The sequence below is a fragment of the Pseudomonas sp. ASL4 genome (assembly GCF_056680395.1).
The window spans coordinates 3200515-3257217 of the sequence record NZ_CM155280.1 but is presented as its reverse complement, the minus strand read 5'-3'; the positions used below and the strand labels follow the sequence as shown (position 1 = coordinate 3257217).

Annotated in this window: 47 protein-coding genes and 2 pseudogenes (1 of these 49 only partly in view); 24 read left to right on the top strand and 25 right to left on the bottom strand. The window is 60.3% G+C overall.

What is annotated here, in order from left to right; translation table 11 throughout:
- The first annotated feature begins 104 nt into the window (after positions 1 to 104).
- Complete coding sequence (gene nhaR / locus AC1MEW_RS14600) at positions 105 to 1004, top strand: transcriptional activator NhaR (protein WP_201255454.1); 900 nt, start codon at positions 105 to 107, stop codon at positions 1002 to 1004.
- Here the strand turns inward: nhaR and AC1MEW_RS14595 are convergent.
- Complete coding sequence (locus tag AC1MEW_RS14595) at positions 991 to 2151, bottom strand: MFS transporter (RefSeq protein ID WP_201255453.1); 1161 nt, start codon at positions 2149 to 2151, stop codon at positions 991 to 993. The genes nhaR and AC1MEW_RS14595 overlap by 14 nt on opposite strands.
- A gap of 336 nt (positions 2152 to 2487) precedes the next feature.
- On the opposite strand from AC1MEW_RS14595, the gene sstT reads away from it, so the two are divergent.
- On the top strand, positions 2488 to 3720 hold the full coding sequence (gene sstT / locus AC1MEW_RS14590) for a serine/threonine transporter SstT (protein ID WP_201255452.1): 1233 nt from the start codon (positions 2488 to 2490) through the stop codon (positions 3718 to 3720).
- A gap of 143 nt (positions 3721 to 3863) precedes the next feature.
- Here sstT and AC1MEW_RS14585 read toward each other — a convergent pair whose 3' ends face one another.
- Positions 3864 to 4373 carry a DUF1993 domain-containing protein gene (locus tag AC1MEW_RS14585; RefSeq protein ID WP_201197038.1) on the bottom strand — a complete coding sequence of 170 codons (510 nt, stop codon included), beginning with the start codon at positions 4371 to 4373 and terminating at the stop codon, positions 3864 to 3866.
- 139 nt (positions 4374 to 4512) lie between these two features.
- On the opposite strand from AC1MEW_RS14585, the gene AC1MEW_RS14580 reads away from it, so the two are divergent.
- Positions 4513 to 5160, top strand: coding sequence for a YceH family protein (locus AC1MEW_RS14580; protein WP_201204742.1), 648 nt, complete (start codon positions 4513 to 4515; stop codon positions 5158 to 5160).
- A 131-nt stretch (positions 5161 to 5291) separates the two neighbouring features.
- Here the strand turns inward: AC1MEW_RS14580 and AC1MEW_RS14575 are convergent, their stop codons facing one another.
- Both AC1MEW_RS14575 and AC1MEW_RS14570 read right to left on the bottom strand, forming a co-directional pair.
- A complete protein-coding gene (locus tag AC1MEW_RS14575) occupies positions 5292 to 5810 on the bottom strand; it encodes a cupin domain-containing protein (protein WP_201255451.1) in 519 nt (172 codons plus the stop codon).
- A gap of 166 nt (positions 5811 to 5976) precedes the next feature.
- The gene (locus AC1MEW_RS14570; protein ID WP_201255450.1) at positions 5977 to 6795 is read right to left on the bottom strand and encodes a shikimate 5-dehydrogenase; all 819 of its coding nucleotides are present in this window, start codon (positions 6793 to 6795) and stop codon (positions 5977 to 5979) included.
- Positions 6796 to 7042: 247 nt separating this feature from the next.
- Here AC1MEW_RS14570 and AC1MEW_RS14565 point away from each other — a divergent pair, with 247 nt between their 5' ends.
- The 3 genes from AC1MEW_RS14565 to AC1MEW_RS14555 all read left to right on the top strand — a co-directional run bounded on the left by AC1MEW_RS14565 (position 7043) and on the right by AC1MEW_RS14555 (position 8104).
- A complete protein-coding gene (locus AC1MEW_RS14565) occupies positions 7043 to 7378 on the top strand; it encodes a hypothetical protein (protein ID WP_201255449.1) in 336 nt (111 codons plus the stop codon).
- A 248-nt stretch (positions 7379 to 7626) separates the two neighbouring features.
- Positions 7627 to 7821 carry a hypothetical protein gene (locus tag AC1MEW_RS14560; protein WP_123409983.1) on the top strand — a complete coding sequence of 65 codons (195 nt, stop codon included), beginning with the start codon at positions 7627 to 7629 and terminating at the stop codon, positions 7819 to 7821.
- A gap of 100 nt (positions 7822 to 7921) precedes the next feature.
- Positions 7922 to 8104, top strand: a complete 183-nt coding sequence (locus AC1MEW_RS14555) for a hypothetical protein (RefSeq protein ID WP_201204751.1) — start codon at positions 7922 to 7924, stop codon at positions 8102 to 8104.
- Here the strand turns inward: AC1MEW_RS14555 and AC1MEW_RS14550 are convergent.
- Complete coding sequence (locus tag AC1MEW_RS14550; RefSeq protein WP_201204753.1) at positions 8101 to 9162, bottom strand: AI-2E family transporter; 1062 nt, start codon at positions 9160 to 9162, stop codon at positions 8101 to 8103. The genes AC1MEW_RS14555 and AC1MEW_RS14550 overlap by 4 nt on opposite strands.
- Before the next feature lie 160 nt (positions 9163 to 9322).
- On the opposite strand from AC1MEW_RS14550, the gene trhP reads away from it, so the two are divergent.
- On the top strand, positions 9323 to 10660 hold the full coding sequence (gene trhP, locus AC1MEW_RS14545) for a prephenate-dependent tRNA uridine(34) hydroxylase TrhP (protein ID WP_322269117.1): 1338 nt from the start codon (positions 9323 to 9325) through the stop codon (positions 10658 to 10660).
- 176 nt (positions 10661 to 10836) lie between these two features.
- Here the strand turns inward: trhP and AC1MEW_RS14540 are convergent.
- Positions 10837 to 11472, bottom strand: a pseudogene (locus AC1MEW_RS14540) (LysR substrate-binding domain-containing protein); the annotation flags it as partial.
- Between AC1MEW_RS14540 and AC1MEW_RS14535 the strand changes: the two are divergent.
- Positions 11451 to 12014: pseudogene (locus AC1MEW_RS14535) on the top strand (DMT family transporter); the annotation flags it as partial. The pseudogenes AC1MEW_RS14540 and AC1MEW_RS14535 overlap by 22 nt on opposite strands.
- A 136-nt stretch (positions 12015 to 12150) precedes the next feature.
- Here the strand turns inward: AC1MEW_RS14535 and AC1MEW_RS14530 are convergent.
- A complete protein-coding gene (locus AC1MEW_RS14530) occupies positions 12151 to 12867 on the bottom strand; it encodes a FadR/GntR family transcriptional regulator (RefSeq protein ID WP_201255447.1) in 717 nt (238 codons plus the stop codon).
- Between the two features lie 301 nt (positions 12868 to 13168).
- On the opposite strand from AC1MEW_RS14530, the gene AC1MEW_RS14525 reads away from it, so the two are divergent.
- Both AC1MEW_RS14525 and gudD read left to right on the top strand, forming a co-directional pair.
- Positions 13169 to 14494, top strand: a complete 1326-nt coding sequence (locus AC1MEW_RS14525) for an MFS transporter (protein ID WP_416195351.1) — start codon at positions 13169 to 13171, stop codon at positions 14492 to 14494.
- Positions 14495 to 14518: 24 nt separating this feature from the next.
- The gene (gene gudD / locus AC1MEW_RS14520; RefSeq protein WP_201255445.1) at positions 14519 to 15862 is read left to right on the top strand and encodes a glucarate dehydratase; all 1344 of its coding nucleotides are present in this window, start codon (positions 14519 to 14521) and stop codon (positions 15860 to 15862) included.
- Positions 15863 to 15983: 121 nt separating this feature from the next.
- Here gudD and AC1MEW_RS14515 read toward each other — a convergent pair whose 3' ends face one another.
- On the bottom strand, positions 15984 to 16868 hold the full coding sequence (locus AC1MEW_RS14515; RefSeq protein WP_480426719.1) for a LysR family transcriptional regulator: 885 nt from the start codon (positions 16866 to 16868) through the stop codon (positions 15984 to 15986).
- A gap of 146 nt (positions 16869 to 17014) precedes the next feature.
- On the opposite strand from AC1MEW_RS14515, the gene ampC reads away from it, so the two are divergent.
- Complete coding sequence (gene ampC, locus AC1MEW_RS14510) at positions 17015 to 18184, top strand: class C beta-lactamase (RefSeq protein WP_201256206.1); 1170 nt, start codon at positions 17015 to 17017, stop codon at positions 18182 to 18184.
- A gap of 262 nt (positions 18185 to 18446) precedes the next feature.
- Here the strand turns inward: ampC and AC1MEW_RS14505 are convergent, their stop codons facing one another.
- A complete protein-coding gene (locus AC1MEW_RS14505; RefSeq protein WP_201256205.1) occupies positions 18447 to 18722 on the bottom strand; it encodes a hypothetical protein in 276 nt (91 codons plus the stop codon).
- A 16-nt stretch (positions 18723 to 18738) separates the two neighbouring features.
- The gene (locus AC1MEW_RS14500) at positions 18739 to 19110 is read right to left on the bottom strand and encodes a DUF6124 family protein (RefSeq protein ID WP_480426718.1); all 372 of its coding nucleotides are present in this window, start codon (positions 19108 to 19110) and stop codon (positions 18739 to 18741) included.
- Between the two features lie 496 nt (positions 19111 to 19606).
- On the opposite strand from AC1MEW_RS14500, the gene AC1MEW_RS14495 reads away from it, so the two are divergent.
- From AC1MEW_RS14495 to AC1MEW_RS14485, 3 genes are read left to right on the top strand one after another with little or no spacing between them, the layout of a single operon-like run.
- Positions 19607 to 20974 (top strand): AAA family ATPase, encoded by a 1368-nt coding sequence (locus tag AC1MEW_RS14495; protein WP_480426717.1) that lies wholly within the window; start codon positions 19607 to 19609, stop codon positions 20972 to 20974.
- Positions 20967 to 21602 (top strand): retron system putative HNH endonuclease, encoded by a 636-nt coding sequence (locus AC1MEW_RS14490; RefSeq protein ID WP_201256202.1) that lies wholly within the window; start codon positions 20967 to 20969, stop codon positions 21600 to 21602. The genes AC1MEW_RS14495 and AC1MEW_RS14490 overlap by 8 nt, the downstream gene beginning before the upstream one ends.
- Positions 21603 to 21659: 57 nt before the next feature.
- The gene (locus AC1MEW_RS14485) at positions 21660 to 22454 is read left to right on the top strand and encodes an SDR family NAD(P)-dependent oxidoreductase (RefSeq protein ID WP_480426715.1); all 795 of its coding nucleotides are present in this window, start codon (positions 21660 to 21662) and stop codon (positions 22452 to 22454) included.
- A 118-nt stretch (positions 22455 to 22572) separates the two neighbouring features.
- Here AC1MEW_RS14485 and AC1MEW_RS14480 read toward each other — a convergent pair whose 3' ends face one another.
- Positions 22573 to 23136, bottom strand: coding sequence for a DUF4174 domain-containing protein (locus AC1MEW_RS14480; RefSeq protein WP_201256200.1), 564 nt, complete (start codon positions 23134 to 23136; stop codon positions 22573 to 22575).
- Positions 23137 to 23363: 227 nt separating this feature from the next.
- Here AC1MEW_RS14480 and AC1MEW_RS14475 point away from each other — a divergent pair, with 227 nt between their 5' ends.
- Positions 23364 to 23831, top strand: a complete 468-nt coding sequence (locus tag AC1MEW_RS14475) for a GNAT family N-acetyltransferase (protein WP_207200183.1) — start codon at positions 23364 to 23366, stop codon at positions 23829 to 23831.
- Between the two features lie 163 nt (positions 23832 to 23994).
- Here AC1MEW_RS14475 and AC1MEW_RS14470 read toward each other — a convergent pair whose 3' ends face one another.
- From AC1MEW_RS14470 to AC1MEW_RS14455, 4 genes are all read right to left on the bottom strand, one after another.
- Positions 23995 to 24594, bottom strand: a complete 600-nt coding sequence (locus AC1MEW_RS14470) for a biliverdin-producing heme oxygenase (RefSeq protein WP_201256199.1) — start codon at positions 24592 to 24594, stop codon at positions 23995 to 23997.
- 392 nt (positions 24595 to 24986) lie between these two features.
- The gene (locus AC1MEW_RS14465) at positions 24987 to 25772 is read right to left on the bottom strand and encodes a sulfite exporter TauE/SafE family protein (protein ID WP_201204772.1); all 786 of its coding nucleotides are present in this window, start codon (positions 25770 to 25772) and stop codon (positions 24987 to 24989) included.
- Between the two features lie 220 nt (positions 25773 to 25992).
- Positions 25993 to 27207, bottom strand: coding sequence for an MFS transporter (locus tag AC1MEW_RS14460; protein ID WP_323570496.1), 1215 nt, complete (start codon positions 27205 to 27207; stop codon positions 25993 to 25995).
- A gap of 70 nt (positions 27208 to 27277) precedes the next feature.
- A complete protein-coding gene (locus AC1MEW_RS14455; RefSeq protein WP_201204774.1) occupies positions 27278 to 28015 on the bottom strand; it encodes a hypothetical protein in 738 nt (245 codons plus the stop codon).
- 274 nt (positions 28016 to 28289) lie between these two features.
- Here AC1MEW_RS14455 and AC1MEW_RS14450 point away from each other — a divergent pair, with 274 nt between their 5' ends.
- The 3 genes from AC1MEW_RS14450 (at position 28290) to AC1MEW_RS14440 (ending at position 31051) form a co-directional block, all read left to right on the top strand.
- Complete coding sequence (locus AC1MEW_RS14450) at positions 28290 to 29438, top strand: aldose epimerase family protein (RefSeq protein WP_480426714.1); 1149 nt, start codon at positions 28290 to 28292, stop codon at positions 29436 to 29438.
- Between the two features lie 292 nt (positions 29439 to 29730).
- Positions 29731 to 30552 (top strand): aldo/keto reductase, encoded by an 822-nt coding sequence (locus AC1MEW_RS14445; protein ID WP_201204776.1) that lies wholly within the window; start codon positions 29731 to 29733, stop codon positions 30550 to 30552.
- 28 nt (positions 30553 to 30580) lie between these two features.
- On the top strand, positions 30581 to 31051 hold the full coding sequence (locus tag AC1MEW_RS14440) for a DUF1810 domain-containing protein (protein ID WP_201204777.1): 471 nt from the start codon (positions 30581 to 30583) through the stop codon (positions 31049 to 31051).
- On the opposite strand, the gene AC1MEW_RS14435 is transcribed toward AC1MEW_RS14440, so the two are convergent.
- Complete coding sequence (locus AC1MEW_RS14435) at positions 31016 to 33376, bottom strand: DNA polymerase II (protein ID WP_480426712.1); 2361 nt, start codon at positions 33374 to 33376, stop codon at positions 31016 to 31018. The two genes, AC1MEW_RS14440 and AC1MEW_RS14435, sit on opposite strands and share 36 nt — an antisense overlap.
- A 188-nt stretch (positions 33377 to 33564) precedes the next feature.
- Positions 33565 to 34392, bottom strand: a complete 828-nt coding sequence (locus AC1MEW_RS14430) for an SDR family oxidoreductase (RefSeq protein WP_480426711.1) — start codon at positions 34390 to 34392, stop codon at positions 33565 to 33567.
- A gap of 215 nt (positions 34393 to 34607) precedes the next feature.
- On the opposite strand from AC1MEW_RS14430, the gene AC1MEW_RS14425 reads away from it, so the two are divergent.
- Both AC1MEW_RS14425 and AC1MEW_RS14420 read left to right on the top strand, forming a co-directional pair.
- Positions 34608 to 35516, top strand: coding sequence for a LysR family transcriptional regulator (locus AC1MEW_RS14425; RefSeq protein ID WP_201256197.1), 909 nt, complete (start codon positions 34608 to 34610; stop codon positions 35514 to 35516).
- A 93-nt stretch (positions 35517 to 35609) separates the two neighbouring features.
- Positions 35610 to 36050 (top strand): CBS domain-containing protein, encoded by a 441-nt coding sequence (locus AC1MEW_RS14420; RefSeq protein ID WP_201204781.1) that lies wholly within the window; start codon positions 35610 to 35612, stop codon positions 36048 to 36050.
- 175 nt (positions 36051 to 36225) lie between these two features.
- Here the strand turns inward: AC1MEW_RS14420 and AC1MEW_RS14415 are convergent, their stop codons facing one another.
- Complete coding sequence (locus AC1MEW_RS14415) at positions 36226 to 36849, bottom strand: glutathione S-transferase N-terminal domain-containing protein (RefSeq protein WP_480426709.1); 624 nt, start codon at positions 36847 to 36849, stop codon at positions 36226 to 36228.
- A gap of 146 nt (positions 36850 to 36995) precedes the next feature.
- On the opposite strand from AC1MEW_RS14415, the gene AC1MEW_RS14410 reads away from it, so the two are divergent.
- Complete coding sequence (locus tag AC1MEW_RS14410; protein WP_201256195.1) at positions 36996 to 37790, top strand: DUF4349 domain-containing protein; 795 nt, start codon at positions 36996 to 36998, stop codon at positions 37788 to 37790.
- A 184-nt stretch (positions 37791 to 37974) separates the two neighbouring features.
- Here the strand turns inward: AC1MEW_RS14410 and AC1MEW_RS14405 are convergent, their stop codons facing one another.
- The gene (locus tag AC1MEW_RS14405; RefSeq protein ID WP_322269126.1) at positions 37975 to 39066 is read right to left on the bottom strand and encodes a DUF1615 domain-containing protein; all 1092 of its coding nucleotides are present in this window, start codon (positions 39064 to 39066) and stop codon (positions 37975 to 37977) included.
- Between the two features lie 280 nt (positions 39067 to 39346).
- Between AC1MEW_RS14405 and AC1MEW_RS14400 the strand changes: the two genes are divergently transcribed.
- Entirely contained in the window at positions 39347 to 40882 is a 1536-nt protein-coding gene (locus AC1MEW_RS14400; RefSeq protein WP_201256193.1) for an FAD-dependent oxidoreductase, read from the top strand.
- A gap of 170 nt (positions 40883 to 41052) precedes the next feature.
- Here AC1MEW_RS14400 and hemB read toward each other — a convergent pair whose 3' ends face one another.
- From hemB to AC1MEW_RS14385, 3 genes are all read right to left on the bottom strand, one after another.
- On the bottom strand, positions 41053 to 42027 hold the full coding sequence (gene hemB / locus AC1MEW_RS14395; RefSeq protein ID WP_201204806.1) for a porphobilinogen synthase: 975 nt from the start codon (positions 42025 to 42027) through the stop codon (positions 41053 to 41055).
- Between the two features lie 239 nt (positions 42028 to 42266).
- On the bottom strand, positions 42267 to 43109 hold the full coding sequence (locus AC1MEW_RS14390; RefSeq protein WP_201256192.1) for a PhzF family phenazine biosynthesis protein: 843 nt from the start codon (positions 43107 to 43109) through the stop codon (positions 42267 to 42269).
- A gap of 24 nt (positions 43110 to 43133) precedes the next feature.
- Positions 43134 to 43832, bottom strand: a complete 699-nt coding sequence (locus tag AC1MEW_RS14385; RefSeq protein ID WP_201256191.1) for a glutathione S-transferase family protein — start codon at positions 43830 to 43832, stop codon at positions 43134 to 43136.
- 393 nt (positions 43833 to 44225) lie between these two features.
- On the opposite strand from AC1MEW_RS14385, the gene AC1MEW_RS14380 reads away from it, so the two are divergent.
- Together AC1MEW_RS14380 and AC1MEW_RS14375 are read left to right on the top strand one after the other, a co-directional pair.
- On the top strand, positions 44226 to 44900 hold the full coding sequence (locus tag AC1MEW_RS14380; protein ID WP_322269129.1) for a histidine phosphatase family protein: 675 nt from the start codon (positions 44226 to 44228) through the stop codon (positions 44898 to 44900).
- 92 nt (positions 44901 to 44992) lie between these two features.
- Positions 44993 to 46048 (top strand): permease, encoded by a 1056-nt coding sequence (locus AC1MEW_RS14375; protein WP_201256189.1) that lies wholly within the window; start codon positions 44993 to 44995, stop codon positions 46046 to 46048.
- A 137-nt stretch (positions 46049 to 46185) separates the two neighbouring features.
- On the opposite strand, the gene mnmH is transcribed toward AC1MEW_RS14375, so the two are convergent.
- The 3 genes from mnmH to AC1MEW_RS14360 all read right to left on the bottom strand — a co-directional run.
- A complete protein-coding gene (mnmH, locus tag AC1MEW_RS14370) occupies positions 46186 to 47289 on the bottom strand; it encodes a tRNA 2-selenouridine(34) synthase MnmH (protein WP_201256188.1) in 1104 nt (367 codons plus the stop codon).
- Positions 47289 to 48323, bottom strand: coding sequence for a selenide, water dikinase SelD (gene selD, locus AC1MEW_RS14365; RefSeq protein ID WP_201256187.1), 1035 nt, complete (start codon positions 48321 to 48323; stop codon positions 47289 to 47291). Before selD ends, mnmH begins: the two co-directional genes overlap by 1 nt.
- Positions 48324 to 48581: 258 nt before the next feature.
- Positions 48582 to 56703, bottom strand: partial view of an autotransporter-associated beta strand repeat-containing protein gene (locus tag AC1MEW_RS14360; RefSeq protein ID WP_480426706.1) — the 3' portion only. It continues 2429 nt past the right edge of the window; the window shows 8122 of its 10551 coding nt (coding positions 2430-10551); the start codon falls outside the window, past its right edge; it ends in the stop codon at positions 48582 to 48584.

Genomic DNA, 56703 nt, shown 5'->3' with positions numbered 1-56703 from the left:
AACTGAACACTTGATGTGTAGGAGCTGCCGAAGGCTGCGATCTTTTGATCTTTTAAAAGCAAAGATCGCAGCCTTCGGCAGCTCCTACGGGGGGATGTTGGCACATGCTGAATTATCGACAGCTGCATTACTTCTGGGTGGTGGCCAAGACTGGCAGCATCGTGCGCGCCTGTGAGCAGCTAAACCTGACGCCGCAGACCATCAGCGGGCAGATTTCCTTGCTCGAACAAACCTACGGCATCGAATTGTTTCGGCGGGTCGGGCGCAATCTGGAACTCACCGAGGCCGGGCGCCAGACCTTGCCGTATGCCGAGCAGATGTTCCAGCTCGGTGGAGAGTTGGAGTTGATGCTCCGCGCCCAGCCCAATGAACAACAGATTCTGTTTCGGGTCGGCGTGGCGGACGTGGTGCCCAAATCCATCGTCTATCGGCTGATCGCGCCAACCATGGAGTTGAGCGAGCCGCTGCGCATCACTTGCCGCGAGGACAAACTGGAACGTTTGCTCGCCGACCTGGCGATCCAGCGCCTGGACCTGGTGATCTCCGACAGCCCGATGCCTTCGCACCTGGACATCAAGGGCTACAGCCAGAAGCTCGGGGAATGCGGGATCAGCTTCTTCGGGACTCCAGAACTGGCGGCGCAGTACGGTCAGGACTTCCCCCGTAGCCTGCACGGCGCACCCTTGCTGATCCCGGGGCCGGAAACAGTGGTGCGCAGTCGTTTGCAACGTTGGTTTGCCGAGCAGCAGATTCAACCGCGTATCGTTGGGGAGTTCGACGACAGCGCGCTGATGCAGGCCTTCGGCCAATCCGGCAGCGGGATTTTTATCGGCCCGAGCGTGATTGCCGACGAGGTGAAACGCCAATACGGCGTGGAGTTGATCGGCCAGACCGACGCGGTCACCGAGTCGTTCTACGCCATTTCGGTGGAGCGCAAGGTCAAGCACCCCGGCATTGTGGCGATTACCGAAGGTGCCCGACGCGAGCTGTTTACTGAACTGTGAGAGTCTCACGAGGCTTCATGGTCATCAGCGCCATGGCCAGCAGGATCGAAGCGAGGATAAACGCGGCCGCCGCGAAACCCAGACCGCCCAGACCAACAGCGTTGATCACCCGGCCGCCAACCATGGCGCCCAAACCGATCCCCAGGTTGGCCCCGGCAATGTTCAGCGACGCAGCAAAGGCCGGCGCCTCAGGCGCAGCCTTCATCAAACGCACATGGCTGACCAGGAACAGCGCAGCCTGAGTGATCCCCCAAATGCCCATCGCCGCCGCCAGACCGAGCGGCGACTGAATGTTCGGCACCAAGGCAATCAGGCCGGCAATCAAGAACGCGCAGAACATCATCGACGCGATCAGCGGATGACGATCCACCGCGCGGCCGCCCCACCAGTTGCCGATCAACCCCACCGCACCGAAGCCCATCAGGCACCAACCCACCAGCGTGCCGTTGAAACCGGCCAGGCGTTCAAGAATGTCCGCCAGGTAGGTATAAGCAGTGAACATGCCGGTAAACACCAGGATCGACAGCAGCACATGACCGATCATCAACGGGCTGCGCAGGATTTTGAACTGTGAACGAAAGCTCACCTGATTCTGATGCAGGATGGTTCTCGGCAAGTAGATATACAGCAGCAAGGCTTTGGCAAACGCGATCACTGCCAAAATGCCGAAGGCGCTGCGCCAGCCGAATGCATCGGAAATCAGCGTGCCCACCGGAATACCGAACACCATCGCGCAGACAATCCCGAAACCGATCTTGGAAATGGCCCGCCCGGCATGATCCGGTCCGGAGATGTCCACCGCTGTCTCACTGGCCAAAGCCCAGAACACCGGCAACCCCAACGCCGGGATTAACCGGGCGAAAGCCATCACCCAGATATTCGGCGCTAATGCCGCAACGGTGTTGGCCACGCCGAACATGATCAGAATCGAGATAAACAGCTTGCGCCGCTCGAACCTTGCGAAGTACGCAGTCAGGAACGGGCCAAACGCGGCCACGGTGAAGGCGAACAAGGTCACCAGCAATCCCGCCTGGGGAATCGTGACGTCCAGGTCCCGAGCGAGCGCCGGCAACAGGCCGACGATGATGAACTCTGTGGTCAGCACCGTGAAACCGGCGGCAGACAACAGAAGAATGGGCAGAAGCATGTGGAACTCCAGAAAAACGACGACGCCAGCGACAGCCTGAAGGCCCACTGGCGGATTTGAAAATGAGGATGGTGAATCTTATCAGAGTGTTTCCGACAGCGGTGGCTCAGCTCGGACATATCCGCTTAAACAACCGGGCGGCAGATCGTCACAGGTCTGAAGGATCAAGACTACCCTGTGATAAAGTCCGCGCCCTGCGATTCGTACACCCTGTTCATCGGCCAGTTTTTTGGCATTGATGTCGCGTTACCCCCTCGGTTCTTTTCATGTGGCCTGCCCGGCTTGTTGCTGCATGACCCACGGAACCCTGCACCCAAAAAAATCAGAGATACCGTTATGAGCGCTTCATCCCCTTCCCTATTGCACCGTTTGAAACGCACCAGCCTGGTCACGCAGATCATCATCGGTTTGATCGCAGGCATTGCCCTGGCCCTGTTCGCCCCTGAAGTGGCGAAGTCCACCGCGTTCATTGGCAAAGTCTTTGTGTCGGCCCTGAAAGCCGTTGCGCCGATTCTGGTGTTCGTGCTGGTCATGGCCTCGATCGCCAACCATAAGCACGGTCAGGAAACCCACATCCGGCCGATTCTGTTTCTGTACTTGCTGGGCACCTTCGCCGCTGCCGTGGTCGCGGTCGTCGCCAGCACGTTGTTCCCGTCGACGTTGGTCCTGGCGACGCACGATGTTGCGGTGACCGCACCAGGCGGCATCAGTGAAGTCCTGCAAAGTCTGCTGCTGAGCGTGGTCGACAACCCGGTCAGCGCGCTGATGAATGCCAACTTCATCGGCATTCTGGCGTGGGCGATCGGCATGGGTGTTGCCATTCGCCATGCCGGTGACACGACCCGCGAGGTACTCGGCGACTTATCCAACGGCGTGACCTTGATCGTGCGCCTGGTAATCCGTTTCGCGCCGCTGGGGATATTCGGGCTGGTGGCTTCGACCCTGGCCACCTCGGGCTTCGGCGCCTTGATCGGCTACGTGCACCTGCTGGCGGTATTGCTGGGCTGCATGGTGTTTGTGGCGTTGGTGATGAACCCGATCATCGTGTTCTGGAAACTGCGCCGCAACCCGTATCCGCTGGTGCTGATGTGCCTGCGGGAAAGCGGCATCACCGCGTTTTTCACCCGCAGTTCGGCGGCGAACATTCCGGTCAATCTGGAATTGAGCAAACGCCTGGGCCTGCACGAAGACACCTACTCGGTGTCGATCCCGCTCGGCGCGACCATCAACATGGCGGGCGCGGCGATCACCATTACTGTGCTGACCCTGGCCGCCGTGCATACGCTGGGGATTGCCGTGGACATTCCGACCGCTATTTTGCTCAGCGTCGTCGCGGCAATCTGCGCATGTGGCGCCTCGGGTGTGGCGGGCGGTTCGTTGTTGCTGATTCCGCTGGCGTGCAGCCTGTTTGGGATTCCGAGTGAAATCGCCATGCAGGTGGTGGCCGTGGGTTTCATCATCGGCGTGCTGCAGGACTCGGCGGAGACGGCGTTGAATTCGTCCACCGATGTGTTGTTCACCGCCGCGGCGTGTTTGGGTGAAGACGAAAAAGCGCAGCGTTTGGCCTGACACCACGCCCCCGTAGGAGCCAGGCTTGCCGGCGAAGGCGTACTCAAGATCGCCTTCGCCGGCAAGCCTGGCGCCTACAGAAGATCAAATGAAAAAGCCCGCCAAGGCGTAAACCTTGGCGGGCTTTTTTGTAGCCGGGTGGTTTAGAACGCGCCCATGTAATCACGCTTGCCCACTTCAACACCGTTGTGACGCAGCAGTGCGTAGGTGGTGGTGACGTGGAAGAAAAACTGCGGCAGGCCGTAGGTCAGCAGGTAAGCCTGGCCAGTGAAGCGCTTCTCTTTCGGGGTGCCTTGACGGGTGATGATCTCGATCCCTTCCTTGCCATCGATCTGCTCAGGCTTGAACTCGCCGATGAAGGCCAGAACCTTGGCGATCAGCGCTTGCAGTTCGGCGAAGGTTGTTTCGGTGTCGTCGTACTTCGGCAGCTCGACTTCAGCCAGACGCGCGGAAACGCCCTTGGCGAAATCTACGGCGATCTGCACCTGACGCACCAGCGGGAACATGTCCGGATACAGACGGGCTTGCAGGAAAGCGTTCGGGTCGATGTTCTTGGCGGTAGCGTGGGCTTCGGCCTTGTTCAGAACGTCGCTCAGGGCGTTGAGCATTTGTTTGAAAACCGGGACGGAAGCGGCGTACAGGGAAATGGTCATGGCAGTCTCGTGTTGTGGCGGGGTTGAAACATGCGCCGATTATAGCCATGCCCGAGCGCCCTGCGGCTTGTCTTTTATCCAGCAAGGATTACGCTAGGCGGCTTCGACTGCACGCTTTGACAGCAAAGGGAAAAGCGCGATGAGCACTGAGCAAGAAACGACCTTCGACGAACCGCGCCTCAACAGCACGGAAATCCGCATCCTGGGCTCGTTGATCGAGAAGCAGGCCACCAGCCCGGAAACCTATCCGCTGACCCTCAATGCCCTGGTCATCGCCTGCAACCAGAAAACCAGCCGCGAACCGGTGATGAACCTCACCCAAGGCCAGGTCGGCCAGAGCCTGCGCGCCCTGGAAGGCCGCGGCTTCACCAAATTGGTAATGGGCAGCCGTGCCGACCGTTGGGAACACAAGGTGGACAAGGCGCTGGAACTGGTGCCAGCCCAGGTGATTCTGACCGGGCTGTTGTTTCTGCGCGGCCCGCAAACGGTCAATGAACTGCTGACCCGCAGCGGTCGCATGCATGAATTCGAAGATGCGGAACAGGTGGTGCATCAGCTCGAGCGTCTGATTGCCCGGGGGCTGGCGTTGCTGATTCCGCGTCAGGCCGGTCAGCGTGAAGACCGTTATATGCATGCACTGGGCGACCCGGCGGATATTGAGGTGATTCTCGCGGCAAGGCAGAACCCAGTGGAACGTGGTGCGGGTGGCGGCGTGTCGGTTGAGCGGATCGAAGAGCTTGAAGCGCGGATAGCGGCGCTGGAAGAGCGCTTGGCGCGCCTCGAATAACCGGCACGCATCGTCAAAAAATGTGGGAGCGAGCTTGCTCGCGATAGCGGTCTTTCAGGTGAATCAATGCTGGATGTGCCGCCGTCATCGCGAGCAAGCTCGCTCCCACAGGAGATCGGGGGTGCTGGTAGTTACTCGCCGTCCCAGTAATCCACGCCATCACCCGGCCGGGCGACCGCGACAAACCCCGAGGCATTGCCTTGGGCATCAACCTTGAAGTCATCCATCACCGCATACTTGCCGGAATCCGGGTATTCGCAGATTTCCGGTGATTGCTGGGTACTGACCGCCAAATAACGCAGCTCCGCGTTACTGCTATTGATGATCTGATGCGCCGCCTCAGGACCGCCCGGCGGGCAGGCGATCACGTCGCCGGCGCGAATCGGGAAGCGCTCGGCACCGAGGCGAACCTCCCCTTCCCCGGCCACGACGAAAAACATCTCCTCGTTGACCCGATGACTATGAAACGGACTGCCGCGCATCCCCGGTTCCAGCGCATACAAGCGATAACCGAGCTTCTGCGCACCCAGTTGCTGGCCGATGCGGGCCGTGCGTTGTTGATAGCGGCCGGCGGTGTCGCCGGTCGGGGCCAGCGACTCAGGCAACGGTAAAAGCTCGGCCTGATCCAGATTGAGAATACGCGGATGCATGGAGACCTCGGTCACTGTATTTGTTGTAGGAGGCAAATCTTCGTTTGCTGGGGGCCAGTATAGAACTGGCCAGAAGCAAAAAGATCGCAGCCTTCGGCAGCTACAGGGTGTACGCAATCCATGTAGGAGCTGCCGAAGGCTGCGATCTTTTGATCTTTAGCCGTTATCAGCTCCGGGCAAACGCCACCGCTGCCTTGAACTGCTCATCCGTCGGCCGCACGCCGGTATAAAGCACAAACTGCTCCAACGCCTGGATCGCAATCACTTCCAGCCCGGTAATCACCCGCTTGCCTTCAGCCCGACCGCGCACGATCAGCGGTGTTTCCGAGGGGATCGCCACCACATCGAAGACAGTCTCGGCAGAAGCGATGGTTTCAGCGTCAAACGCCAGTTGATCGGCATCCAAGCCGCCGGTCATGCCGATCGGCGTAACGTTGATCAGCATCTGCGGGCTCCGCGCCCCCAGTTCGGCTTGCCACTCATAGCCCAGGGATTCGGCCATTGCCCGCCCGGCGCGCTCGTTTCGGGCGACAATCAGGCCGTTTTCGTAACCGCCATCACGCAAGGCACTGGCTACAGCCTTCGCCATGCCGCCACTGCCGCGCAGAGCAAAGGTCGACTCTTTGGGCACTTGATGGGTTTCCAGCAACTGGGCGATGGCGATGTAATCGGTGTTGTAGGCCTTGAGGTGGCCGTCGGTATTGACGATGGTGTTGATCGATTGAATGGCCGCGGCCGAGGCGTCCAGCTCATCGACCAGCGCGATGCAGGCTTCCTTGAACGGCATCGACACGCCGCAACCGCGAATGCCCAAGGCACGAATGCCACCCACAGCGCCGCTAAGGTCCTGGCTGCTGAAGGCCTTGTAGTAAAAATTCAGCCCCAGTTGTTCGTACAGATGATTGTGGAATCGCAGGCCAAAGTTCCCGGGGCGTGCTGACAGAGACATGCACAGCTGGGTGTCTTTGTTGGGGTTCATCTGCATGAAACTTCTCCTTTTAATGCACTTTCAGATAGACGGGATTAGCCATTGCACCCGTTCTGTTCGATCATAGCGAGGTGTCTACACCCCGGTATTGCGGGGCTGTAAAGACGTCGGTACAGAGCCTTACACAAACTTTACCTAGTGGCTGTGCTGATTTTCAAAAAGTCGCTGTCTTAGAAGTATCCCCGCGATAATCCTTGGGTCTATTTGCAGATTCAAGCGCCGGGTCGAACAACGAGGAATTATCATGATCCGTAAACTTCCTGTCTTAGCTTTGCTGATCGGTGCATTAGCTGTCGCCGGACAGGCGCAAGCCGGTGGTTACTATTATCACGGTGGTCACGGTGGCTGCTGCTGGGGTGGCGGTCACGGTGGCTGGGTCGGACCGGCCGCTGTCGGTGCAGTCCTGGGCGCTGTGGTAGCGGGTTCTGTGTACGCCAACTCGGGTCCGCGTACGGTTTACGTACAGCAACCGGTCTACGTCCAACCGCAGCCGGTCTATGTGCAGCCACAGCCGGTCTATGCACCGCCGCCACCGGTTTACTACCAGCCACAGGGCTACTACGTTCAGCCTCGCTATTAAGGCCCACACGAGTAGCGTTCAGCTGTAATTGGAACAGGCACCGCCGCAAGGCGGGGCCTGTTTTTGTTTCTGAAGTCTGAATAAATGTCACCAAGGTCGCTGTCAGGACAGTGCTTGCGACTAGAATCGGCATGATTGACGTAAGCCCTTCCTTCACATTGAAGAAAACGGTCATATTTATGTCATGTCAGGTCCGCAAGCTTGGGCCTGTCCGTAAACAACAGGTTGATAAAAACAAGGACGACCTCATGCCAACGCAAAACCCGCACCGCAATGTCGGCTTGTGTACCTCCAGCAAGGTGTACAACGCACTGACCGAACTCAAGCACCTGGAAGGCCATCGCAGCGCCAAGTTTCTCTCGCTGCTGGCCGAAAACCTGGTGCGCAAAGGCCTGCTCAACGAGCAGGAAGTGGTTCATATGCTCGATCTGGTAGTCGATTGACCGCCACACTCGCTGGCATCAATGACCACTATCAAGAACGTTGATTGTCCGTTGAACCGCGCGGTCCGTAAGGTGGCTCCATAGATCGATGGAGGTACTTATGTCCCAGGTTCAGATCATGTCCGTTATCGGCAGCGCCGTTCCCGCATCGCTCAGAGAGCTAGGACTGCTCGCCTGTTGGTATGTGATGCGCGACGGCGAACCGATCAGCGGTCCGCTCACCTCGCTTCCCGCCGCCCAGGCCCTGTCGCAACGCATCGGCATCGTCCGGCTCATCGCCTAAGGCAGCTGAACCTGCGGCTTGCTTTCGACATAGATCGCCCAGCTCGACATAAACAGCGCGGCGATCAACGGCCCGATTACAAAACCGTTCAGACCGAACACGGCCATACCGCCCAAGGTCGAGATCAGGATCATGTAGTCGGGCATCCGGGTGTCTTTGCCCACCAGGATCGGCCGCAGCAGATTGTCCACCAGGCCAATCACAAATACCCCGAACAACCCCAGCACCACGCCCTGCCAGATCGCCCCGCTGAGCAGGAAGTACACCGCCACCGGCGCCCAGACAATCCCCGCCCCCACCGCTGGCAACAGCGACAGAAACGCCATCAACACCGCCCAGAGCAGCACACTGGGGATATCCAAAAACCAGAAAATCAAGCCGCCCAACGCACCCTGCGTGATCGCCACCAACAAATTGCCTTTGACGGTGGCCCGCACCACGCGATTGAATTTAAGCTGCAAACGGCGTTTCTGGTGTTCCTGTAACGGCACGGCGGTGCGGACTTTGCGCGCCAGCTCGGCGCCGTCCCGCAGAAAGAAGAACAACAGGTACAGCATGATGAAAAAGCTGACGATGAACTCGAACGTCCCCTGACCAACACTGAAAACCTGCGTGGCAAAGAATTGACTGCCTTGCATCGCGCCCTTGACGATTTTGTCCTGCACCCCCTTCAACTCACCTACGCCGGACCGATCAAGCAAATGCTGGAAATACGGCGGCAAGCCATGCTTGAACTGCGACACATACCCGGCGATGTCCAGCTCGCCGCTTTCGATGCGGTTGTACAGCGACGCGCCTTCCTGAACCAGCAGGACACTGAGGATGATCACCGGCAAAATCGCGATCACCAGACAAATACTCAGGGTGCACAGCGACGTCAGGTTGCGCTGCCAGCCGAACTTCAATTGCAGCCGCCGCTGCATCGGCGCGAAGACGATGCCGAGGATGACCGCCCAGAACACCGCACCGTAAAACGGCAACAGAATCCAGATAAAGGCCAGGGTCACGACGACCAGCAACACAAGCAGCGCCCTGTTTTGTAGCGTGGTTTCTTTCATGTCCGATCCATGTCAATCCGCAACGGAGCAGGCGCTCCTTGATGCTTAGTCCGCCACGGTTCGCATGAGTGCCATCCGTTTGTTCATCAAGCATAGATCCAGATCAATGATCCCTGAGGGCAAGCCCTCTATCCTCGGCTGCTTTGCGATCGATACCGCCATGCCCCTTGCCACACCACTCTCAATCCCAGAGCTGCTCGCCCCCGCCGGCACTCTGAAAAACATGCGTTATGCCTTCGCCTACGGCGCCGATGCGGTGTACGCCGGGCAGCCGCGCTACAGCTTGCGGGTGCGCAATAACGAATTCGACCACGCCAACCTGGCCCTCGGCATCAAAGAGGCGCAAGCCCAGAACAAGCGCTTCTACGTGGTGGTCAACATCGCGCCGCACAACGCCAAGCTCAAAACGTTCTTGAAAGACCTGACTCCGGTGATTGCCATGGCGCCGGACGCGCTGATCATGTCCGACCCGGGCCTGATCATGCTGGTACGCCGGCACTTCCCGCAGATGCCAATCCATTTGTCGGTGCAGGCCAACACGGTGAATTGGGCGAGCGTCGAGTTCTGGCAGCAACAGGGCTTGAGCCGGATCATCCTGTCGCGGGAACTGTCCCTGGAAGAAATCGCCGAAATTCGCCAGCAAGTACCGGCCATGGAACTGGAAGTGTTCGTTCACGGCGCGTTGTGCATGGCCTATTCCGGACGCTGCCTGCTCTCGGGCTACATGAACAAGCGCGACGCCAACCAGGGCAGTTGCACCAACGCTTGCCGCTGGAAGTACTCGGCACAGGCGGCCACGGAGAATCAGCTCGGCGAGATTGTTCAACAGTTCCAGCCTGAGCCGACTTTAGGCATCGGCGCACCGACCGATCAGGTGTTCCTGTTGCAAGAAGCCAATCGTCCAGACGAGTTGATGCCAGCCTTCGAGGACGAACACGGCACCTACATCATGAACGCCAAAGACCTGCGCGCCGTGCAGCATGTCGAGCGTTTGACGCAAATGGGCGTGCATTCACTGAAGATCGAAGGCCGGACCAAATCCCACTTCTATTGCGCCCGCACCACTCAGGTGTATCGCCAGGCCATTGATGATGCGGTGGCCGGTCGCGCCTTCAATCGCAATCTGATGACTGATCTGGAGTCCCTGGCCCAGCGCGGCTACACCGAAGGGTTCCTGCGTCGGCATGTGCATGATGAGTATCAGAACTACCAGAACGGCAGCTCGGTGTCGGAGCGACAGCAGTTTGTCGGGGAATTGACCGGCGAACGGCACGATCGCCTGGCCGAAGTGAAGGTGAAGAACCGCTTTGGCCTGGGCGATCATATGGAACTGATGACGCCCAAGGGCAACTTCCACTTTGATTTGCATCAGTTGCAGAACATCAAAGGCGAGCCGATTGAAGTGGCGCCGGGGGATGGGCACACGGTGTATGTGCCGATTCCGGATGCGGTGGATTTGCGGTTTGGGTTGTTGATGCGCGATGTGACCGGCAATTGAAAAATCAGCGCAAAATCTGTGGCGAGGGAGCTTGCTCCCGTCCGGCTGCGCAGCAGTCGTAAAACCTGCATCCAGGGTGTGCCTGACGAATCGCGGTTGCCTGTTTTGGGGCTGCTTCGCAACCCAGCGGAAGCAAGCTCCCTCGCCACAATGGTCATTTGTAATGCCACAAAAGATCACGCGAACTCTTCGCGCAACATCCCCACAAACGCCTCTCGCGCCGGATGAACCCCGACGTTTTCATGCCAGTAAAACAAATTCTCGACAGCCGTCAGTTCGGGGAATTCATACCCCGCGCATCCCGCCCCTTTGGCGTACTGATCAAACACCCCTTTTGGCACCAACGCCACGCCAGCCCCGGCACTAACGCAACCGACAATCGCACCATAACTGGCCAGGCTGACAATCGGCAGCGCCTGCCCCTGGCGCAGCAACCAATGTTCCAGCGCCGCCCGATACGGACAGCCCTGCGGCCACATAAACACGGTTTTGTCCTGCAAATCCGCGATGTCGCGCACCGGCCCCAGCGACGTTGAAGCAATCAGCAGCAGCTCTTCGCGGTACATCGGCGTGCGCTTGAGTTGTGAGCGCTCGACATCCACTGCAACGATGGCGCCGTCGAGGCGGTGATTGGCGGTGTCGTCGAGCAACTGGCTCCAGGTTCCGGTGGTCAGCTCCAGGGCGACGCCGGGATAACGCTTATGGAATTTGGCCAGCAAACGTGGCAAGCGACCGGTGGCCGAAGATTCGATGGCGCCGATGCGCAGCGGCCCGGATGGCTCGGCGGATGGAGGATCGGGTGAGCGGCTGGCGCTGGGGCTGTGTGTTGCTGGGGTTGATCGGCGTGGTGATTGTGGTGGCCGGCGATAAAGGCCTCGGCAGCATTGATGCCCACGGCTTGCTGATCCTGCTGGCAGCGGTGTCGTGGAGTTTTTACTTTGCGCTGCAGAAGCATCACACCGGGCGTTATGACGGTTTGACCCTGACTTGCTACACGGTCTGGTGCGGGACCGCGTTGTTGTTGGTTTATCTGCCAGGGCTGGCGGATCAGGTAGTGCGAGCGCCGGTTAAAGTGCAGATAGCGGTGATTGGGTTGGGCGTGTTTCCGAGTGCCTTGGCGTACCTGGCTTGGGCGTTTGTGCTGGCCCATGTGGATTTGAGTCGTACGGCGATGACGTTGTACCTGGTGCCGCCGACAGCGATGGCGATTGCCTCGGTTGCGCTGGGTGAGCGGCCGGCGATGATAGTTATCGTCGGCGCGCTGGTGGTGTTGACCAGTGTGTTGGCGTTGAATCTGGAGCGGCGAGTGGTGGGGCTTCTGACGCTATCGCGAGCAGGCTCGCTCCCACATTGACCGCGAGAACACTGGAGATCCCCTGTGGGAGCGGGCTTGCTCGCGAAGAGGCCGTGTCAGTCGACATCCATGCTGCCTGATACACCGCTTTCGCGAGCAAGCCCGCTCCCACAAGGGGCTTGTGGTGTTGTTGGGATCAGGTGTTCCCTGATGAAAACCGGTCGCGGCTGTTGGTCAGGTGCAGCCACATCGCCGCCCGCGCTGCGTCCGGGTCCTGGCGTTTGATGGCGTTGAGGATTGCTTCGTGTTCTTGATTGGCCAGTTGCCCGAGCTTGCTCAAATCCGTGGAACCACGCTCGGTCGCGTTGACCCGCGTCCGGGGAATCATCGCGCTGCCCAGTTGCTGCATGATTTCGGTGAAGCACACATTGCCGGTCGCTTCGGCGATCAGCAGGTGAAAGCGCTTGTCGGCTTCAACGCAACTGTCGTTGTTGGCGAGCAGGCTTTGATAGTCATCCAACGCTTCACGCATCTGCGCCAATTGCTGATCGGTACGGCGAATCGCAGCTAGCGCGGCAGCCTGGGTTTCCAGGCCCATGCGCAATTCCAGAATGCTGCGCACCCCCAGCGCGGTGTCGACGTTCAGTCGCAGCCCCTGCTCCGCTGCGCGCTCGATCACGAAGGTGCCGATGCCGTGACGGGTCTCCACCAACCCCGATGCCTGCAGCTTCGAAATCGCCTCACGCACCACCGTGCGGCTGACCCCGTGCTCCTGAACAATCGTGTTCTCCGACGGCAGCTTGTCTCCCGGCAGCATCTGGCCGAGCAGGATGCTTTGGGTCAGCTTGGCCACCAGGTCATGAGCCAGGTTGTGGCTGCGCTTGCGGGCAGGTGCGTCGAGGTCTTCTTGCATGGCGATCATCCGAAAAGCGGGGCTATCCGGATCGTAGCACCGGGCTCGCCCGGAATCTCATGAAAACAACACTCAACTTGTATGACAACACTCAACAATCAGCGCTTCAACCCCTCGAAACAGCCAGAACAAACATCTAAAAGAATAACAAATTGCCTATAAAGCGCCATTTCGTTGGATATCAGCGCTTGCGGGATCAAAAAACCTAGTTGTATGATGTCTATCAACACGAAACGCCCAGCAATACCCCGCATAAAAATAATCAGTGGGAGAAAAGCAAGTGAGTACATCCGCATCCGCGATAAACGACGGCGCCGATTCAGTCCTGAAATCCGCCATCTCGAAAGTCAAACGCCACGTCCTGCCGCTGTTCGTGATCATGTTTATCGTCAACTACATTGACCGCGTAAACATTGGCTTCGTCCGCGCCCACATGGAGCAGGATCTGGGCATCGGCGCTGCCGCCTACGGCCTCGGTGCCGGCCTGTTCTTCATTGGTTACGCGCTGTTCGAAGTCCCCTCCAACATGCTTCTGCAAAAAGTCGGCGCGCGCATCTGGCTGACCCGGATCATGCTGACCTGGGGCCTGGTTGCCGCCGGCATGGCGTTCATCCAGAACGAAACCCACTTCTACATCCTGCGTTTTCTGCTCGGTGTTGCCGAAGCCGGGTTCTTTCCCGGGGTGATTTATTACTTCACCCGCTGGTTGCCTGGGCTTGAACGCGGTAAGGCGATTGCGATCTTCCTTAGCGGCTCGGCGGTTGCGTCGCTGATCTCCGGCCCGCTGTCCGGGATGTTGCTGCAACTCAATGGTTTCGGCCTGCACGGTTGGCAGTGGATGTACTTCATTGAAGGCATGTTCTCGGTTGGGCTGTGCGTGTTCGTCTGGTTCTGGCTTGACTCCAAACCCCACGACGCCAAATGGCTGAGCCGCGACGAACAGGACGCGCTGGTCAAGGCAATCGACGACGAACAACTCGCTCGCGAAGCCGCGACGCCGATCAAACCGTCCCTGGGCAAACTGCTCAAGGACCGTCAGATCATCCTCTTCTGCCTGATCTACTTCTTCATTCAGTTGACCATTTATGCCGCGACCTTCTGGCTGCCGAGCATCATCAAGAAGATGGGCGACCTCAGCGACATCCAGGTCGGGTTGTTCAATTCGATCCCGTGGTTGCTGTCGATTGTCGGCATGTACGCCTTCGCCGCGTTTTCGGCCAAATGGAAACACCAGCAAGCCTGGGTCGCCGCTGCGCTGCTGATTGCTGCGGCCGGGATGTTCATGTCCACCACCGGCGGACCGATCTTTGCCTTTGTGGCGATCTGCTTCGCGGCGCTGGGTTTCAAATCGGCGTCGTCGCTGTTCTGGCCGATTCCCCAGGCGTACCTGGATGCGCGGATCGCTGCCGGCGTGATCGCGCTGATCAACTCGGTGGGCAACCTTGGCGGCTTCGTCGCGCCGACCACGTTCGGTCTGTTGGAAGAACACACCGGTTCGATTCAGGGCGGGCTCTACGGTTTGGCGGCGACTTCGATCATCGCCGCAATCATTGTCTTCGCCGCCCGCAACACACCGAAAACCGCACCCGCCGCTGCCCCCGGCAAACCCGCTTCCAGCCACGCCTGAACCTCAGTTTTGAAGGACATAACAATGAACGCACAAGACACTGCAAAAGCGCCGATCATCACCAGCATGCAAGTGGTTCCGGTGGCGGGCCACGACGGCATGCTGCTCAACCTGAGCGGTGCTCACGGTCCGTTTTTCACCCGCAACATCGTGATCCTCACCGACAACGCCGGGCACACCGGCGTCGGTGAAGTGCCGGGCGGCGAACGCATTCGCCAGACCCTGGAAGATGCGCGCTCGCTGGTGGTCGGCAGCCCCATCGGCACCTACCAGAAGATCCTCAATCAGGTGCGCCAGACCTTCGCCGATCGCGATGCCGGTGGCCGCGGCCTGCAAACCTTCGACCTGCGCATCACCATTCACGCCGTCACTGGCCTGGAGGCCGCCCTGCTCGACTTGCTCGGCCAGCATCTGGACGTGCCGGTCGCGGCGCTGCTCGGCGAAGGCCAGCAGCGTGATGAAGTGAAAATGCTCGGCTATCTGTTTTACGTCGGCGACCGTAACGAAACCGATCTGGCCTACCGCAGCGAACCAGACGCCGACAACGACTGGTTTCGTGTGCGTCACGAAAAAGCCATGACTGCCGACGCGGTAGTGCGCCTCGCCGAGGCCGCCCATGCCCGTTACGGTTTCAAAGACTTCAAACTCAAGGGCGGCGTGCTCAGCGGCGATGAAGAAATCGAAGCGGTCACCGCCTTGGCCGAACGCTTCCCTGATGCGCGCATCACCCTTGACCCGAATGGCGCGTGGTCACTGAAAGAAGCGATCCGCTTGTGCCGCGATCAGCATCACGTCTTGGCGTACGCCGAAGATCCGTGCGGGGCGGAGAACGGTTACTCGGGCCGTGAAGTCATGGCTGAATTTCGCCGCGCCACGGGGCTGAAAACCGCGACCAATATGATCGCCACTGACTGGCGGGAGATGGGTCACGCGATTCAATTGCAATCGGTGGATATTCCGCTGGCTGACCCGCACTTCTGGACCATGCAGGGCTCGGTTCGGGTGGCGCAGATGTGCCATGAATGGGGCCTGACCTGGGGCTCGCATTCCAACAACCATTTCGACATTTCCCTGGCCATGTTCACCCACGTTGCGGCGGCTGCGCCGGGTGAAATCACCGCCATCGATACACACTGGATCTGGCAGGACGGCCAGCGTCTGACCAAAGCGCCGCTGCAAATTGTCGGTGGCTGTGTGCAAGTGCCGAAGAAGCCGGGGCTCGGTGTGGAACTGGATTTGGATCAACTGGCCAAGGCGCATGAGTTGTATAAAGGCATGGGCCTGGGCGCGCGGGATGACAGCGTGGCGATGCAGTTTCTGATTCCGGGCTGGAAGTTTGATAACAAACGGCCGTGTTTGGTGCGTTAACCCGACTGACACACCACCATCCCTGTGGGAGCGGGCTTGCTCGCGAAAGCGGTCTAACAGTCACATAGATGTTGGATGTGCCGCCGCCTTCGCGAGCAAGCTCGCTCCCACAGGGTCCGCATTAACATTCATTCATCTGCGCAGCATGTAGAAGCCATTGCTTGAACGCCACCATCGCCGGCGTTTCAGGCCGCGACTGCAAGCGCGTCAACCAATAACTACCCGTGGTGATGTGAATGGCAAACGGCTGCTCAATCGCCCCCGCCGCCAATTGCCGAGCGAACATCAACGGCGGCGCCAACGCCACACCCGCACCTTGCAGCGCCGCCTCCATCATCGCCAGCGATGAGTCGAAGATAATGCTTTGTGGCGGCGCAGCGTGGGTCGAGAGGCCCGACGCCTGAAACCAGTCCGGCCATTCATCCGTGCGATACGAACGCAACAACGTCTGCTGCAACAAGTCGACGGGTGATGCCAGTTGCCGGGCGATCTCGGGAACGCACAACACCGACAGCGGCGCCTCGATCAGCCGCACCGCTTCAATTCCATGCCACGCCCCGGCGCCAAAACGAATCGCGTAATCCAGCCCTTCAGCGGCCACATCCACCCGGTTGTTGTTGGTCGACAGGCGTAAATCTATGAACGGATGTTTCGCCTGGAAGTCGGTCAGACGCGGCAACAGCCAACCCACTGCGAACGTCCCCACGGCACCCACCGTCAGCACTTCCCGGTAATGTCCGCCCTCAAGTCGCTCCAGTGTTTCGGCAATTCGGTCGAAGGATTCGCGCAGCACCGGCAGCAGGGTTTCGCCCTCGCTGGTCAACATAAGGCCACGGGGCAAGCGTTTGAACAGGGTTACGTTAAGCTGGGCCTCAAGGCTTTTGACCTGATGACTCACCGCCGCTTGCGTGACGCACAACTCCACCGCCGCCCGGGTGAAGCTCAAATGCCGCGCCGAGACCTCGAAGGCGCGCAGAGCGTTCAATGGTAATTGCGGACGAATCATGGCCACTCCCAAATTTTTCTAATGGCTCGTGCGAAATATCATCGGTTGTCGATCAGCGGCGCACTGCCTAAATTTGCCTCGCCGTTCACCGGCCGGTGGCGGGCAGTCTACCGCTTAGCCGAACCAATTCGCATGGAATAGAACCAATGACGGACACAATCACCATGACCAGACTGACTATTTTCGGGGCTTGCGCTGCATTACTCAGCGCTGGCCCGTGCTTGGCGCAAGGTCAGACAGACCAGCAGATTCAAAGCGCGGTCGACGCCGCCATTCGCCCCATCATGCAAGCCCAAGGCGTTCCCGGCATGGCCGTGGCAGTGACCATCGATGGCAAGCCGCATTACTTTAACTACGGCGTCGCCAACAAAGAAAACGCCCAAGCGGTCACCGAAAACACCCTGTTCGAAATCGGCTCGGTAAGCAAAACCTTCACCGCCACTCTCGGCGGCTACGCCCAGGCCACCGGCAAACTGTCCGTTACCGATAAGGCCAGCCAGGTCTTGCCGGCGTTGCGCGGCAGTGCGTTCGATAACGTCAGCGTGTTGCAACTGGGTACTTACACCGCCGGTGGATTGCCGTTGCAGTTCCCTGATGCGTTCGATCACGCAGATAAAATGCTCGGCTACTTCAAACAGTGGAAACCGGTGTATGCCGCCGGCACCCATCGTCAATATTCGAACCCCAGCATCGGGCTGTTCGGGTATCTGGCCGCGCAAAGCCTGGGCCAGCCTTTTGATGAGGTGATGGAGAAGACGCTGTTGCCGAAACTCGGGTTGAAGCACACCTACCTCAAAGTGCCGCAAGATCAGATGGAGATTTACGCTCAGGGCTATGACAAGAACGACAAGCCTGTGCGCGTCAGCCCGGGGGCGCTGGACTCTGAAGCATACGGTGTGAAAACCAGTGCGGCGGACATGATTCGGTTTGTTGAGGCGAACCTGAAACCTTCGGGACTTGAAGCGCCAATGCAGAAAGCCATTGCAGCGACTCATACCGGTTACTACACGGTTGGTGACATGACTCAGGGCTTGGGTTGGGAACGCTACACCTACCCGATCACCCTCGATAAATTGCTGGCCGGTAACTCGACGCCGATGGCCATGGAAGCGCATAAAGTCCAATGGCTGAACCCGCCGCAGCCTGAGCCAGGCAGTGTATTGATCAACAAAACCGGCTCTACCGGTGGCTTCGGTACTTATGTTGCGTTCGTGCCCGCCAAAGACATTGGTATCGTGATCCTGGCCAACAAAAACTTCCCGATCCCGGAACGGGTCAAGGCTGCTCATCAAATCCTGAGCGCACTGGCCGAATAATCCCCGGCACCGTTCTTTTGTGGTGTGGTTACCCATCAAAAAATGGATTGTGGCGAGGGGGCTTGCCCCCGTTGGGCTGCGAAGCAGCCCCAAAACCAGCAACCGCGCCCCTTCAGACACACCTCAGCGCAGGTTTTACGACTGCTGTGCAGCCGAGCGGGAGCAAGCTCCCTCGCCACAGGGGCTAGTGCTGGCAATAATAGCTGTGGCGATTCAGGCAAACAAAATGGGCGACCTCTTACTTAAAGGTCGCCCATTTTCGTTAGGCCACTGAAACCTGCGCCTGCAGTCGCCGCCCGACCACATCCATCAAATCGCAACTGTCACGCAACGGAATCGCCAACACTCGCGCGAAGTCCTGCAACAGCAACGCATCACGACCGACGCCCTCGGCCAGGGAAAGTGTTTCAACCAGTTGCGTCACGCTGCGCAGGCGATACGCCGCCGTGTCGTGCAGCACATCAATCGGCGCTTCGGTGTCGATGAGCAAGGACGCAATGGTGCAGTCGATGCCGGTGATTGGCATGTATCGAGCCATGGTTGAACCTCCTTGTTCAGTGTTGGGTGGCGGGTTGGGTGTCGGGGGTTTCTTCGGTTGGATCGAGATTGTCCAACGCCCGATTGACCAACAACTCACCCACGATGGCCAATTGCTGAATGGCAAGCGCCAAGCTGCGGTTTGAGCCTTCGAGTTTGCAGGCAAGGTCGGTGGTCAGGACGTTTAGCTGCGAGAGGGATTCGCAGGCGTGGCTTAGCAGGGTTGGGGTGTCGACGTCGGGGAGGATTTTGAAGATGTGGCTGATGGGGTCGGCGTGGTTGGGGTTGCGTAAGCGGCCACTTACGGCGCGTTCGGTGGCTTGGGAGAGTTCGACGGGGTCGAGTGAGTCAGTATCTGTTTCAGGAAGATCAGGTGTGTATTTCTTCATCTTTAAAGCTCCATATGAATTGGGAGCTACCTATCTCACTTCCACATGAGGGTGGCAGCTGTACGCAGGTGTGGAAGACCAGGAAACACCCAAAACCCGGTGCACTCGAAAGTGCCCCCGCGCACAGCAGCCATAACGTGGCAATGTTGACATAAATTATGGCGACATGCGCTTTATAGGCTTGGGTGTCTCTGTTTGAAGCCCGGACTTCCACATCCGACCGCTGATTTTGCAGCGACCAAGTAAGGTTATCGGCACGCCCATCTCCGCACCAGTTCATGAAGTGCGCCACGTCTTGCAGGAAATATCCGACGCGATTGAAGTCCTTTTGCCCCGACTCATTTTTCGGGAATACGCTGCAACGACCTTTTTACGGCTGGCCGTTGTGGTCAGACCGAAACCGTTGTATCTAAACGGCAGCGGATCAATCCGTGGCCGGGAATGACATAATGCGCGCCAAAGCCTTAAAACCGACTGACCCCCAAAGGGCGTTGTAATGGAAATCAACAGTTTCAGCCTCACGGATGTCGGTCGGTTCACCGATTTGGACATTCAACTGGCCCCTACCGCCAATCACCCCTCGAACGTGACAGTGTTTGTCGGGAACAACGGCGCCGGGAAAACCACCCTTTTGAAGTCACTAGCCACCTCACTAAGTTGGTTGGTCGCTAGAATGCGTGCAGAAAAAGGCATCGGTAGTCATCTTGCTGAAGAGGACATTCGAAACGGCGCCCTAGTCGCATTAATTCTGATTGCCGTAGTAGACAATTCGCAGGCAGGCTCAAGTCTTTCCGAGGTTGAGACAGAAGATTCTCTTTTCAAATGGGGGATTGCCCGCGCCAGACAAGGGAGGAAGACCACGGCCCATAGTTCGTTGATGGGCGCCACCCGCCTGGCAGATCACTACCGCAGCCAACTAACCGCAAACGACAAAGCCTCCCTCCCCCTGATCGCCTACTACCCAGTCGAACGCTCAGTCCTGGAAATCCCGCTAAAAATCCGTACCAAACACACCTTCGACCAACTCGACGGCTACGACAACGCGCTAAACCGTGGTGTCGACTTCCGCCGCTTTTTCGAATGGTTTCGCGAGCGCGAAGACAGTGAAAATGAAAACGGAGTGCCTGATGTAGTCTTGACACAAATTTCCAAAGATTTCGGCAAGGACAGTTCTGTCTGGAAGGCGCTTTCCAAGATAAAAGCCTCATCCCGCGACCGTCAGCTAACCGCCGTTCGCTCCGCCATCGCCGCCTTCATGCCCGGTTTCAGCAACCTGCGAGTGCAGCGCAAACCACGCCTGCACATGGCCATCGACAAGGACGGCGTAACGCTCAACGTCTCTCAGCTCTCACAGGGCGAAAAGTCGATGATGGCGCTGGTCGGTGACATCGCTCGGCGCTTGGCGATGATGAATCAGTCGCTGGACAACCCGCTGGAAGGCGACGGCATCGTCCTGATCGACGAAGTGGATTTGCACCTGCACCCCAAATGGCAGCGCAGCCTGATTCGGCAATTAAGCGAGACCTTCCCCAACTGCCAGTTTGTGCTGACCACCCACTCCCCGCTGGTCATCAGCGATGCAAAAGACGTGTTGTGCTACGTACTCAATGACGGCGAACTCCACGAACACAACGGTCTTTACGGACTGGATGCCAATCAAGTGCTGCTGGAAGTCATGGACACCGACATCCGCAACAGTGAAGTGCAGCAGCGCTTGAATCGATTGATGGAGCGCTTGCAGGACGGTGATCTGGACGAAGCGAAGAAGCTGTTTGCCGAACTGTCGCTGGAGCTGTCCGACGGTCATCTGGAATTAGCCAAAGCCGCATTGCTGATCCGCAAGCTGGAGTTACGTCGTGCGTAAGATCGACAAGGAAGTTGAACCAGCAACGCTTGCTCTCTGGAAGCGCCAGAACCGCACGTTGCGTTATAAGGATTTGCCACCGCAAGAAAGCCGAGCCATTCGGTCATCGTGCATCACGGAACAGTACGGTTTATGCGCCTATTGCTGCCAATCGATCACCCTCGACGACGCGCATAACGAACATGTCGAAGCCCAGGACCGTGCACCGAATCGCACGCTGGACTATTCCAATATCGTCGCAAGCTGCAACCGGAAGCACCAATGCGGGCACGGTCGAGGTACACATCAACTACCTCTCACACCTCTGATGGTTGAATGCGAAACCGAGCTCAAGTTCTATTTATCCGGTCTGGTTACGGGACATACCGAGCGGGCCAGAGTTTCTATTGAGACATTGAGTCTAGGTCATACCGAAGAGAGTAATCGCGGGCTTGTCGGTAGACGTAAAGCAATGGTCGATACGCTGATTTATGGTCAGGAATTGCGTCCCGAAGACTTGCAGCATGAGGACGAAGAGCTATTGGGCTTGCTTCTGGAAGTCTTTCAAACACCGGAAGCCGGGAAACCGCTTCAGCCTTTCTCCCCAGTATTGGCCAACGTAATCCGTCATTTTCTAACGCCCGCTTGAACTAGGCTAACCGCCACGCAGTCATCCCTCTTACCTCCCTTCAAGAGCGATCCCTCCATGAACATCGATCTCTCCACCAAAACCGCCCTTATCACCGGCTCCACCCAAGGCATCGGTTTTGCCATCGCCAAAGGCCTGGCCCTGTCCGGTGCCGAGGTGGTGATCAACGGCCGCAAGCAAGACGCTGTCGACGCCGCTGTCACCCAACTCAAGCACCTGCTCCCCTCCGCCAACGTGCGTGGCATCGCTGCCGATGTCGGCACCGCCGAGGGGTGTAAAGCGATGGTCGCGGCGCTGCCCCGCGTGGATATTCTGGTGAATAACGTCGGGATCTACGGTCCGCAGGATTTCTTCGAAACCGACGATGATGTCTGGGAGAAGTTCTTCGAAGTGAACGTGATGTCCGGCGTTCGGCTGTCCCGGGCCTATCTTCAGGACATGGCCAAAAACGGTTGGGGCCGGGTGGTGTTTATCTCGTCCGAGTCGGCGCTGAATATTCCGGCGGACATGATTCATTACGGGTTTACCAAGACTTCCAACCTGTCGATTTCCAGTGGTTTGGCCAAGCGCATGGCCGGCACCGGGGTGACGGTGAATGCGGTTCTGCCGGGGCCGACGTTGTCCGAGGGTTTGCAGGACATGCTGAAGGATGCGCAGCAAAAATCCGGTGAGCCGATTGAAAAAGTGGCGGCGGACTTTGTGATGGCAAACCGTCCGACGTCAATCATTCAACGGGCGGCGAGTATGGAGGAAGTGGCGAATATGGTCGTTTATGTGGTGTCGCCACAGGCGTCGGCCACTACCGGCGCGGCGCTGCGGGTCGACGGCGGAGTCGTGGACACCATCGCCTGACCGGGTCACCACAAAACCTGTGGGAGCGGGCTTGCTCGCGAAAGCGGTGTGTCAGGCAACATCAATACTGAATGTTCCGCCGCCTTCGCGAGCAAGCTTCGCTCCTACAGGTGATTAATCAATCATCCGGCTGCTCAACCGGTTTGGCAGGCTTGGCCGGTTTACCCGATTTGGTGCCCTTGGCCCCTTTGGTCGTGGCCGGTTCGGCAGCTACTGGTGGCGGGGTCGGCGGCGCAAGCTCTTTCTCGGCCGCCGGCAGGGCGTCGATGGTGTCGAAGACTTTCTTCAAGTCGACTGACTTCGATTCCTCCCCCGAACTCTCAAGCTTCGTCTCGCCATCCTTGCCCACCAGGATGACTTTGGGCAACGCCCCGGCACCGAGTTTCAGCGAACGGATGAGCGCCATGGTGTCCTGCTGGCCGAGATCCTTACCATCAAGCTGACCGAACATGTTCAACACGCTGTAGACCTTGATATTGCGCTGGGCGATCCCCTGTTTGTTGGCCGGATCCTCCAACGACTTTTTCAGGCTCACCCAGACCGGGTCGACGGTACTGGGTGCGATTACGATTAGCGGTCGGGCCCTGCCCACATCCGCAGCCAGGGGTGAGTCGCTGTCGGCGGCGAACAGGGGGCCGGCGAATGCCAGCAGAGTAGCCAGGGTCAATGACCTGATGAGCATGCGCATCTCCTTTTGATATCCACGCTCTAATGATTGCGCATCGCGGCGATCGTTCCGGGTGACGATCCACGAATATGTTTCGCGTTGACCAAAGCTTAGGTCAGGGCCGGCATTGCGCAACAGACTGTGAAGGATTGTGAGCAGCAATTGATTACGGTTTATGTGCGCTTTATGGTGGAGTTCCCGGCCTGCGAACGCATCGTCGGCACCCGGAAAAGGAGTTTCAGTTGGCCATTCATCTCGACTACCTCTGCGATCACCCCGCCCTGATCGCCGAATTCGCCGAACTCAATTTCAACGAGTGGGGCCATTACAAACCCGGCAATACCCTTGAGGCACAAACCGAACACATGCGCGCCAGTTGCGGCAGAGGTTCGGTGCCGACGGTGGTGGTGGCCATCGAAGACTCGCAATTGCTTGGCGGCGCCCTGCTGCTGGCCCACGATCTGGACTCACGCCCGCAGTTGACGCCTTGGCTGGCCGGGGTCTACGTCAAGCCCGAACACCGTGGCCGAGGAATTGCCTCGCAACTGGTGACACGCATTGTTGAGGAAGCCGCGCAGGTCGGTGTGCCGGAACTCTATCTGTGTACCCCCAACGCTCAAGCGCTGTACGCCAAACTGGGCTGGGAAGAAATTGAAGAAGTGGACGACAACGGCCTGGTCACGGTGATGAAGCGCAGCACTGCGCCTTGATCAACACCGAGAGCTATCTGTGGTGAGGCGTTTGCCGATGATCAACTCAGGTTCACTCAGCGTCAGCAGCACGCCTTGGGGCCGGATCGCTCCCGGAATGCGGATCGATCGCCTCACTGACGCATTGGGCGAGCGGTATCGAGTTGCCCGGCGCTCAGGCGGCTCATTGCAACACCTTACAGTTCTCAAGCCAGTCCTCGAACGCCTTGAAGGTCGCCTCGGCCGCCACCACCGATTGCGCACGTTCGGCAGGGTTACGTACTTCATACAGACAGGCCAGAAAGCCTCGCCACATCATCAAGGTCGACGCGCCATACACCGCGAAAAACCGCCCACCTCGGTGTTCATCAATCCCCAGGCGCGAGTACAACCCGTTGCGTAGGGATTGTCCGCCCAGGGTTGCGCCCTCCAGGACATACAACACGCCCAGTACGTCAGCAACCGTGGTGATTTTCAGGGAAAACCGGCACAGGGGAATCGCCACAATCTCATCCACATCCAGGCCCAATGCATTCAGGTCGGCTTCCAGGGAGGGGGTTTTGCTGCGAATCAGCCAGTTCAGGTCAGGAATGGTCATTGCCAGTTGGAACAGCAGGTTTTCCAGTGGCCGATAGAAACCGTAATAGGCTTCGATCAGTCGGGTATAGAGGCTTTGATCAGCCGTATAGAACGGGATGCGTTTATCCAACAACTGGTGCTGCTGGGTGGTGGCGATGCGCAGCTCGCTGAGAATCAGCGGCAGGCTTTTTGGCGGGGCGGTCATGACAACGCGTCGAGGCAATACCAGGCGGTGTGGAGTTGATGCTCAGCGGCGTCGATTAACGCGTGCACATGTCACCTCTTCCTGATCAATCACGGGGGAGTGCCGACAGGTCATCCGCGCATGAATGAAAGGCAGGCTTTGCACCGTAGCATCTATGTGCGGGGAGAAGGGGGTTGTTTTTCAGGCACTCCGCAGTGAAAAAACTGATTGTTTTGTCAGGAGCAATCTGTGGCGAGGGAGCTTGCTCCCGCTGGGTCGCGAAGCGGCCCCAATCCAATCGCCTACGATCCTCCAGAAAGACCGCGCTGGCCGTATTACGACTGCTCCGCAGCCGAGCGGGAGCAAGCTCCCTCGCCACAGGTCATGGTTAGATCAACAGGATTTTGGGTGGATCAAAACGCCAATTTATAGCCGATCAACACCAGCATCGTCGCCAGGCACGGGCGCAGCAGTTCGTCGGAAATGCGGCCCGTCAGGTGGCTGCCCAGCCAGATCCCGGGAAGCGAACCGACCAGCAGGAAACCCAGCACATGCCAATCCATATTGCCCATGCTCGCATGGCCAAGGCCAGCGACCAGCGTCAGGGGCACGGCGTGGGCGATTTCCGTGCCGACCAGGCGGCGGGTCGGCAGCAGCGGATAAAGGATGAACAGCGCCACGGTGCCCAAGGCGCCGGCACCGATGGAGGTCAGGGCAACCATTGTTCCGAGGATCAGGCCAGTGATGACCGTCAGCACGTTCAGGCGCGTGCCGCTGGGGTTGTAGTTGCCACCGGCGCGTTTGTGAGCGAAGTCGAGCAGGCGTTTTTTGAAGAAAATCGCCAGGGCTGTGGCAAACAGCACGAAGCCCAGGGCTTGCTTGATGATGGCGTTCATCGCCTCGGGCGCGGTGTGCAGGCTGCTCAGAAACCACAGGGTCATGGCCACCGCTGGCACGCTGCCGAGGGTCAGCCAACCGGTGATTGCCCAATCGATGTTCTTGTTCTTGCGGTGCACCAGCACGCCGCTGGATTTGGTGATGGCCGCGTACAGCAAGTCCGTGCCTACCGCGGTGGCCGGGTTGACGCCGAACCACAACAGGATCGGCGTCATCAGCGAACCGCCGCCCACGCCGGTCATCCCGACGATAAAGCCAACCACCAAGCCTGCAACGACTAATCCGAAATTACCGAAATCCATTAACACGCCCACAAAAAACGCATGAAAAAACTGGTCCGCAGCATAGCGATTTTTCTTATAACTACTTATATCGATGCGGTCTATCGTTATGTCTAAAACCCAGAAAACACATCAATCCTGTAGGAGCGAAGCTTGCTCGCGAAGGCCGTGTCAGTCGATACAGAGGTTGAATGATGGTCCGCCTTCGCGAGCAAGCTTCGCTCCTACATGGATTGGGTTGTCAGTGCACCCGCCGTCCTGGCTTGAAGCTGTGGTGGCGATTGATCCACACCGTGGCGAAGGCAATCAGCGACAGGACCAGCAGTGCCCATGGAAATGAAATGACCCCGACGCGGTCCAGCAGCAGGCCACCAAACAGGCCGCCCCCGGCGATGGCGACGTTCCAGGAGGTGGTGAGCATGGCTTGCACCACGTCGACGTGTTCACCCGCCGAGTCTGCCGCCGCTGTCAGCAACAGCGTGGCCGAGCCGCCAAACGACAGCCCCCACACCGCCACGCAGGCACAGACCACCCACGGCGACGACATGGCCACGGCCAACACCAGCGCCGTCAATGCAAACACCGCCAGGCTGATCAACGTCAGTTTGCGCAACCAGCGGTCTACCAGTACGCCAGTGATCCAGATCCCCGCCAGCGAACTGATGCCGAACACCAGCAGCACCAGGTCCACCCGCTCGCCCAGCCCGGACTGCACCAGGAACGGCGCGATATAGGTGTAAAGAATGTTGTGCCCGAGCATCCACGTCAGCACGACGAATAGCACCGGCCGTACTCCCGGCATGCGGAACACCTCGGCCAGGGGCAAGCGCTGGGTGTCGGTCTGGCCGGGTTTGTCCGGCACAACCAGCACAATCCACGCCGCCAGCCCCAGCGCCAGCGCCGACATGATGCCGAACGAGGCACGCCAACCGATCAGGTTGCCGAGCCAGGTGCCCGCCGGGGTGCCCAAGGACAGCGCAATCGGTGTACCGAGCATCGCGATCGCCAGGGCCCTGCCCTGCAAATGCGTGGGTACCAGCCGCCGCGCATACCCGGCCATGATTCCCCAGGACAACCCCGCCGCCATCCCGGCCAGAAACCGCGAGACCAACGTCACACCGTAATGGGTCGACAGCGTGGTGATGGTGTTGAACACCAGAAACCCGCCAACGGTCATCAGCAGCACCGGCCGACGGCGCCAGCCACGGGTGGCTACCGTCAACGGAATAGCGGCCACCAGCGAGCCGAGGGCATAGAGCGTCACGAGTTGGCCGGCCAGCACCTCACTCACGCCTAGCCCAGCACCAATTTGTGGCAGCAGGCCGGCGGGCAGGGTTTCGGTGAGGATCGCGATGAAGCCGGTCATGGCGAACGCCAACAACGCGGCATAGGGCAGTTTGTCCGTGCGAGTGCTGCGTTCCAGCAGCCCACGTTCGGCGGTGGCGTTGTCGGTCATGACGTCTGCGGCTCCTTCCAGTCAATGTTGACGGAAAATTGTATACAAAACCCGCGCCACTCTACCCGATTCACTGCACCGGCAAGAAATTCAAAAACAACAGACTCTGCGCATAATTCAAACCGATGCGCCGATAACGCTCGTCCAGCAGCTGGGTCAGCAGGTCCAGGCGCGCGACGATCTTGCCGAATTCCACGGCGAAACTCAGGTTGCTGCCCTCCTCCGAGATTTCGTTGGAGAACAGCAACGGTTCGCCATGCTTGTTTTGCCGTTGGCTCAGGATCCACGTGGCTTTCTCGATGTTGCGCGCGGCGTTGCTGACGAAGACCGGGTTGATCGCGTCGGTCATGTAGAACTCCAGCCGATTGCCGTGGGCGGTGACCAGCATGCTGCCGATGGCATAGATGAAAGCGCCGACCCGGTCACCCAGAAACTCCGGGCTCATCGCGTAGCTCAACGCCGCCAGGTCTTTTTTGCCGCCCAGGGTCGGCAATGGCTCTTGCTGTTCGATGGCCATGCGCACCTGTTTTTCAGCCGTGCGGGCATCGAGGAAGCCGGATTTCTTCAGCTCTTCGGGGTTACGCAGATAGAGTTTGCTCATCAGCAGATAGAGGCTTTGCAGGTTGTCGTGCATCGACAACGTGGCCATGCGATCAACGCTGGTCTGGAGAAATTCCTGTGGTTTGCCTTCACGGAACTGGTTGATGACATCACTGCCCTGCTGCTGGCTGCAACCGCTGGCGAGGAGCATCGACAGACACGCCAACAGGCGAATTCGGGTTTTCAGGTGGGGTAAGACTCGAACCATGGGTGATTGGGCTGACACATTCCTGCGCGGCGGAAGTCGCCGCAGCCTGGCCATGGATAGAGCCGGTTAATTCAGAAAAGTGCAGTGTCGACGGCATCCGGGCGATCTATGGTCATGAGCACCAACAGTTTAGTCAGACTTTACAATTGAAATAGTTGCCTTATCAGCTATAAATCCAGATCAACACATCCTTTAGTATGACTAGTGAGCCATTCCTCACAACTGACTGTCAGATTTGAATACCCACTGAAAACAACAAAAAGGAAGCTCAGCCATGCTTCAACCCCGCTTTCTGCTTTCCGCCCTTGGACTGTCCCTAATGATCGCCACTCTACCCACCTACGCCACCGGCCTGTCCAGCGAGCACAAAGCTTTCGGCAAGACCAATGACGGCACACCCGTCGAGCAATACATCTTGCGCAACAGCCATGGTCTGCAAGCCACGGTCATTACCTACGGCGCCACGTTGCAATCGCTGAAAGTGCCGGACAGAAACGGCAAGGCCGAAGACATCGTCCTGGGTTTCGATAACGTCCAGGGTTATCAGGCTGGCACCGCGTATTTCGGCGCGACCATTGGCCGCTATGGCAATCGCCTGGCCAATGGTGCTTTTGAACTGGACGGCCAACACTATCAAGTGCCGAAAAATGACGGCCAGAACTCCTTGCACGGAGGCACTCAAGGTTTCGACAAACACGTCTGGAAGGCTGAGCCGAGCAAAACCGATGATTCGGTGGGCGTCACCCTGACGTACCTGTCGAAGGACGGTGAAATGGGCTTTCCCGGCAACATGAAAACCGAGGTGACTTACAGCCTCACCGAGAAGAACGAACTGCGCATTGAGTACAAGGCCAGCACCGACAAACCCACCGTGCTGAACCTGACCAACCACAGTTATTTCAACCTGGCCGGCGCGGGCAATGGCGATGTGCTCAAACAACTCGTCACGTTGCACGCCGACCATTACACCCCGGTCAACGACAAACTGATCCCCACCGGCGAACTGCTGGCGGTCAGCGGCACGCCCATGGACTTCACTCAACCGACGGCCATCGGCAAAAATATCAAGGCTGATCATCCGCAGTTGAAGTTTGCCGAGCCAAAACAAGGTGGTTTTGATTTCAACTGGGCTCTGGATGCCGAGGGTGACGTAGGTCAACTCGCTGCCGATGTCCTCGACCCGGCCTCCGGCCGCCGCTTGCAGCTCTACACCACCGAGCCGGGCGTGCAGTTCTACACCAGCAACTTCCTCGACGGCACGGTCAAGGGCAAGGCTGGCAAGGTTTATCCGCATTGGGGCGCGTTCACCCTGGAGACCCAGCATTATCCAGACTCGCCGAATCAGTCGAATTTCCCGAGTACGCGGTTGGATCCGGGCAAGACGTATACCCAGAGCACACTGTTAAAATTCTCCACCAAATAACCCCCGGTTGACGCAATCCCAGTAGGAGCTGATCTTGCTCGCGAAGAGGCCGTGTCAGTCGGCATCACTGTTGAATGATCAACCGCATTCGCGAGCAAGCCCGCTCCCACAGTTGTTCGGTGGTGAACCGGGCATTCATGAACAACCACTATCCCCTGCTCGAGATAGCGGAGTGTCTGGCGACATAGATCCATCAAAGAACTGCGTCCTGCCTGCTGGAGCACGACGGAACCCATGGGCTAATCTGCTGCCCACTGAAGTATCCATCGCGTTTCCAAAAAGGAGGTTTTTCATGCGGACCCTTGAACTGGCTGGCGTCAACGTACCGGTCATCGGCCAGGGCACTTGGCGCATGGGCGAGGATCGCTCGGCGCACCGTAATGAAGTCGCGGCCCTACGCCAGGGCATCGAACTGGGCATGACCCTGATCGACAGCGCCGAAATGTACGCCGAGGGCGGTGCTGAAGAAGTGGTCGGTGAAGCCATCGCAGGTCTTCGTGACAAGGTCTTTCTGGTCAGCAAGGTCTACCCGCACAACGCCAGCCGCAAAGGCATTCCCCAGGCCTGTGAGCGCAGCCTGCGGCGCTTGAACACCGATTACATCGATTTGTACCTGCTGCACTGGCGCGGCCAATACCCACTGGAGGAAACCGTCGAAGCCTTCGAACGCCTGCGCGAAGACGGCAGGATCGGTCGCTGGGGCGTGTCCAATTTCGACCTCGACGACTTGCACGAACTGGCCTCACCGGCCTGCGCCACCAATCAGGTGCTGTACAACTTGGAAGAGCGCGGCATCGAATTCGACCTGTTGCCCTGGAGCCAGGCACACAATCTGCCGACAATGGCCTACTGTCCGATCGGCCAGGGTGGGCATATGCTGGTGAACTCGACGCTCAAACAGGTGGCCGCCCGTCACGGGGTAACACCGGCCCAGGTAGCGCTGGCATGGATACTGCGTCAGGACAGTGTCATTGCGATTCCTAAAGCGGTCCGACCCGAGCACGTGACGCTCAATGCGCAAGCGGCGCAGTTGAAGCTGGAAGCTGCGGATCTGGAGGCGCTGGACCAAGCGTTTCGCGCGCCACAACGTAAGCAGCGGTTGGCCATGGTCTGAGCCATCGCGACCTGTAGAGGGCTTCGGAATGAGAAGCACCGATCAGCTCGACTCGTTCAATCTGCCACGCTTTGTCCAGGCACAGGACCCGGTGTTCGAGTGGGTTCAGGAGGAGCTACGCGCCGGCCAGAAACGCCGGCACTGGATGTGGTTCATCTTTCCGCAGATTGCCGGGCTCGGCGGCAGCGAAATGTCCCGCCATTTCGCCATTGGTTCCGCCGAAGAAGCGGCGGCCTACCTCAAGCATCCACTGTTGGGCGCACGGTTGCGCACCTGCACCCAGTTAGTGCTGAACCTGAAAAAACGCTCGATTGCCGAGATTTTCGGCCATCCCGATGATCTCAAGTTTCACTCCTCCATGACCCTGTTCGCCCAAGTTGCCCCCGACGGCAGCCTGTTCCATCGGGCGCTGGATCAATTTTTCCATGGTATACAGGATGACTGGACGCTGTCGCTGCTGGACCTAAAACAGGCCCAACTGCCCACCAATCAGCGTTGAGAAGTCGTCATCGACGAACGGCAGGATCGCGTCGGCCACCGGTTGCAGTTGCCGGGTGACGTAGTGGTCGTAGTCAATTGGCGCACTGCGGATCTCCAGCGGCTCCGGCCCGGCGACGCTGATCACGTAGCTGATCCAGCCGCCATTCTGGTATTGCTTCGGGCGGCCCTGCTGTTCGTTATAGGCGTCGGCCATCCGCGCCGCCCGCACATGGGGCGGCACGTTGCGCTCATATTCGTCGAGGGTGCGGCGCAGTCGCTTGCGATAGACCAGGCGGTCGTCGAACTCACCGGCGAGGGTCTTGCGCACGTAGTCGCGCACATAGTCCTGATACGGCTGGCGATGGAAGATCCGCGAGTACAGCTCCTGCTGAAATTGCCGGGCCAGCAGCGACCAGTCGGTGCGTACGGTTTCCAGGCCCTTGTAGATCATTTCGTCAGTGCCGTCAGCGCGGGTGACCAACCCGGCGTAACGCTTCTTGCTGCCCTCCTCGGCCCCGCGAATGGTCGGCATCAGGAAGCGTTTGTAGTGGGTTTCAAACTGCAATTCCAGCGCACTTTCCAGACCATATTGCTGCTGCACATGCTCACGCCACCACTGATTGACGTGATCCACCAAAGCGCGGCCAATCTGCGCCGCTTCTTCCTGACCGTGGGCGCGGCGTAGCCAGACGAAGGTCGAGTCGGTGTCGCCATAAATCACCGCGTGGCCCTGGGCTTCGATCAACTGCCGGGTGCGCAGCATGATTTCATGGCCACGCAGGGTGATGGATGAGGCCAGCCGCGTGTCGAAGAACCGGCAACCGCTGGAACCGAGCACGCCGTAAAAAGCGTTCATGATGATTTTCAGGGCCTGGGACAGCGGCGCGTTGTGTTCACGCTTGGCGGTTTCGCGACCTTCGGCGACCCGCGCGACGATGGCCGGCAAGCAATGCCGGGTTCGGGAAAAACGCGCACCGCGAAAGCCGGGCACCGACTCACTATCGTCAGGGTGCTTGAGGCCCTCGATCAGCCCTACCGGGTCGATCAGGAAGGTACGGATGATCGACGGATAAAGGCTTTTGTAGTCGAGCACCAGCACTGACTCGTACAACCCCGGTTGCGAGTCCATCACAAAACCGCCGGGGCTGGCCTGGGGTGGTTTGCCGCCGAGGTTCGGCGCGACGAAGCCCTGACGGTGCATCAGCGGCATATACAGGTGCGTGAACGCCGCCACCGAACCGCCGCTGCGATCCGCCGGCAAACCGGTGACGCTGGCCCGTTCCAGCAGGAAGGTCAGCAACTCGGTTTTGGCGAAGATCCGCGTGACCAGTTCGCAATCCTTGAGGTTGTAGGTGGCCAGCGCCGGTTTGTCTTCGGCGAACATGCGGTTGATTTCGTCCATGCGCTGGTACGGCGTGCTGATCGCCTTGCCTTCGCCGAGCAGGGTTTGTGCGACGTTTTCCAGGCTGAACGAGGGGAAGCTCCAGGTCGCCGAACGCAGGGATTCGATGCCGTCGATGATCAAGCGCCCGGCCGCCGAGGCGAAGTAATGATTGCGGCTGCCGTGCTCGCGCCACTGCATTTCTTCGCCGCCACGCCCCAGTTTCAGCGGCACCGCAAGGCGCCGGGCGTGCTCGTGGAGGACACGCAGGTCGAACTGCACGACGTTCCAGCCGATGATCGCGTCGGGATCGTATCGGGCGAACCATTCGTTGAGTTTTTTCAGTAGCAGGGTTCGGGAGTCGCAGTATTCGAGCTGGAAATCCACCGCGCGGGCGTCACCGTTGGGTGGGCCGAGCATGTACACCTGACGCTCGCCGCAGCCTTCCAGCGCGATGGAATAGAGTTCGCCCTGGGCGGTGGTTTCGATGTCGAGGGACACCAGTCGCAGATTCGGCCGGTAACCGGGGGCCGGTTTCATTTGCGCGTCGAGCAGCAGGCCTTCGGCGTTGGGTGTGCCACCGAACTGCACGGGCGCGGTGATGAAACGCTCCATCATGTAGCGTTCCGGCGGGCGCACGTCGGCTTCGAACATCTCGACCCCGACCTTGCGCAGCGCGGTTTCCAGCCGCATCAACTGGCCGTGCTGCTGGCAATACAGGCCGAGCACCGGACGATGCTCGAAATCCAGCAGGGCCAAGGGCCGCAGTTCGACGTTCTTTTCCCCGCGCAACACGGTTTCGGCCTGCTCGCGCTGCTCCGCCGGGATGAAGGCCACCGACGGTTGATGAGGCAGGCGGATGCGCCGGGGACCGGCATCGGTCGCCAGCCAGAACTCGACTTCGGTGCCGGCCGGGGTATCGCGCCAATGCCGGGTCAGGACGAAGCCCTGCTGTAAATCCACCACTGCAACCTCGAATCTGATTCAGGGCGCAATTCTACGCGTCATTGCCGGGGATAGCGCTCTCGGCGAGGTGGATGCGATTCCTGTGGGAGCGGGCTTGCTCGCGAAGGCGGCGTGTCAGTCGACGATGATGGTGGCTGACACGCCGCTTTCGCGAGCAAGCCCGCTCCCACAGTTTTCGCTTCATGTCACAGGTCAGCGAACTTCCCGCGCATCATCGCCATGTATTCAAATTCCGATGTTTCCCGCCGTGCTTTCACCAGTGGCTCGATGTCCTGGGTTGCCACATAGCGCAACCGGTCAGTCCCGTCACTGGCTGCATCAACGATCACCTGCGCCACGTCCTCGGAGGTGGCCAGGCGTTCGCCGCGCAACCCTTCGAATACCTTCATCGCCGCCCCGACAAAATTGTCGTAAGCCCTCGGCGCGTTCAATTGCGCAGCCTCAGCTGCCGAGCGCGAACCAAACTCAGTGCTGACCACCCCGCCCGGCTCGACGATTTTCACGGTGATGTTCTGCGACGCCAGTTCATAGGACAGCGACTCGGAAAACCCTTCCAGCGCAAATTTGCTGGCGGTGTAGGCCGAAATCATCGGCAACCCAAACACCCCGGCACCGGAACTGACATTGATGATCACCCCGGCCTGGCGCTGACGAAAATGCGGCAGGATCGCCCGGGTCACGTCCATCACGCCGAAGACGTTGACGTCGAACTGCTCGCGAATCTTCTCCCGGGACGTCCCTTCGAACACACCGAACAGGCCGAAACCCGCGTTGTTGACCAATACATCGATTGCACCGAAGCGCTCGATCCCCGCCGCAATGGCGGTGCTGATACTGCCGGCGTCCTGGACGTCGAGACGGGTCACCAGCACGTTTTCAAGGGTGGCCAGTGCTGCGCCGGCAGCGGGGTTGCGCATGGTAGCCACGACGTTCCAGCCAAGGGCTGCGAACAGTTGTGCGGCGGATTGGCCGAAGCCGGTGGAGGCGCCGGTGATGAGGACGGTCTGGGTCATGTGAAATTCCCGATTAAAAATGAGATCCCCTTGTGGGAGCGGGCTTGCTCGCGAAGAGGCCGTGTCAGTCGACATCAATGTTGAATGTCAGTCCGCTTTCGCGAGCAAGCCCGCTCCCACAAGAGATTTGCGGTGGGTCAGATACCAAGGTAGGCCCCAGCCGTCCTTCAAACAATCGGGCTAATATGGGATGAACTGATGCAGGAAACAGCACAATGCAGAAGATGGGTTTATTGGAGCTCAACGCCGTGGTCGCCGTTTCAACCCACCGCAGTTTCCGCCGCGCGGCGGATGAACTGGGTATGTCGCCCTCGGCCATGAGCCACGCCATTGCTGCGCTGGAGCAGCGCATGGGCGTGCGTCTGTTCAATCGCACCACCCGTAGCGTCTCGTTATCGGAGGCCGGCGAGCAGTTCCTGGCCCGGGTGCGGCCGGCGCTGCACGAGATCTCGGCGGCGATGGAGGCCGTGAACCAGTTTCGCGACACACCGAGCGGCACCCTGCGGATCAACGCCACTGAAGGCGCGGTGCAGATGCTCATGACCCCGGTGGTGGTGGAATTCCTCAAACGTTACCCGGACATGCGCCTGGACATCGTCACCGACACCGCGTTGGTGGACATTGTCGCCGACGGGTTCGACGCCGGTATCCGCCTGTCCGACAGCGTCCCCCTGGACATGATTGCCGTGCCCTGTAGCCCGCCGCTGAAGTTTGCGGTGGTCGGGTCGCCCGACTATTTCGCCCGCCATCCCAAACCCCGTTCACCGACGGATCTGGCTGGGCACAGCTGCATTCGCACGCGGTTTGCCAGCGGCACGCTATACCGTTGGGAATTCGAAAAACGTGGCCAACGCCAGATCATCGACGTCAACGGCCCGCTCACCCTCGACAGCCATCAACTGATCGTCGACGCCGCGCTTCAAGGTGTAGGGCTGGCCTGTACCAACGAACATTCGATTGCCGGGCATCTGGCCGCCGGTCGGTTGATTCGGGTGCTGCAAGACTGGTTGCCGCCCTACCCCGGCCTCTGTCTCTATTACCCGGCCAACCGACATGTTCCCGCCGGTTTACGCGCGTTTATCGAGCTGGTTCGCGAGGTTTTCGGAAGAAAAACCGCCAAATGACGTTTTTTGCGTGTTATCTGCCGCTTTGCGCCTTGCCCTGCGCGCTTGGGTCTACGATTCTTCAAGAACAACGACAACACCTGAGAAGCCGCCATGAAAACCGTCGCCCAACTGCTCAAGTTGAAAGATCAGAAGAATCAGGAAGTGCACCAGATCAAACCCGACCACATGGTGCTCGAAGCACTGATGAAGATGGCCGAGAAAAACGTCGGTGCCTTGCTGGTGGTGGAGAACGACGAAGTGCTGGGCATCATCAGTGAGCGCGACTACGCGCGCAAACTGGTGCTGCACGGCCGCTCTTCGGTGGGCACCCCGGTACGCGACATCATGGCGTCCCCGGTGATCACCGTCGACACCCACCAAACCGTCGATACCTGCCTGGGTATCATGTCCGACAGACGCCTGCGCCACCTGCCTGTGGTGGAGAACGGCAAGTTGCTGGGCTTGCTGTCCATCGGTGACCTGGTCAAGGAAGCGATTGCCGAACAGGCGGAATTGATTCGTCAGTTGGAGCAGTACATTCGCGGGGAGTGATCGGGCGCGATCTCACTAAACCGCAAATCCCTTGTGGGAGCGGGCTTGCTCGCGAATGCGTTGTGTCAGCCACCATCATCGTCGACTGATGCACCGAATTCGCGAGCAAGCCCGCTCCCACATTTGATTTTCGGTGGTCTCAAGGACAATCAGGGCAGTTGATCGGCGGTGCGGTTCAGGTCGGCCAATGCCGGGCAAAGACCGGCGCCAAGGTCGGATGCCGATCAATCCGCGTCAGCCAGGCGTAAAAACCCGGTCTGGCACTGCGTAAATGCTCCCGGCTCCCGGCCCAGCGCGTCACCACTGCTGCCAGCACATCCAGCGCTCCCGGGGTCTCGGCGCCCAGGTACAGCTCACCGGAAAACTGATCGGCAAACACCTCCCAACTCCAATGCAATCGCGCACGAGCGCCGGCCATGAGGTTTTCCCTGGACGATTCGTCAGCCTCGGCCAACCAGCGTTCGGGGTAGTCGATGAGGCCTATGGCCTGATAGCAATTGCAGATGATGTAGACCAGGCCGCGAATGGCCTGATCCCGCTCTGCCGGGTTGTCCGGCAGCAGGCCCGACGAGGGAAAAGTCAGCCCCAAGTGAATGAGGATCGCCGCGCTCTCGGTCAGAGCACTGCCGTCAGGCAGCTCCAGTGTCGGGATCTGCTTCATCGGGTTGAGCTTTTCCAGCGCATGGGCCGCCTCTGCGGAACCGGCGACATCGATAAACCGATAAGGGATCGCGCAGAGTTCGAGGGCCGCTTCTATCGCCGCCGCGCCGGAGTTCTGTTGTCCGTAAAGCTGATACATGTCGCGCCCTCCCGGCGAACAAACAATCAGTGAGTAGACGATGGGGCACGGAGCAGGTTCGCTGCCATTTGGCCGAATGATGCAGGTAAGATGCGCGCTCCCGGGGCGCACTGCTGACGTCCCGCTGCACACCTCAAGGATCGAACATGCGCCAACCGGATGGCAAACCTGCCTCAATGCCTCGCGTCTATTGGTTTGTACTGGCCTGCCTGGCCCTGAGCGGCTGCTCGCCAAGCGAACGGTCGTCATCGGCCAGTCTAGCCGGTGAACAGGGACGTGGCGGCGCGATGCTCGCTTATGAGCACCAATTGCAACTGTTGCTGCCCCAAGCGCAAATCGCGCCGCGCTTACAGGCCACCCGCGAGGCCTGCGAAACCGCACGTTTCGGTGCCTGTAACGTGTTGCGCATCGAGCAAGGTGCCGGCCGCGCCGAAATCACCTTGCGCATCGCCCCCGCTGGCGTCGAACCGTTGGTGGCGATGGCTGCCGAGGGCGGCGAAATGGGCCAGCGAGTCACTTCTGCCGAAGACCTCGCCGATGCGGTGGATGACACCCGCCGCCGCCAGGAACGGCTCAAGGCTCAGCAGCAACGCCTGGACGAACTGGCCAGTCGCCGGGACATCAGCGTCACCGACCTGATCGCCCTGAGCAAAGAGCAGGCCGGCATCGAAAACGACCTGCAAGCCCTGGCCCAGGTCGCCGCTGGTCAGCAGCGCCGACTGGACACCAATCGGGTCACGCTGTCATTCCAGCCGACCGGCGCCAGCAGTCGCTCGTCGCACCTGAGCCGGGCGTTCAGCAATCTGCTGGACAACCTCGCCGATGGCGCCGTCGATGCGCTGGAGAAAGGCAGTTACGCGCTGCCGTTCCTGATCCTGGCCTTCCCGCTGTTTATGTTGTGGGTTTGGCTGTGGCGCAAGTTTGTGCGTCGTCGCCCGTGAGTCAATAGCAAAGGTCCGATACAAACCCTGTGGGAGCGGGCCACTCAGCCATGCATCGCAACCATCATTGCCGTCAATGAATGGTTTTAACGCAGCAATCAACGAAAAGCCCGGCCTTATCAGCCGGGTTTTTTATGCCTGTGGCAACCCGACATTCATGCGGTGCCTGGGCATTGGTTAAAGATCAACTCCCCTTCGCCATACACCGCTGATAACGCTCATCAACCCGCTTGGCAAACCATGCCGTGGTGAGTTTGCGGGTGATCTTCGGGCTGTGCAGTTCGATCCCCGGCAACATCGCACGCGGCAACGCCCGGCCTTCGGCCTTCTCGGCCAGGGCGAAGACTTTCCGGTAGAGCGCCGTGTCTTCAAATTCCAGGGTTTGGCCCTTATTTAACTGATCGCGAATCGTCGGATTGCGCATGCCCAGTTGCTTGCCGAGGGTGCGCACCGCCAGTTCCGTGGTGCCGGGCATGATCGAATCGTAGCGGATCACGTCACCGTCCAGCGCCAGCGGGATGCCGGACGCGCGACTGAGCGCATTTTGGAATGCCGCATTACGGCTGGCGTACCAACCGGCATTGAAATCGGCAAAGCGATACAGCGGCTGCTTGTAGCTCACCGGGTAGCCGAGCAAATGGGCAATGCCGAAGTACATGCCGCCGCGACGGCTGAACACCTCATGGCGAATCGAGCCCGTCACCGGATAGGGATAATGGCGTGTCTCCTGCTCGGCGAATTCGACGCTGACCTGCATCGGCCCGGCGGTGTGCACCGGGTTGAACCCACTGAACAAGGTCCGGCCCATGGGCACCATGCTGATGAAGTCATCGAAGATTGCGCTGAGTTCTTTTTCGCTGCGGGCGGCATTGAGTCGGTCGCTGTAGCTTTTGCCGCTCGGTGAACGGACTTGCAACGCAGCGCTGACCAGCAAACTGGGGATGTGCACCTTGGCGGCGCGGCGATCGATCTCGTCCCGGGCGATCTTGCCCAGGCCCGGCACGGTTGGGTCTACCTGGAAGGTCGATTCCTGCTCGGTGACGGCCAGGACCGCGCAAAGGTTTTGCGTGGTCGGTGAAATGTCCTGGGCGACAAACGCTGCGTAGATGTCCGTCGCCCACCCTTCGCGGTCGGCGGTCTTGGCCGGCAACAGGCGCACGATCTGCGCCTTGACCTCGGCAGGTTTGCGGGGCGGCGTTTCCTGGGTGCGCTGAGTACCGCAACCGGCCAGGACCAGCAAGGCAGCGAGGCTCGTGATCAATCGGTGGGCGTGCATGGTGCTCCATCAAATCCGTTTAGCCGGGTTAACCATACGATCAATGGCATGGCGCAGGCTATGACTGTGGTCACGTCCGACTGTTCCCCCGAAGTATTTGGCCTGCACACATCCTGTGGGAGCGGGCTTGCTCGCGAAGAGGGAGTGTCAGTCGACATTGATATTGGCTGACACACCGCCTTCGCGAGCAAGCCCGCTCCCACAAGGGTTTTGTATTCACCCAGCCTGATCGCCCTGTCTGAACCATACTTGCCCAACACACCCCTCGGAGAATGGCCCCATGAACCGAAGCGACGTGTTGATCATCGGCGCCGGCCCGACTGGCCTGGTGCTGGCGCTGTGGCTGAGCAAGCTCGGCATCCGCGTGCGCATCATCGACAAGACCCTCGCCCCCGGCACCACCTCGCGCGCCCTGGCCGTCCAGGCCCGGACCCTTGAGTTGTATCGTCAACTCGACCTCAGCGACACCATCGTGCAAAACGGCCATCGGGTGGCGGCGGCGAATTTCTGGGTCAAGGGCGAAGCCGTGGCGCGCCTGCCGTTGACCCGCATCGGCGAGGGCCTGACGCCCTACGCGTTCATGGAAATTTTTCCCCAGGACGAACACGAGCAACTGCTGATCGAACGCCTTGAAACCTTCGGCATCACCGTGGAGCGCAATACCGAACTGGAAAACTTCAAGGAAACCAGCGACGGCATCAGCGCGCAGTTGCGCCTGCCCGATGGCCGACAGGAAACCTGCGAGGCCTGCTACATCGCGGGTTGCGACGGCGCCCGGTCGATTGTGCGCAAGACTCTGGACAGCGGATTCCCCGGCGGCACCTACCAGCAGATTTTCTACGTCGCCGACGTGCAGGCCAGCGGCCCGGCGTTCAACGGTGAACTGCACGTGGACCTCGATGAAGCGGACTTTCTCGCAGTGTTCCCGTTGGCCAGCGAAGGTCATGCCCGGCTGATCGGCACTGTGCGCGATGAGCGCGCCGAGCATGCCGAAACCCTGAAATTCGAAGACGTCAGCAGCCACGCCATCGAGCATCTGAAAGTGCAGGTCGAACAGGTGAATTGGTTCTCGACCTACCGGGTGCATCATCGGGTGGCGGAATTCTTTCGCAGCGGCCGGGCGTTTCTACTCGGCGACGCCGCCCACGTCCACAGCCCCGCCGGTGGCCAGGGCATGAACACCGGGATTGGCGACGCGATCAACCTGGCCTGGAAAATCGCCGCAGTCCTGAGCGGCGGCGCCACCTCCAAATTACTCGATAGCTACGAAACCGAACGCATCGCCTTCGCCCGGCGCCTGGTGTCCACCACCGACCGGGTGTTCAGCTTCGTCACCGCCGAGGGCAAAGTCGCCGACCTGCTGCGCACGCGCCTGGCGCCATTTCTGATCCCGAAAATGGCTTCGTTCGCGGCAACGCGCGAATTCCTGTTTCGCACGGTGTCGCAGATCACCCTCAACTATCGCGGCATGCCGCTGAGCGAAGGCGTGACCGGGCAGGTCCACGGCGGTGACCGCTTGCCCTGGGCGCACGATGGCGAAGGCGATAACTACGAACCGCTGAAAAACCCGACCTGGCAGGTGCATGTGTACGGCGATACCAGCGACGAAATGATCGCCTGGTGTATCGAGCATCATTTGCCGCTGCACGTGTTCGACTGGCGGCCAGCGTTTGAAACAGCGGGGTTGGCGCGCAACGGTTTTTATCTGTTGCGGCCGGATACGTACGTGGCGATTGCCGATAACAGCGCGGACCCGAAAGTGATCGAGCGGTATTTCCGGGATCATGGGATACGGTTGTTTTTTGGGTCCCACTGACCCAACACATCTCAAATGTGGGAGTGAGCCTGCTCGCGATAACGACAGCATATCCAACATCAATGTGACTGATCCGCCGCAATCCCGAGCAGGCTCGCTCCCACAGGTGGCTGCGTCGTTCACAGGAGTTGCGTCCAACATCAAACAACTGTGGGAGTTTGCGGTGGTCGTTAGATCCCGGCCAAGGCCAGATCCATCGCGAAGTAGGTGAAGATCAAATCCGCCCCCGCCCGCTTGATCGCCCCAAGGCTTTCGCGCACCACGCGGTCTTCATCAATCGCTCCGGCCTGGGCGGCGAACTTGATCATCGCGTACTCACCACTTACCTGGTACGCCGACAGCGGCAGACGCGAGACTTCGCGGATGTCGCGGATGATGTCCAGGTACGCGCCGGCCGGTTTGACCATCAGCGCATCGGCGCCTTCCTGTTCGTCCAGCAGCGATTCGCGCACGGCTTCACGGCGGTTCATCGGGTTCATCTGGTAGCTTTTGCGGTCGCCTTTCAAAGCGCTGCCGCCGGCCTCACGGAACGGGCCGTAGAGTGCCGAAGCGAACTTGGTCGAATACGCCATGATCGCGGTCTGGGTGAAACCGGCCTCGTCCAGCGCCCGGCGAATGGCCCGGACCTGGCCGTCCATGGCCGCCGACGGAGCGATCACGTCCGCGCCGGCCCGGGCCGCCGCCACGGCTTGTTTGCCGAGATTGATCAGGGTCTTGTCGTTGTCGACTTCATGGTTGTGCACCACGCCGCAGTGGCCGTGGTCGGTGTATTCACAGAAGCAGGTGTCGGACATCACGATCATTTCCGGCACGGCGTCCTTGGCGATACGCGACATCCGCGACACCAGGCCGTTGTCGTTCCAGGTGTCGCTGCCACTGCTGTCCAGGTGATGGGACACGCCGAAGGTCATCACCGATTTGATCCCGGCACGGGCATAGCGCTCGATCTCCCCGGCCAGTTTCGACTCCGGAATGCGCATCACACCGGGCATGCTTTTGATCGGGACGAAATCGTCGATTTCTTCTTCAACAAAAATCGGCAGCACCAGATCGTTCAGGCTGAACTCGGTTTCCTGGAACAGACTGCGCAGGCTCGCATTGCGGCGCAGACGGCGTGGACGAGCTTCGGGGAACTGGCTGGACATGGGTTTTCCTGAAAGACAGTGACAAGACGAAAGTCGTAAGGGGGTGAAGCTTATGCCCTGTCAGGCGCAGGACACAAACCTCAGGGAAGAAACAGACCCTTACAGGCCTGACAATAATCACTGTGGGAGCGAGCTTGCTCGCGATGACGGTTCCAAAGCCACAATGTAAGCGACTGACAGACCGCTATCGCGAGCAAGCTCGCTCCCACAGTGGATTTGTGTTGATTCCACGGGTTTTGTTACAGCTTCAGGGTCCCGTCGATGCAGGTCACCACCGCGCCGCCGATCCAGATCTCATTGCCCACCTGATCGACCTGAATCCGCCCTGCGCGGCCCATGGTCAGGCCCTGGCTGACCACGTAAGACGCCGGCGCCAGCCCTTCGCCGAGCAGCCATTGGGCGATTCCGGCGTTTAGGCTGCCGGTGGCCGGGTCTTCCGGCATGCCGTCGCCGGAGATGAACGCCCGCACTTCGAACTGTGCGTCAGCGCCATCGCGCTCGGAGTGCCAGGGTGCGATAACGCCGACGGCCAGGCCGAGCATTTGCGAATGATCCGGTTGCAAATCGAGCACCTGCTGCCGATCCTCGACCATCACCACCAGCCAGCCGGCGCCGTTATCGACCCACTGCGCCCGAACAATCGAGCCTTTCTCCAGCCCGAGCCCGAGCCGCACCCGTTCTAACAGGTCAACGTCCAGCGGACCGGTTCTCAGCAACGGCGGCGCGAGGAACGCCAGCTCCGCGCCTTGCCGGCGAACGCGCACCAGACCGACGCCGCACTCCTGAATGATCTCCTCGCCCTTGGGTACGCCGCCGGCTTCAAGCCAGGCGTGACAGGTGCCCAAGGTCGGATGACCGGCGAATGGCAGCTCCGACAGAGTGGTGAAGATCCGCACCCGATAGTCGGCGCGCGAATCCCGGGGTTCGAGCACGAACGTGGTTTCGCTGAGGTTGGTCCAGGTCGCGAACGCCGCCATTTGTTCATCACTGAGCTCGTCAGCGCCGAACACCACCGCCAAAGGGTTGCCTTTGAGCGCAACGCGGCTGAAGACATCAACTTGCTTGAAAGGAAATGAGCGCATGGCCGTCCCTGGTCTTGAAAAGGGTTACTTGGGAATTTCCAGCCCACGCATTACCGCCGGCCGTGCCAGGAAGCGCTCCAGCACTCGCGTAACGTTGGCGAAGTTCTGGATACCCACCAAATCGCCGGCCTCATAGAAGCCGATCAGGTTGCGCACCCATGGAAACGTCGCGATGTCGGCGATGGTGTAGCGCTCGCCCATGATCCAGTCGCGCCCTTCCAGACGCTCGTCGAGGACCTTGAGCAGGCGTTTGCTTTCCTCGACGTAGCGATCACGGGGCCGTTTGTCCTCGTAATCCTTGCCGCCGAATTTGTTGAAAAAACCAACCTGGCCGAACATCGGCCCGATACCGCCCATCTGAAACATCAACCACTGAATCGTCTCGTAGCGCGCCGCCGATTCCTGGGCCAGCAATTGGCCGCTCTTGTCGGCGAGGTAGATCAGAATCGCCCCGGACTCGAACAGCGGCAGTGGCTGGTCCCCTGGACCGTGAGGGTCGATGATCGCCGGGATCTTGTTGTTGGGGTTCAACGACATGAACTCGGGTGACAACTGATCGTTGGTCTCGAAGCCCACGCGGTGCGGCTCGTACGGCAAGCCGATCTCTTCGAGCATGATCGAGACCTTGACGCCGTTGGGGGTCGGCAGGGAGTAGAGCTGAATCCACTCAGGGTACTGGGCCGGCCATTTACCGGTAATCGGGAACGCAGAGAGATCGGTCATGGGAGCATCCACGCAAACATTGAAGCTGCTGATCATAATGTAGGAGCTGCCGAAGGCTGCGATCTTTTGATCTTGATCTGTTCGACATTGTTGAAGGTCAAGATCAAAAGATCGCAGCCTTCGGCAGCTCCTACAGGGACCATTCAGTGCATAGATCTGCCAACGTCCATAAATCCGCAACATCCTGTCGATAACCTTCCGCCACCCCGTCAAAGGTTGTCGCTAAAGTGCGGCGAACCCGCCGGGATCGAACCAAAGGGCTTCAGGGGACTCTGAGCACTGCCCATTACGGAGACGGACCGGCGCAACGACATGGAAAACACCCGACGCTGGGAGCTCACGGTGTAAAGGTTTGTCAGCCTTAATCGAATGCGCTGAAGATCACTTTACTGAATGAAGACCCTTTTGAAATTCGCCCAACGCTTCAAGCATCGCGCGTTTATCGTTCTGCCCTCGTTGTTGGCAGCGAGCGCGCTGTTCCTGTCGCTGGAGTCCAGCGAAAGCCGCGCCCAGCCGGCCGACGGTACCCAGACGCTGGTGTTCCTGCGCCACGCGGAAAAACCCGCAGGCGGCCTGGGTCAGCTAAATTGCCAGGGATTGAACCGTGCGATCAAGCTGTCCACCCTACTGCCAGAGAAATTCGGCAAGGCCAACTATGTGTTTGCTGCCAACCCGACGCGCAATGTCGAGGAAGGCGAACTCGATAACTCCTACAGTTACATCCGACCACTGATGACCATCAGCCCCAGCGCGATCAAGCTCGGGTTGCCGGTGAACATCAACTTCTCGGCCAACGACACCAGCGATCTGGCGGATGAGTTGGTCCACGACAAGTACCACAACGCGATCATCTACACCGCCTGGTCCCACGGCTACCTGCCCGAACTGATCAACAAGGTCGCCAGCGAAGCCGTCGGCAAGAAACAGAACATCACCGAAGACTGGGCGTCCAGCGACTACGACTCGCTGTACGTGCTGACCCTGACCTGGCACAACGGCAAGGCCAGCCTGGAAAGCCACGTCTACAAACAAGGGCTGGATAACGGCTCGCAGAACTGTCCGACATAAGAGGTCGCTACGTCCCACGCACTGTCGGGACCACGTTGACTAAGGGGCTGGGCTATCATTGCCAGCATCTCCCCATTGTCCGGAACCTCGCCATGTCACTCTCAACCGTAGCAGTCCCCGCCCGGGGCTGGTCGTTCTGGTGGAAACCCGCCCTGTTCCTGCTGGTCGCCTGTGTCGGCCTCTACTACGTCAAGTGGTCGCCGTACTACCTCAAGGCCTTCGTCGCCGCTGACAACCACAGCATCGGCGCCTCGATCATCAACGACCAACTGTCCGATCCTCTGACCGCCGCCTTGGCCTACGCCAAGGTGTATTTCCTGGCGATCTGGAAAGCCGCGGTGCTGGCGGTCATTCTCGGTTCCCTGCTGCAAGTGCTGATTCCGCGAGACTGGCTGCTGCGCCTGTTCGGCCGCGCCGGTTTCGCCTCGACCCTGCGCGGCGGCCTGTTCGCCCTGCCGGGCATGATGTGCTCGTGCTGCGCCGCCCCGGTGGCTGCCGGCATGCGCCGGCAGAACGTATCAGTCGGTGCGGCGCTGGCGTTCTGGATCGGCAACCCGGTGCTCAACCCCGCCACGCTGGTGTTCATGGGCTTCGTGCTCGGTTGGGGTTTCACGGCGTTGCGGCTGGTAGCGGGCATCGTACTGGTGTTCGGGGTGTCGATGGTGGCGCAGCGTATCGCCGGCCCGGAGACCTTGCCTGAAGCGGCGGTCGAGGCAGTAGTCGAAGCACGCGAGACCGACGCGCAACCGTTCCTGACCCGTTGGGGCAAGACGATCTGGCAATTGTTCTGGAGCACCATCCCTGTCTACATCCTGGCGGTGCTGGTACTGGGTGCGGTGCGGGTCTGGGTGTTTCCGCACATCGATGGCGCCATGGCCAACAGCCTGCTGTGGCTGGTGCCGCTGGCGATCATCGGTACGCTGTTCGTGATTCCGACCGCTGCAGAAATCCCGATCGTACAAACCATGATGACCCTGGGCATGGGCACCGCCCCGGCGGTCGCGCTGCTGATGACGCTGCCGAGCATCAGCCTGCCGTCGCTGCTGATGCTGCGCAAGGATTTCAACGCTCGGGTGCTGGTGAGCGTGGCGCTGATGACCATGCTGATTGGTGTGATCAGCGGGTTGGTCGGGGCTGCATTGCTTTAATAGATTTGGCGCCTGTATAGACGCCTTCGCGAGCAAGCCCGCTCCCACAGTAGATCTTCATTGGACACAAATTTTGTGTACGGCGCAGATCCAATGTGGGAGCGGGCTTGCTCGCGAAGAGGCCGGCAATAACAATATCAAACCTGCGGAACACTGCGCTCGCGAAGGTACTCCAACACCGCCCCCCGCTCCCCGGCAAACTCGATCCGCGCACCTTTCTTCTCGCGCTGAAACGCATACATCGGGTCGTAGTACTCGCTCAGCAATCCTTCGATCCAGCCACGGTGCAAGTCCACCGCACCGCTGCTTGCCTGCTCGGCCAGTGCGTCTTCCATCAACAACAGCATCCGTCGATGGCGTTCACCGCCCAAGCGCTTCTGCACGTTATTCAAACTTTCCAGCAAACGCTCGGAAAACAGCGCAAAGCCTTCCTCGCCATGTACGCCGATAAATTCGGCACACAGGTCCACTACGTAATCACGCAAGATCCGCTCAACGCGCCCCTCTAGGCTGTCTTCGAGCCAGACCATCGGAAACTGCTGCATGCCCTGAAACAACGGCAGCGGCAAGGCACAACTGCCGACCGCCCGGCTCTCGTCTTCCAGCACGAATTGCTCGATACCCCGTGCGCGCTTCTTCAGCACGTCCACGGCCAGACGGTTTTCAAAGTCGATGTTGGAGGGTTGGCCGGTGGCACGTTTGCCGAAGCTTGAACCCCGGTGATTGGCGTAGCCTTCCAGGTCCAGCCCGTTGTTCAACTGCGTCAGCACCTCGGTTTTGCCGGTGCCAGTCATGCCACCCAGCAGAACGAAATCGCATTGGGCGACGGCTTGATCAACAGTGTCGAGCAAGAAGGTGCGCATCGCCTTATAGCCACCGCCGACCCGCGGATAGTCGATGCCCGCCTCGTCCTTGAGCCACTGCTGAACGATCTGCGAGCGCAAGCCGCCGCGAAAACAATACAAATAACCATCCGGATGAGCTCGGGCAAACTCGGCCCAGGCCTGGATGCGCTCGGCCTTGATCTGGCCAGACACCAACTGATGCCCCAGCGTAATAGCCGCTTGCTGGCCATGCTGTTTGTAACAGGTGCCGATCCGTTGCCGCTCTTGGTCGTTCATCAGCGGCAAATTGACCACGCCGGGGAACGAACCCTTGAGGAATTCGACCGGCGCACGGGCATCCATCATCGGCCGGTCGTTGAGGAAAATGTCGCGGTAATCGGTGAAGTCGATAGACATCAAAACACCTCGACCGCGTTGGTCTGTCGCTCAACCAGTTCACCGATCGGCTCAAGGCTCAGGCCCAGTTCGGCGGCGACCGCGAGGAATTGATCGTTGCCCTCCGGCGTGACCGCAATCAGCAGCCCACCGCTGGTTTGAGGATCACACAGCACGCGTTTGTGCAGTTCCTGCAAGCGCCCGAGTTTGCTGGCGTAGCTGTCGAAGTTGCGCAACGTGCCACCCGGCACACAGCCCTGTTCGAGGTAATACTCGACACCGGCCAGACGCGGCACACGGTCGTATTCGATGCGGGCGGTGAGTTGGCTGCCGTCAGCCATCTCCACCAAGTGCCCCAACAAACCGAAACCGGTGACGTCGGTCATCGCGGTCACGCCGTCGAGTTTGCCGAAGCGGCTGCCGGGTTTGTTCAGGGTGCACATCCAGTCACGGGCCAGGCCGATGTCGGCGTGGCGCAACTTGCCCTTCTTCTCGGCGGTGGTGAGGATGCCGATGCCCAACGGTTTTGTGAGGTACAACAGGCACCCGGCGGTGGCGGTGTCGTTGCGTTTCATGTGGCGCTTTTGCACCAGCCCGGTGACGGCCAGACCGAAGATCGGCTCCGGGGCGTCGATGGAATGCCCGCCGGCCAGTGGAATGCCTGCCTCGTCGCAAATCGAACGCCCGCCGCGAATCACTTCACGGGCGATTTCCGGGGCCAGCACGTTGACCGGCCAACCGAGGATCGCAATCGCCATCAACGGATCGCCGCCCATGGCGTAGATGTCGCTGATGGCATTGGTGGCGGCGATGCGGCCGAAGTCGAACGGATCATCGACGATCGGCATAAAGAAGTCAGTGGTCGAGACCACACCACGCTCGTCGTCGATGGCATACACCGCCGCGTCATCGCGCGAGGCGTTGCCGACCCAGAGCTTGGGATCGAGGTTCTGCGCGCCGCTGCCGGCCAGAATCACCTCCAGAACCTGCGGGGAGATTTTGCAACCGCATCCTGCGCCGTGGCTGTATTGGGTCAGACGAATCGGCTCGCTCATGGGGTGCACCTTGTGGGATCAATGGGGCCGATTCTAGCAGAGCGCGGGTTGTGCTGTGGCGAGGGGGCTTGCCCCCGTTGGGTTGCGAAGCGACCCTAAAACCGGCAACCACATTTCTTCTGATACACCGCACGCACCGGTTTTACGACTGCTGCGCAGCCGAACGGGGGCGAGCCCCCTCGCCACAACGGCGGTCTTTGATCTTTTGATGTGCAAAAAAAACCGCCCTTTCGGGCGGCTAAAGTGCTTCGACCCTATTTAGAAGGTGAGGCTGTAGCTGATGGTCATTGCGTTGTCGCTGTTGTCGCTCGACAGTTGCCCCGAGTAACCAATCCCCAGCTTGCCGGTCGGCGTGATCTGGAAGTCGACGCCCGCTTCAAGCAGTGCGCTGTCCTTGGCAATCGGCACGCCTTGGGTTTTGAACGAGGCGCCGCCGTCGATGAAGGTCAGGTCGGCGTCTGGCTTGGTGTCGCCGTAGGCATGGCGCCAGCCGAGGGCGGCACGCGGGGTCAATTGCGAGCCGTTGGCCAAGGTCAGCAGTTTGCCGACGCGCACACCGAGGGTGGAGAACGTGATGTCCTGGCTGGAATTAGCCTGCAACCGCCCTACCCCGCCTTTTTCTTTGCCGGTGTCACTGTCGTAATTGACGTAGGACAAACCGGCGAACGGCTCGACCGCGAGACCGCCCGCATCAATGGCGTAACCCACTTCGCCGAAGACCTGGGCGCTGCGAGCGTTGTAATGCGCCTTCAACCGATCGTTGTAGGTGCCGACGTTGACGTTGCGTTCGGTTTCGATGTCGTGCCAGCTGTAAGCGGCACCCAGGCGCACGGCCAAGGCGTCGAATTGCGAGTTGAGGTACGCCGCCAGGTGGTAGCTGTCGACCGTGGCATCGGAGTTGCGGTCATTGGCATCCAGGCTGCTGCGGGTGTAACCGGCGGCCATCCCGGCGCGCCATTGATCATCGATTTGCTTGTCGGTGCCGAGCATGAAGCCGCTGAGTTTACGATCCAGCTTGGCGCTGTTGCTGTCGCCATCCATTTCACCCCAGGTACCGAGTGCACGCATCCAGCCCACCATTTCACCGTGGCAACCGCCGCTGGTCAGACGATTGTCGCTGGGCGCCAGGGCGCGGCGAGGATCGTCAAGCCCACTGCAGGACGGTTGGCGCATACGGTCGTTGACCGCGTCCCGGATGTAGCGCGAGTCCTCGAGAATCGCACTGGCGGTACTGGCGTGAATTTCCCCGGACAAGCTGTCGAAGGCTGCACGAGCACCGGCCGCAGAGAGGTTGACGATCTGGTTCTGCAACGCTGCGCCGGCCGGGCCATTATTGGACAAGGCAGAGGCCGTGCCACGCTGGTTGCCGGTGGCCGCGACATCGGCGAAGGACGTCTGGTTGCGGCTCAAGGCCAGGTCGACCTCATTGGCGCGGTACACCAGCGACGAGTCGAGGAACACAGTCTCCGGCAGATTTGCGGCACTGAACGTACCGTTGACGCCACCGCCCGCCGTGATCAGCGCATACGTCGTGTTGCCGGTAAATGGCGCGAGGTTGTTGACTTGCACGCTACCGGCCAGGGTTGCGGTGCCGCCCACGACCAACGGCGTGACGGTCGCAGAGTTCACGGTCAGTGCCAGCAGGCCATCCGGGGCGTTGGTCAGGTTGCCCGCTACACGCAGGTTGTCGCCGTTCGCGCCAGAGATCACGACACCATGGTTGACCACCGAACCGACGCTGCCGTTACCGCTCAAGGCAGCGCCATTGGATACGGTAATCTGTCCGCCGAAGTTCGTCGGTGCGTCACCGACCTGCAACAGGCCTTGCTCCACTTCAACGGTGCCACTGAACGGCTGAACGCCATCGATGAGCAGCGTCCCTGCGCCCTGTTTGACCAAATCACCCGTGCCGCTGAGTACGCCGTTGAAACGTCCGCTGGTGTCCTGCGCAAACAGCAGGCGGGCGTTGTTCAAGATACGCCCTTGCAGGCTGGTGGTGTTACCCACCAGCGTACCGCCGCTGACGGTGGTGCCGCCGCTGTAGGTGTTGGCTCCGCTCAATACCAGCGTGCCGGAATCGAGCTTTTCAATGCCACCGGTACCAACCAACGGCGCCGAGATTTCCGTGGTGACGCCCGAGTTGATCCGCACCGCAGCCAGGCTGCCATTGGCCGCGTTGACCGGCGTCAGGCTGCCGCCCGTGCCCGGAACCAGACTGTAACCGTTGTCCAGGACCTGCAACCCGGTGAAGCCCTGATTGCCGACCACGGTCACGGTTCCGCCCTGCCCGCCAAATACGGCGAACTGATGGGTCGAATCCTGGCTCGCGGTGCCGCTCGCATCAGTCCAGTTAGTGCTCGGCCCCCAGATGCCGCTGCCGCCGCTAATCGTGCCGTCGGCGTTGGTTTTACTACCATTCCAGAACTGCACTGAACCCGGAGCACCTTGCACCAACAGGTTGACCTGATTAGCCAGCGCAGTTTGCAGGGTCAGGCTCGATGGCAACACCCCGCCCGGCAACGTGCCGAAGGTCAGGCCATTGTCAGTCAGGCTGCCGCCGTAGCGGAACAGTTGATAGACGCCTGTACCGAAGACGCCGGCATTGCTGACGTTCAGCGTGCCGTCGAGGGTCAGGTTGCCCGCAACGTTGACCACGTTGGTCGAACTGGTGGCCGAGCCGAGGCTGAAGTCCAGGTTGCTGCCCGAAGACAACGCCAGGGAACCGACCGACAACGGCGTGGTAGTACCGCCGCCGACCAGGGTCGCACCGCTGGCCAGTTGCACTGCGCCGCCGATTTGGCCGCTGCCACCGATTTTCGCCCCGCTGGCCACGTTCACGTTGGCACTGTTGAGGGTGCCGTTGACCAGCAACGAGCCGGCCTGAACGTTGGTGTTGCCGGTGAGGCCGTTGGTGCCGGTGAGCAGCAAATCGCCGGTGCCGTTTTTGGTCAATGTACCGGTGCCGGTAAGGTTGCCGGTGTAGCTGCCGTTGCTGGTTTGCTCGAAGGTCAGCGCGGCGTTGTTGAGGATCGCGCCTTGCAGGCTGCTGGTGTTACCGCTGGTGCTGCCACCGTTGAGAGTGGTGCCGCCGCTGTAGGTATTGGCGCCACTGAGCAGCAGCGCACCATTGCCGTTTTTCACCAGACTGCCGGTGCCCGCGATCACGCCGCTGAGGGTGGTGTTCTGGGTGCCGGCCAGGGTCAACTGCCCGGTCAGATTGATCGCGTTCGCCAATTGCAGAGCAGCTGCGCTGTCCAGTTGCGCGCTACCACCGACGCCGAGCGCGCCGGTGCCTACAGCGCTGTTGTTGCCAAGAACCAACGAACCGGCGTTCAACTGCGTGCCACCTGCGTAGGTGTTGCTGCCGTTAAGGGTCAGGCTTGAGGCACCGTTTTTGATCAGGCTGCCGGTGCCGCTGACGACGCCGCCGAGGGTCAGCGCGTTGCTGCCCGCGACACTCAGCCCGCCATTCAGCACCACTGCGTTAGCGAGGCTGACGGTGGTGTTGCTGTCCAGCGCGGTGCCATTGGCCGCGGTCAATACACCGCTGCCCAACGCGCCATTGTTGCCCACGACCAGTTTGCCGCCGTTCAGCGCCGTGCCGCCGGTATAGCCATTGGCCGCGTTGAGCACCAGGGTGCCGGTGTCGTATTTGCCGAGAGTGCCGGCGCCATTGAGGGCTACGCCAAGGGTCGCGGTGGCGTTCGGATCGACCCGAACGGTCGCATTGCCCAAGCTGCCATTGACCAGTGTCAGTGCGCCCGCCGTGCCATTGGCCAGGGTGTAGCCGTCGGTGACGAATTGCATGCCGGTGATGGCTTGCGTGCCGTTGACGGTGACGGTACCTGCCGTCCCCTGGAACACCGCGAAGCTGTTGGCCCACGCCTGATTGAAGGTGCCGTTGACATTGGTCCAGTTGGTGGTGCCACTGCCCCAGGTGCCACTGCCGCCATTGACCGCGCCGTTGCCGACCAGTTGCGCACCGTCCCAGAACTGCACGGTGACGTTCGGTGCGCTGACCAGCAGGTTGACCTGGTTGCCCACGGCAGTCTGCACTTGCAGATCACCCGGCGTTACGCTGCCCGGCACGCTACCGACCAACAGACCGTTGTCGGTCAGGCTGCCGGTGTAGTTGATGATGCGATACACACCGCTGCCAAAACCGCCGATGTCGCTGACGTTCAAGTTGCCGTCGAGGGTCAGGTTGCCGCCGACATTGATCAGCGCATTGCCGCCACCAGACACCGGCACACCGAGCCCGACGTCGAGGTTGGAGTTACCACTCAAGGCCAGCGAACCCACCGACAAGGTGCTGCCGGTGGCCAGTGCAACGTGACCGCCATCGGCGACATTCACGGCGCCCGTGAGGCTGCCACTGCCGGCGAGGGTCCCGCCGTTATTGACCGCGACGTTGGCACTGGCCAGCGAGCCGCTGACATTCAAGGTGCCACCGTTGATGCTGGTGTCACCGGTCAGGGTGTTGCTGCCGGTGAGGTTGAAGGTGCCGCTGCCGAGTTTGTCCAGCAGACCGCTGCCGCTGAGGACACCGTCAAAGGTGCTGCTGGCATTGTTGCCGCCGATGCTCAGTGTGTTGCCGGCACCGACCAGCGCCGTGCCGCTGCCCGTCAGGCTCGCGAGGCTGCCGGATGCACCGAGATTGAGCTGGGTCGCTGCTCCCAGATTGACCCCGGCGTTGTTGCCCAAGGCCCCGGCACTGAGGGTGCTCAGGCTGCCGCCCAGCACATTGAAGGTGCCGCTGAAGGTGTTGTTGCCGCTGAGGGACAGGTCCGCCGCGCCATTTTTGTTCAGGGTTCCAGCCCCGGCAACGACACCGGCCAGGGTCAGGTTATTGCTGCCAGCCACGTTCAACGCCGCATTGACGTTGACGTTGTTGGCCAGGCTGAGCGGCGAGCTGCTGTCCAGTGTCGAAGCACCGGCGACGGTCAACGCGCCAGTGCCCAGCGCCGCGGCGTTGCCGAGGGTCAGGGTGCCGGCATTCAGGGTGGTGTCACCCTGCAAGGTGTTGACACCGTTGAGGGTCAGGTTGGCCGCGCCATTTTTGCTCAGGCCGCCCGCGCCGCTGATCACACCGCCGAGGGTCAGGTCATTGCTCCCGCCCACCGCGACGGTGGCGTTCAGGCCAATGTTATTGGCCAGGCTCAGCGCCGTGTTGTTGTCCAGTGTCGAAGCCCCGGCAACCGTCAGGTTACCGAGACCCAGGCCTGAGGCATTGCCGACGGTCAGGGTCCCGGCGTTCAAGGTAACGCCGCCAAGGAAGCCATTGGCACCATTGAGGGTCAGGTTGGCCGCACCGTTTTTGCTCAGGCTGCCAGCGCCGTTGACGGCGCCGCCGAGGGTCAGGTCAGCGGTGCCACCGATGCCGAGGTTACCGGCCAGGTTCACCACATTGTTGACGGTCACCGCAGACGCGGCGTCCAAGGTGGTGCCGTTGGCGGCATTCAGCGCGCCAGTGCCGAGCGCCGAGTTGGAGGCCAGAATCAAGCCGCCCGCATTCAACGCGACCGGACCGAGGAAGCTATTGTTGCCACCGAGGGTCAGGTTGGCCGCGCCAGCCTTGATCAAGCCGCCCGCACCACCGACTGCCCCGTTGAGGGTCAGTGCATTGGAACCGCCGACATTCAGGTTACCGGCCAGACTGACCGCATTGCCAAGGGTGACGGCAGTGTTGCTGTCCAGGGTGGTGCCCGAGGCTGCCGTCAGCAGACCAGTGCCCAGCGCCGTGTTGTTGCCGAGCACAAGCGTGCCGCCATTGAGCAGCGTGCCGCCGGTGTAACTATTGGCGCCGTTGAGTACCAGGGTGCCGCTGTCGAGTTTGGCCAGGGTGCCGCTGCCGTCGATGCCGACGCCAATGGTCGCGGTGGAACCCGGATCGACCCGGATCGCCGTGTTGCCGCCCGTGCCGTTAACCGCGGTCAATTGCCCAGCGCTGCCGGCCACGACGTTGTAGCCATCGGTGACGAATTGCAGCCCGGTGAACAGTTGCGCGCCAGCCACCGTGACCGTACCCGCCGTGCCCTGGAACACACCGAAGTCACCGGCCCAGGGTTGATTGAGCGTGCCGTTGACCGAGGTCCAGTTGGTGCCGCCCGCCGTCCAGGTGCCAGTGCCGCCATCCACCACGCCGTTGGCGATTGTCTGGCTACCGTCCCAGAAGCGGATATTGGCATTAGGTGCCGACACCAACACGTTGACCTGATTGCCCACCGAGGTTTGCACGACCAGATCGCCGAGGCCGAAACCGACGGGCACACTGGCCACGTTCAGGCCCAGGTCCGTCAGGCTGCCGGTGTAGTTGATCAAGCGATAAACGCCGACGCCGAAGCCGCCGGCATCGCTGACATTCAGGTTACCGTCGAGGGTCAGGTTGCCGCCGACGTTCAGCAGTGAGTTGGTGGAGGGCGCGCCGAGGGCGACGTCCATGTTGGCGCCACTGCCCATGACCAGCGAGCCGGCAGACAAGGTGTTGCCGCTGCTCAGGCCCAGGTGACCGCCGTTGGCCACGCTTAATGCGCCCAGCACCGAACCGGTGCCGGTCAGGGTCGCGCCACTGCCGACGTCAACGTTGGAACTGCCCAGCGAGCCGCTGAGGTTCAGGGTGCCGCCGTTGACCAACGTGTCACCGGTGATGCCATTGATACCGGTGAGGTTGAGGGTGCCGGTGCCGACTTTGGTCAAGCCACCACCGCCGCTCAGGCCACCGTCGAAGGTGCTGGTGGTACTGACGCCCCCCACCGACAAGGTGCTGCCCGTGCCGATCAGCACACCACCGCTGCCGCTGAGGCCCGCGATGCTGGCATCGCTGCCCAGATTAAGGCTGGCGCCGGCGCTGATGTTCGCGCCGGAGGTGTTGCCCAATGCCCCGGTGCTGGCGGTAGTGACGCTGCCGGAAAGGATGTTCAAGGGACCGGTAAAGGTGTTGTTGCCGCCGAGGGTCAAGTCGGCCAGGCCGTTTTTGTTCAGCGCACCGGCACCACCGATCACGCCGTTCAGGGTCAGATTGTTGTTGCCCGCCACGCTCAAGTCCGCGTTCAGCGTCAGGGCGTTGGCCAAGGTGAAAGCGGCGCTGTTGTCGAGGGTTGAGGTGCCCGCCACGGTCAGTGCGCCAGTGCCGAGCGCCGCCGCATTGCCCAGAGTCAGGGTGCCGGCGTCCAGGGTCGTGCCGCCCTGGTAGGTGTTGACACCATTGAGGGTCAGGTTGGCCGCACCGTTTTTGATCAGTTGGTTGGTGCCGCTGACCACGCCACCGAGGGTCAAGTCTTGAGTACCGCCGACGGTCAAGTTGGCGTTCAGGGCAATGTCGTTGGCCAGCGTCACGGCAGCGTTGCTGTCCAGGGTCGCCGCACCGCCCACCGTCAAACTGCCAGTGCCGAGGGCCGAGTTACTGCCGACAGTCAGCGTACCGGCATTCAGCGTGGCGCCGTCGACGAAGGTGTTGGCGCCGTTGAGCGTCAGGTTGGCCGTGCCGTTTTTCACCAGATTGCCGTTGCCGCTGATCGCACCGCCCAGGGTCAGGTCCGCCGTACCGCCGATGGTCAGCGGGCCGGTCATGCTCACTTGGTTGTTCAGACTGACGGCCGTACTGGCGTCCAGGCTGGTGTTGGCCGCCGTGGTCAAGACACCGCTGCCCAAAGCATTGTTGGCACCGACAATAATCTTGCCGGCGTTGAGCGTGGTGCCACCCTGATAGTTGTTAGTGCCGTTGAGGGTCAAGTCGGCCGCGCCGTTCTTGATCAGGCTGCCGGTGCCACCGACGTTGCCGCCCAGAGTCAGCGCGTTGCTGCCGGAGACGGTCACGCTGCCGCCGAGGTTGACAGCGTTGGCCAGCGTGACGGCGGTGTTGGCATCCAGTGTGGTGCCATTGGACGCGTCCAATGCGCCAGTGCCCAGCGCGGTGTTGGAACCGATAATCAGCGTCCCGGCGTTCAGCGCCGTGATGCCTTGATAGGTGTTGTTGCCGTTGATGGTCAGGACCGAGGGGCCGGTCTTGATCAGGCCACCCGCACCGCTAATCAGCCCGTTGAGGGTCAGCGGATTGGCCCCGCCAGCGCTGAGGTTGGCGTTGAGGTTGATCGCATTGCTCAGGGTCACCGCGCCCGTGCTGTTGAGGCTGCTGGCGCCGGCCACGGTCAGCGCGCCGGTGCCCAGCGCCGCGCTGTTGCCGATGACCAGGCCGCCGGCATTGAGGGTGGTGCCGCCCTGGAAGGTATTGACGCCATTAAGGGTCAGGTCGGCCGCGCCGTTCTTGATCAATTGGTTGGTGCCGCTGACCACGCCGTCGAGGGTCAGGGCGTTACTGCCACCGATGCTCAGGTCGGCGTTCACAGCAATGTCATTGGCGATGGCGACGCCGGTGCTGCTG

Excerpts from the sequence above, each read along its gene's own strand:
- nhaR (WP_201255454.1), top strand. The coding sequence starts at position 105 with ATGCTGAATTATCGACAGCTGCATTACTTCTGGGTGGTGGCCAAGACT.
- AC1MEW_RS14595 (WP_201255453.1), bottom strand. The coding sequence starts at position 2,151 with ATGCTTCTGCCCATTCTTCTGTTGTCTGCCGCCGGTTTCACGGTGCTG.
- sstT (WP_201255452.1), top strand. The coding sequence starts at position 2,488 with ATGAGCGCTTCATCCCCTTCCCTATTGCACCGTTTGAAACGCACCAGC.
- AC1MEW_RS14585 (WP_201197038.1), bottom strand. The coding sequence starts at position 4,373 with ATGACCATTTCCCTGTACGCCGCTTCCGTCCCGGTTTTCAAACAAATG.
- AC1MEW_RS14580 (WP_201204742.1), top strand. The coding sequence starts at position 4,513 with ATGAGCACTGAGCAAGAAACGACCTTCGACGAACCGCGCCTCAACAGC.
- AC1MEW_RS14575 (WP_201255451.1), bottom strand. The coding sequence starts at position 5,810 with ATGCATCCGCGTATTCTCAATCTGGATCAGGCCGAGCTTTTACCGTTG.
- AC1MEW_RS14570 (WP_201255450.1), bottom strand. The coding sequence starts at position 6,795 with ATGCAGATGAACCCCAACAAAGACACCCAGCTGTGCATGTCTCTGTCA.
- AC1MEW_RS14565 (WP_201255449.1), top strand. The coding sequence starts at position 7,043 with ATGATCCGTAAACTTCCTGTCTTAGCTTTGCTGATCGGTGCATTAGCT.
- AC1MEW_RS14560 (WP_123409983.1), top strand. The coding sequence starts at position 7,627 with ATGCCAACGCAAAACCCGCACCGCAATGTCGGCTTGTGTACCTCCAGC.
- AC1MEW_RS14555 (WP_201204751.1), top strand. The coding sequence starts at position 7,922 with ATGTCCCAGGTTCAGATCATGTCCGTTATCGGCAGCGCCGTTCCCGCA.
- AC1MEW_RS14550 (WP_201204753.1), bottom strand. The coding sequence starts at position 9,162 with ATGAAAGAAACCACGCTACAAAACAGGGCGCTGCTTGTGTTGCTGGTC.
- trhP (WP_322269117.1), top strand. The coding sequence starts at position 9,323 with ATGCCCCTTGCCACACCACTCTCAATCCCAGAGCTGCTCGCCCCCGCC.
- AC1MEW_RS14530 (WP_201255447.1), bottom strand. The coding sequence starts at position 12,867 with ATGCAAGAAGACCTCGACGCACCTGCCCGCAAGCGCAGCCACAACCTG.
- gudD (WP_201255445.1), top strand. The coding sequence starts at position 14,519 with ATGAACGCACAAGACACTGCAAAAGCGCCGATCATCACCAGCATGCAA.
- AC1MEW_RS14515 (WP_480426719.1), bottom strand. The coding sequence starts at position 16,868 with ATGATTCGTCCGCAATTACCATTGAACGCTCTGCGCGCCTTCGAGGTC.
- ampC (WP_201256206.1), top strand. The coding sequence starts at position 17,015 with ATGACGGACACAATCACCATGACCAGACTGACTATTTTCGGGGCTTGC.
- AC1MEW_RS14505 (WP_201256205.1), bottom strand. The coding sequence starts at position 18,722 with ATGGCTCGATACATGCCAATCACCGGCATCGACTGCACCATTGCGTCC.
- AC1MEW_RS14500 (WP_480426718.1), bottom strand. The coding sequence starts at position 19,110 with ATGAAGAAATACACACCTGATCTTCCTGAAACAGATACTGACTCACTC.
- AC1MEW_RS14495 (WP_480426717.1), top strand. The coding sequence starts at position 19,607 with ATGGAAATCAACAGTTTCAGCCTCACGGATGTCGGTCGGTTCACCGAT.
- AC1MEW_RS14485 (WP_480426715.1), top strand. The coding sequence starts at position 21,660 with ATGAACATCGATCTCTCCACCAAAACCGCCCTTATCACCGGCTCCACC.
- AC1MEW_RS14480 (WP_201256200.1), bottom strand. The coding sequence starts at position 23,136 with ATGCTCATCAGGTCATTGACCCTGGCTACTCTGCTGGCATTCGCCGGC.
- AC1MEW_RS14470 (WP_201256199.1), bottom strand. The coding sequence starts at position 24,594 with ATGACCGCCCCGCCAAAAAGCCTGCCGCTGATTCTCAGCGAGCTGCGC.
- AC1MEW_RS14465 (WP_201204772.1), bottom strand. The coding sequence starts at position 25,772 with ATGGATTTCGGTAATTTCGGATTAGTCGTTGCAGGCTTGGTGGTTGGC.
- AC1MEW_RS14460 (WP_323570496.1), bottom strand. The coding sequence starts at position 27,207 with ATGACCGACAACGCCACCGCCGAACGTGGGCTGCTGGAACGCAGCACT.
- AC1MEW_RS14455 (WP_201204774.1), bottom strand. The coding sequence starts at position 28,015 with ATGGTTCGAGTCTTACCCCACCTGAAAACCCGAATTCGCCTGTTGGCG.
- AC1MEW_RS14450 (WP_480426714.1), top strand. The coding sequence starts at position 28,290 with ATGCTTCAACCCCGCTTTCTGCTTTCCGCCCTTGGACTGTCCCTAATG.
- AC1MEW_RS14445 (WP_201204776.1), top strand. The coding sequence starts at position 29,731 with ATGCGGACCCTTGAACTGGCTGGCGTCAACGTACCGGTCATCGGCCAG.
- AC1MEW_RS14440 (WP_201204777.1), top strand. The coding sequence starts at position 30,581 with ATGAGAAGCACCGATCAGCTCGACTCGTTCAATCTGCCACGCTTTGTC.
- AC1MEW_RS14430 (WP_480426711.1), bottom strand. The coding sequence starts at position 34,392 with ATGACCCAGACCGTCCTCATCACCGGCGCCTCCACCGGCTTCGGCCAA.
- AC1MEW_RS14425 (WP_201256197.1), top strand. The coding sequence starts at position 34,608 with ATGCAGAAGATGGGTTTATTGGAGCTCAACGCCGTGGTCGCCGTTTCA.
- AC1MEW_RS14420 (WP_201204781.1), top strand. The coding sequence starts at position 35,610 with ATGAAAACCGTCGCCCAACTGCTCAAGTTGAAAGATCAGAAGAATCAG.
- AC1MEW_RS14415 (WP_480426709.1), bottom strand. The coding sequence starts at position 36,849 with ATGTATCAGCTTTACGGACAACAGAACTCCGGCGCGGCGGCGATAGAA.
- AC1MEW_RS14410 (WP_201256195.1), top strand. The coding sequence starts at position 36,996 with ATGCGCCAACCGGATGGCAAACCTGCCTCAATGCCTCGCGTCTATTGG.
- AC1MEW_RS14405 (WP_322269126.1), bottom strand. The coding sequence starts at position 39,066 with ATGCACGCCCACCGATTGATCACGAGCCTCGCTGCCTTGCTGGTCCTG.
- AC1MEW_RS14400 (WP_201256193.1), top strand. The coding sequence starts at position 39,347 with ATGAACCGAAGCGACGTGTTGATCATCGGCGCCGGCCCGACTGGCCTG.
- hemB (WP_201204806.1), bottom strand. The coding sequence starts at position 42,027 with ATGTCCAGCCAGTTCCCCGAAGCTCGTCCACGCCGTCTGCGCCGCAAT.
- AC1MEW_RS14390 (WP_201256192.1), bottom strand. The coding sequence starts at position 43,109 with ATGCGCTCATTTCCTTTCAAGCAAGTTGATGTCTTCAGCCGCGTTGCG.
- AC1MEW_RS14385 (WP_201256191.1), bottom strand. The coding sequence starts at position 43,832 with ATGACCGATCTCTCTGCGTTCCCGATTACCGGTAAATGGCCGGCCCAG.
- AC1MEW_RS14380 (WP_322269129.1), top strand. The coding sequence starts at position 44,226 with ATGAAGACCCTTTTGAAATTCGCCCAACGCTTCAAGCATCGCGCGTTT.
- AC1MEW_RS14375 (WP_201256189.1), top strand. The coding sequence starts at position 44,993 with ATGTCACTCTCAACCGTAGCAGTCCCCGCCCGGGGCTGGTCGTTCTGG.
- mnmH (WP_201256188.1), bottom strand. The coding sequence starts at position 47,289 with ATGTCTATCGACTTCACCGATTACCGCGACATTTTCCTCAACGACCGG.
- selD (WP_201256187.1), bottom strand. The coding sequence starts at position 48,323 with ATGAGCGAGCCGATTCGTCTGACCCAATACAGCCACGGCGCAGGATGC.